General features: G+C 47.6%; 52 protein-coding genes (2 of these 52 only partly in view). 24 read left to right on the top strand and 28 right to left on the bottom strand.

Going from position 1 to position 57,671, the window contains the following annotated elements:
* Nucleotides 1–624 carry the 5' portion of an EamA family transporter RarD gene (gene rarD, locus F5971_RS08495; RefSeq protein WP_193494714.1) on the bottom strand. 270 nt of this gene lie to the left of the window's left edge, so only the first 624 of its 894 coding nucleotides appear in the window; the start codon lies at nucleotides 622–624; its stop codon lies beyond the left edge, outside the window.
* A gap of 295 nt (nucleotides 625–919) precedes the next feature.
* Here rarD and F5971_RS08490 point away from each other — a divergent pair, with 295 nt between their 5' ends.
* The gene (locus tag F5971_RS08490; RefSeq protein ID WP_036511147.1) at nucleotides 920–1,987 is read left to right on the top strand and encodes an META domain-containing protein; all 1,068 of its coding nucleotides are present in this window, start codon (nucleotides 920–922) and stop codon (nucleotides 1,985–1,987) included.
* 72 nt (nucleotides 1,988–2,059) lie between these two features.
* Here the strand turns inward: F5971_RS08490 and F5971_RS08485 are convergent, their stop codons facing one another.
* The 6 genes from F5971_RS08485 to F5971_RS08460 all read right to left on the bottom strand — a co-directional run bounded on the left by F5971_RS08485 (nucleotide 2,060) and on the right by F5971_RS08460 (nucleotide 7,734).
* Nucleotides 2,060–3,826, bottom strand: a complete 1,767-nt coding sequence (locus F5971_RS08485) for a PQQ-dependent methanol/ethanol family dehydrogenase (RefSeq protein ID WP_036511144.1) — start codon at nucleotides 3,824–3,826, stop codon at nucleotides 2,060–2,062.
* Nucleotides 3,827–3,976: 150 nt separating this feature from the next.
* A complete protein-coding gene (locus tag F5971_RS08480) occupies nucleotides 3,977–4,963 on the bottom strand; it encodes a quinoprotein relay system zinc metallohydrolase 1 (RefSeq protein ID WP_237748596.1) in 987 nt (328 codons plus the stop codon).
* The gene (locus F5971_RS08475) at nucleotides 4,935–5,693 is read right to left on the bottom strand and encodes a quinoprotein dehydrogenase-associated SoxYZ-like carrier (RefSeq protein ID WP_036511141.1); all 759 of its coding nucleotides are present in this window, start codon (nucleotides 5,691–5,693) and stop codon (nucleotides 4,935–4,937) included. The genes F5971_RS08480 and F5971_RS08475 overlap by 29 nt, the downstream gene beginning before the upstream one ends.
* A 76-nt stretch (nucleotides 5,694–5,769) precedes the next feature.
* Nucleotides 5,770–6,699: a substrate-binding periplasmic protein gene (locus F5971_RS08470; RefSeq protein WP_036511138.1), complete on the bottom strand. Its 930-nt coding sequence runs from the start codon at nucleotides 6,697–6,699 to the stop codon at nucleotides 5,770–5,772.
* Nucleotides 6,689–7,132, bottom strand: a complete 444-nt coding sequence (gene pedF, locus F5971_RS08465) for a cytochrome c-550 PedF (protein ID WP_036511135.1) — start codon at nucleotides 7,130–7,132, stop codon at nucleotides 6,689–6,691. Before pedF ends, F5971_RS08470 begins: the two co-directional genes overlap by 11 nt.
* A gap of 149 nt (nucleotides 7,133–7,281) precedes the next feature.
* Nucleotides 7,282–7,734, bottom strand: coding sequence for a cupredoxin domain-containing protein (locus F5971_RS08460; RefSeq protein WP_193494713.1), 453 nt, complete (start codon nucleotides 7,732–7,734; stop codon nucleotides 7,282–7,284).
* A 169-nt stretch (nucleotides 7,735–7,903) separates the two neighbouring features.
* Here F5971_RS08460 and F5971_RS08455 point away from each other — a divergent pair, with 169 nt between their 5' ends.
* From F5971_RS08455 to F5971_RS08435, 5 genes are all read left to right on the top strand, one after another.
* Nucleotides 7,904–9,091 carry an ABC transporter substrate-binding protein gene (locus tag F5971_RS08455; protein WP_051514413.1) on the top strand — a complete coding sequence of 396 codons (1,188 nt, stop codon included), beginning with the start codon at nucleotides 7,904–7,906 and terminating at the stop codon, nucleotides 9,089–9,091.
* A gap of 21 nt (nucleotides 9,092–9,112) precedes the next feature.
* Nucleotides 9,113–10,081: a YVTN family beta-propeller repeat protein gene (locus F5971_RS08450; protein ID WP_081763826.1), complete on the top strand. Its 969-nt coding sequence runs from the start codon at nucleotides 9,113–9,115 to the stop codon at nucleotides 10,079–10,081.
* On the top strand, nucleotides 10,082–10,816 hold the full coding sequence (locus F5971_RS08445) for an ABC transporter ATP-binding protein (protein WP_036511131.1): 735 nt from the start codon (nucleotides 10,082–10,084) through the stop codon (nucleotides 10,814–10,816).
* Nucleotides 10,813–11,604, top strand: coding sequence for an ABC transporter permease (locus F5971_RS08440; RefSeq protein WP_036511128.1), 792 nt, complete (start codon nucleotides 10,813–10,815; stop codon nucleotides 11,602–11,604). Before F5971_RS08445 ends, F5971_RS08440 begins: the two co-directional genes overlap by 4 nt.
* Nucleotides 11,605–11,735: 131 nt before the next feature.
* On the top strand, nucleotides 11,736–12,110 hold the full coding sequence (locus F5971_RS08435; protein ID WP_157682315.1) for a SirB2 family protein: 375 nt from the start codon (nucleotides 11,736–11,738) through the stop codon (nucleotides 12,108–12,110).
* Between the two features lie 46 nt (nucleotides 12,111–12,156).
* Here F5971_RS08435 and rfbD read toward each other — a convergent pair whose 3' ends face one another.
* From rfbD to F5971_RS08410, 5 genes are all read right to left on the bottom strand, one after another.
* Nucleotides 12,157–13,062: a dTDP-4-dehydrorhamnose reductase gene (gene rfbD / locus F5971_RS08430; RefSeq protein ID WP_036511124.1), complete on the bottom strand. Its 906-nt coding sequence runs from the start codon at nucleotides 13,060–13,062 to the stop codon at nucleotides 12,157–12,159.
* A gap of 115 nt (nucleotides 13,063–13,177) precedes the next feature.
* Nucleotides 13,178–14,437 carry a TRAP transporter large permease gene (locus F5971_RS08425; protein ID WP_036511121.1) on the bottom strand — a complete coding sequence of 420 codons (1,260 nt, stop codon included), beginning with the start codon at nucleotides 14,435–14,437 and terminating at the stop codon, nucleotides 13,178–13,180.
* A complete protein-coding gene (locus F5971_RS08420; RefSeq protein WP_036511119.1) occupies nucleotides 14,434–15,003 on the bottom strand; it encodes a TRAP transporter small permease in 570 nt (189 codons plus the stop codon). The genes F5971_RS08425 and F5971_RS08420 overlap by 4 nt, the downstream gene beginning before the upstream one ends.
* A gap of 61 nt (nucleotides 15,004–15,064) precedes the next feature.
* Entirely contained in the window at nucleotides 15,065–16,054 is a 990-nt protein-coding gene (locus F5971_RS08415) for a TRAP transporter substrate-binding protein (RefSeq protein WP_036511116.1), read from the bottom strand.
* Between the two features lie 133 nt (nucleotides 16,055–16,187).
* Nucleotides 16,188–16,958, bottom strand: a complete 771-nt coding sequence (locus F5971_RS08410) for a pyrroline-5-carboxylate reductase family protein (RefSeq protein WP_051514412.1) — start codon at nucleotides 16,956–16,958, stop codon at nucleotides 16,188–16,190.
* Between the two features lie 213 nt (nucleotides 16,959–17,171).
* Between F5971_RS08410 and F5971_RS08405 the strand changes: the two genes are divergently transcribed.
* The 5 genes from F5971_RS08405 to F5971_RS08385 all read left to right on the top strand — a co-directional run bounded on the left by F5971_RS08405 (nucleotide 17,172) and on the right by F5971_RS08385 (nucleotide 23,556).
* Nucleotides 17,172–17,735 (top strand): GbsR/MarR family transcriptional regulator, encoded by a 564-nt coding sequence (locus tag F5971_RS08405; protein WP_036511113.1) that lies wholly within the window; start codon nucleotides 17,172–17,174, stop codon nucleotides 17,733–17,735.
* A 36-nt stretch (nucleotides 17,736–17,771) separates the two neighbouring features.
* Entirely contained in the window at nucleotides 17,772–19,145 is a 1,374-nt protein-coding gene (locus F5971_RS08400; RefSeq protein ID WP_036511110.1) for a cytochrome ubiquinol oxidase subunit I, read from the top strand.
* The gene (cydB, locus tag F5971_RS08395; RefSeq protein ID WP_036511107.1) at nucleotides 19,142–20,146 is read left to right on the top strand and encodes a cytochrome d ubiquinol oxidase subunit II; all 1,005 of its coding nucleotides are present in this window, start codon (nucleotides 19,142–19,144) and stop codon (nucleotides 20,144–20,146) included. Before F5971_RS08400 ends, cydB begins: the two co-directional genes overlap by 4 nt.
* A 246-nt stretch (nucleotides 20,147–20,392) precedes the next feature.
* Nucleotides 20,393–22,237: an ABC transporter ATP-binding protein gene (locus F5971_RS08390; protein ID WP_036511105.1), complete on the top strand. Its 1,845-nt coding sequence runs from the start codon at nucleotides 20,393–20,395 to the stop codon at nucleotides 22,235–22,237.
* Nucleotides 22,238–22,263: 26 nt separating this feature from the next.
* A complete protein-coding gene (locus F5971_RS08385) occupies nucleotides 22,264–23,556 on the top strand; it encodes a voltage-gated chloride channel family protein (RefSeq protein ID WP_193494712.1) in 1,293 nt (430 codons plus the stop codon).
* A gap of 39 nt (nucleotides 23,557–23,595) precedes the next feature.
* Here F5971_RS08385 and F5971_RS08380 read toward each other — a convergent pair whose 3' ends face one another.
* Nucleotides 23,596–25,308, bottom strand: a complete 1,713-nt coding sequence (locus tag F5971_RS08380) for a potassium/proton antiporter (RefSeq protein ID WP_193494711.1) — start codon at nucleotides 25,306–25,308, stop codon at nucleotides 23,596–23,598.
* Between the two features lie 236 nt (nucleotides 25,309–25,544).
* Here F5971_RS08380 and F5971_RS08375 point away from each other — a divergent pair, with 236 nt between their 5' ends.
* On the top strand, nucleotides 25,545–26,294 hold the full coding sequence (locus F5971_RS08375; protein ID WP_193494710.1) for an EAL domain-containing protein: 750 nt from the start codon (nucleotides 25,545–25,547) through the stop codon (nucleotides 26,292–26,294).
* 611 nt (nucleotides 26,295–26,905) lie between these two features.
* Nucleotides 26,906–27,598, top strand: a complete 693-nt coding sequence (locus F5971_RS08365; protein WP_193494708.1) for a response regulator transcription factor — start codon at nucleotides 26,906–26,908, stop codon at nucleotides 27,596–27,598.
* Nucleotides 27,599–27,606: 8 nt separating this feature from the next.
* On the opposite strand, the gene F5971_RS08360 is transcribed toward F5971_RS08365, so the two are convergent.
* The 4 genes from F5971_RS08360 to ssb all read right to left on the bottom strand — a co-directional run bounded on the left by F5971_RS08360 (nucleotide 27,607) and on the right by ssb (nucleotide 31,851).
* Nucleotides 27,607–29,775, bottom strand: a complete 2,169-nt coding sequence (locus F5971_RS08360; protein WP_193494707.1) for a methyl-accepting chemotaxis protein — start codon at nucleotides 29,773–29,775, stop codon at nucleotides 27,607–27,609.
* A 247-nt stretch (nucleotides 29,776–30,022) separates the two neighbouring features.
* Entirely contained in the window at nucleotides 30,023–30,715 is a 693-nt protein-coding gene (locus F5971_RS18665; RefSeq protein ID WP_193494706.1) for a methyl-accepting chemotaxis protein, read from the bottom strand.
* Between the two features lie 153 nt (nucleotides 30,716–30,868).
* A complete protein-coding gene (locus F5971_RS08350; RefSeq protein ID WP_036511093.1) occupies nucleotides 30,869–31,180 on the bottom strand; it encodes a YqfO family protein in 312 nt (103 codons plus the stop codon).
* 125 nt (nucleotides 31,181–31,305) lie between these two features.
* Complete coding sequence (ssb, locus tag F5971_RS08345) at nucleotides 31,306–31,851, bottom strand: single-stranded DNA-binding protein (RefSeq protein WP_193494705.1); 546 nt, start codon at nucleotides 31,849–31,851, stop codon at nucleotides 31,306–31,308.
* Nucleotides 31,852–32,001: 150 nt separating this feature from the next.
* On the opposite strand from ssb, the gene uvrA reads away from it, so the two are divergent.
* Entirely contained in the window at nucleotides 32,002–34,827 is a 2,826-nt protein-coding gene (uvrA, locus tag F5971_RS08340; protein WP_193494704.1) for an excinuclease ABC subunit UvrA, read from the top strand.
* A gap of 155 nt (nucleotides 34,828–34,982) precedes the next feature.
* Here the strand turns inward: uvrA and F5971_RS08335 are convergent, their stop codons facing one another.
* Both F5971_RS08335 and rpmE read right to left on the bottom strand, forming a co-directional pair.
* Nucleotides 34,983–36,251 (bottom strand): malic enzyme-like NAD(P)-binding protein, encoded by a 1,269-nt coding sequence (locus tag F5971_RS08335; protein WP_036511084.1) that lies wholly within the window; start codon nucleotides 36,249–36,251, stop codon nucleotides 34,983–34,985.
* Between the two features lie 252 nt (nucleotides 36,252–36,503).
* Entirely contained in the window at nucleotides 36,504–36,722 is a 219-nt protein-coding gene (gene rpmE / locus F5971_RS08330) for a 50S ribosomal protein L31 (RefSeq protein WP_081763824.1), read from the bottom strand.
* A gap of 239 nt (nucleotides 36,723–36,961) precedes the next feature.
* On the opposite strand from rpmE, the gene F5971_RS08325 reads away from it, so the two are divergent.
* The 8 genes from F5971_RS08325 (at nucleotide 36,962) to F5971_RS08290 (ending at nucleotide 45,650) form a co-directional block, all read left to right on the top strand.
* Nucleotides 36,962–39,166: a primosomal protein N' gene (locus F5971_RS08325; protein WP_223116293.1), complete on the top strand. Its 2,205-nt coding sequence runs from the start codon at nucleotides 36,962–36,964 to the stop codon at nucleotides 39,164–39,166.
* A gap of 99 nt (nucleotides 39,167–39,265) precedes the next feature.
* The gene (gene argS, locus F5971_RS08320) at nucleotides 39,266–41,026 is read left to right on the top strand and encodes an arginine--tRNA ligase (RefSeq protein WP_193494703.1); all 1,761 of its coding nucleotides are present in this window, start codon (nucleotides 39,266–39,268) and stop codon (nucleotides 41,024–41,026) included.
* Between the two features lie 3 nt (nucleotides 41,027–41,029).
* Nucleotides 41,030–41,746 (top strand): SPOR domain-containing protein, encoded by a 717-nt coding sequence (locus F5971_RS08315; RefSeq protein ID WP_051514410.1) that lies wholly within the window; start codon nucleotides 41,030–41,032, stop codon nucleotides 41,744–41,746.
* A 105-nt stretch (nucleotides 41,747–41,851) separates the two neighbouring features.
* Nucleotides 41,852–42,394: an ATP-dependent protease subunit HslV gene (gene hslV, locus F5971_RS08310; protein WP_036511078.1), complete on the top strand. Its 543-nt coding sequence runs from the start codon at nucleotides 41,852–41,854 to the stop codon at nucleotides 42,392–42,394.
* Nucleotides 42,394–43,725, top strand: coding sequence for an ATP-dependent protease ATPase subunit HslU (hslU, locus tag F5971_RS08305; protein ID WP_036511075.1), 1,332 nt, complete (start codon nucleotides 42,394–42,396; stop codon nucleotides 43,723–43,725). The genes hslV and hslU overlap by 1 nt, the downstream gene beginning before the upstream one ends.
* A 62-nt stretch (nucleotides 43,726–43,787) precedes the next feature.
* On the top strand, nucleotides 43,788–44,171 hold the full coding sequence (locus tag F5971_RS08300; protein ID WP_193494702.1) for a gamma-butyrobetaine hydroxylase family protein: 384 nt from the start codon (nucleotides 43,788–43,790) through the stop codon (nucleotides 44,169–44,171).
* Between the two features lie 76 nt (nucleotides 44,172–44,247).
* Entirely contained in the window at nucleotides 44,248–45,006 is a 759-nt protein-coding gene (gene ubiE, locus F5971_RS08295) for a bifunctional demethylmenaquinone methyltransferase/2-methoxy-6-polyprenyl-1,4-benzoquinol methylase UbiE (RefSeq protein WP_036511069.1), read from the top strand.
* Between the two features lie 26 nt (nucleotides 45,007–45,032).
* Entirely contained in the window at nucleotides 45,033–45,650 is a 618-nt protein-coding gene (locus F5971_RS08290) for a ubiquinone biosynthesis accessory factor UbiJ (protein WP_193494701.1), read from the top strand.
* Between the two features lie 65 nt (nucleotides 45,651–45,715).
* Here F5971_RS08290 and F5971_RS08285 read toward each other — a convergent pair whose 3' ends face one another.
* The gene (locus tag F5971_RS08285) at nucleotides 45,716–46,135 is read right to left on the bottom strand and encodes a CopD family protein (protein WP_036511065.1); all 420 of its coding nucleotides are present in this window, start codon (nucleotides 46,133–46,135) and stop codon (nucleotides 45,716–45,718) included.
* Between the two features lie 229 nt (nucleotides 46,136–46,364).
* On the opposite strand from F5971_RS08285, the gene F5971_RS08280 reads away from it, so the two are divergent.
* Entirely contained in the window at nucleotides 46,365–46,916 is a 552-nt protein-coding gene (locus F5971_RS08280; RefSeq protein WP_051514409.1) for a rhodanese-like domain-containing protein, read from the top strand.
* Nucleotides 46,917–46,975: 59 nt separating this feature from the next.
* The gene (locus tag F5971_RS08275; protein WP_036511062.1) at nucleotides 46,976–47,650 is read left to right on the top strand and encodes a response regulator; all 675 of its coding nucleotides are present in this window, start codon (nucleotides 46,976–46,978) and stop codon (nucleotides 47,648–47,650) included.
* A gap of 16 nt (nucleotides 47,651–47,666) precedes the next feature.
* Here the strand turns inward: F5971_RS08275 and F5971_RS08270 are convergent, their stop codons facing one another.
* The 8 genes from F5971_RS08270 to F5971_RS08235 all read right to left on the bottom strand — a co-directional run.
* The gene (locus F5971_RS08270) at nucleotides 47,667–50,273 is read right to left on the bottom strand and encodes a hybrid sensor histidine kinase/response regulator (RefSeq protein WP_036511059.1); all 2,607 of its coding nucleotides are present in this window, start codon (nucleotides 50,271–50,273) and stop codon (nucleotides 47,667–47,669) included.
* Entirely contained in the window at nucleotides 50,273–51,424 is a 1,152-nt protein-coding gene (gene nosP / locus F5971_RS08265; protein WP_036511056.1) for a nitric oxide-sensing protein NosP, read from the bottom strand. The genes F5971_RS08270 and nosP overlap by 1 nt, the downstream gene beginning before the upstream one ends.
* Nucleotides 51,425–51,647: 223 nt before the next feature.
* Nucleotides 51,648–52,748 (bottom strand): malate dehydrogenase, encoded by a 1,101-nt coding sequence (locus F5971_RS08260; RefSeq protein ID WP_193494700.1) that lies wholly within the window; start codon nucleotides 52,746–52,748, stop codon nucleotides 51,648–51,650.
* Between the two features lie 229 nt (nucleotides 52,749–52,977).
* Nucleotides 52,978–54,039, bottom strand: coding sequence for a porin (locus F5971_RS08255; RefSeq protein WP_193494699.1), 1,062 nt, complete (start codon nucleotides 54,037–54,039; stop codon nucleotides 52,978–52,980).
* A 338-nt stretch (nucleotides 54,040–54,377) separates the two neighbouring features.
* On the bottom strand, nucleotides 54,378–54,890 hold the full coding sequence (locus tag F5971_RS08250) for a hypothetical protein (protein ID WP_193494698.1): 513 nt from the start codon (nucleotides 54,888–54,890) through the stop codon (nucleotides 54,378–54,380).
* Nucleotides 54,887–55,924, bottom strand: coding sequence for a DUF6402 family protein (locus F5971_RS08245; RefSeq protein ID WP_193494697.1), 1,038 nt, complete (start codon nucleotides 55,922–55,924; stop codon nucleotides 54,887–54,889). Before F5971_RS08245 ends, F5971_RS08250 begins: the two co-directional genes overlap by 4 nt.
* Nucleotides 55,925–56,233: 309 nt before the next feature.
* Nucleotides 56,234–57,637, bottom strand: a complete 1,404-nt coding sequence (locus tag F5971_RS08240; RefSeq protein WP_193494696.1) for an ABC transporter ATP-binding protein — start codon at nucleotides 57,635–57,637, stop codon at nucleotides 56,234–56,236.
* Nucleotides 57,634–57,671 carry the final stretch of an ABC transporter permease gene (locus tag F5971_RS08235; RefSeq protein ID WP_193494695.1) on the bottom strand. The gene runs 760 nt beyond the window's last position, so 38 of the gene's 798 nt are visible here — the last part of the coding sequence; its start codon lies beyond the right edge, outside the window; it ends in the stop codon at nucleotides 57,634–57,636. Before F5971_RS08235 ends, F5971_RS08240 begins: the two co-directional genes overlap by 4 nt.

The raw sequence follows: 57,671 nt of genomic DNA, 5'->3' as shown, positions 1-57,671 counted from the left end.
ACTCGTCGTTAAATCTTCACCAAAAGCTAGGTCGACATCCACCTGAACAAATTGCCATCCCATCCAAAGTAAGGCCAGAGGGAACAACCATAACGTTTCAACGGTTAGACCATTGAGACTATCAACCGGAAAGTGTTTTCGGACCAGTCCATAAAAACCAAAGGATAATGCCAAGGTTAAGGGGATCCAAGGAAGTGAGCCCAAACTATACAGCTCCCAAGCAACTGCAATCGCCGCGATTCCGCCTGCAATCGCCTGTAATGGGTGCAGTTTTTCTTTTAACAACACACGCGCCAAAAACAAGCTGACTAAGGGGGTCATGTAATAGCCTAAACTGGCTTCAAGAACACGCCCTTGACCCACCGCCCAAATATAAATTAACCAGTTCGCACCGATCAAAAGCGAGCTAAGGATTAACCAAGGCATCATCGCGCGTTGCTGAAACAACTGCCAGAAAGACTGAAAACGCCCCATCACCAATACAATCGTCATCGTTGCCACCAGCGACCAAATGACGCGATTGGATAACACCTCGATCGCGGGTATCTCTTTCAGCAAATTAAAATACAGTGGAAAACATCCCCATATGACATAGGCGGCCAACGCTAGCCAAAAGCCTCGCATACAACTGACTCCATACAATTGACGGGTTGATTAAGAATAAGATGAGAAATTGGGAACGGACTTCTTGGATAATCTGCTAAAACAGATCATCATAGACTTCGATGGTATTAATCTAATTGTTTCGATTGTTTCATGCAATTAATCATCTGAAAATATTGTTTCCTAACATTCAGGATCTCGATCAAAATGCTGAACACCTCGTCATCGACGGAACGTTGTCTTGGTGTAAGTGCCTGACATCTTGGCACACCCATGAGTAAAATGCAGAATGACTCTACAATAGGAATTGTGAACAATGCGTATTCATACACGTAGTACCCTAGCCTTATCCACTTGTTTGTTGATGCTGGCTGGCTGCAGCAGCCAAAGCACGGTTGCCCCCTCAGCACTGGCCACGCCCGATCAAGTCACCACACCTATAGCGCCTCAATCTTTTTCTGGAGTGTTGCCCTGCGCCAGCTGCCCTGGCATTGAAACTCAGCTTGATCTGCTCCCAGATGGTCGCTATTTTTTAACGGAAACCTATCAAGATCGCGCCAATGCCACCTTTACTCGCGCTGGACATTGGCAAATAGATGAAACACGCTTATTGCTTCAGCACGAAGATTCAAACCTAGTCTTTTTTGCGACAGAGAGTGGGGGTTGGCTGCAAGCCGATACTGAAGGCCGTCCTATTCAATCCAACCTAAACTACGAAATACGTCCAGTAGAGTGGGCACCTAAACCCTTAGCAATGAGTATAACGGGCATGCTGGTGTATTACGCGGATGCCGCGAGTGTCGTCGACTGCTCGACCGGAACGCGTTTTCCCGTCGAAATGACAGAGACTTGGCTTGATATAGAGCGCACCTATTTATCCTCGATTAGCGCCCCTGGCAGCTATTTACAAATCAATGCCGACGTATCCCTCAATTGGCAGACACCTGAAGAAGGCCCTGCAAATTACTACTTGGCCTTTAACACTCTCACATCCTTCACACCTGCAACGACCTGTGGAACCTCTCTGGAAAAAATCGAGCACCATGAATGGCGACTGCGCGAGATCACAGACATATCACGTCAGGCCTTACCGGAAGAGGGTAAACCCTTTATCAAAGTCAGCGGTCAACAGTTATCTGGGCATACGGGCTGTAACTCGCTTGCTGGCTCAATCACCTTAGACGGCAATCGAGTCACCTTGGGTCCTGTGGCCACCACTCGTATGTTCTGCATGCAAACAGCCGATTTGGAAACCCAGTTTTTACAGACGCTCGAACAGGCCACCTATGTGAGCCTTGAGGGAGCATATTGGACTTGGTATAACGAAGACATGGGAAGACTCATGTCCTTCGAACAAGCCGCCCCTCGTTCTATATCTCAATAGCCTAACAACAAACACCCCCATGCGCTCAGAACGCATGGGGGTGTTTTAATCAACGAACGCTCTGCTCAGCGCTTATTCGTAGGCTTTAGGAAGCTTAAAGGTGAAGACTGAACCGCCTTGGTTAAAATTACTGACGCGCTGCGCCACCTCGCCGCCCCATAACGGAACTGCTCCACCCCATCCAGACACAACCGATACATATTGTTCGTCGTCCATTTCCCAAGTGACAGGCGTTCCTACAATGCCGGAGCCAGTATTGAAGCGATAGAGCATTTCACCGGTCTTCGCATCAAACGCCATCAAGTAGCCTTCAGGGTTACCCGTAAACACCAGGTTTGATTTGGTCGTCATAACGCCGCCCCATAAAGGCGCATAGTTGTTGTAACGCCAGACTTCTTCACCGGTTTTTGGATCGATGGCACGCAGAACACCAATATAGTCTTCATGTATCGGACGAATCGTAAAACCGGCCCCCAAATAAGCAGCCCCTTTACGGTAGGTCACATCTTCATTCCAGATGTCCATTTCCCACTCATTGGACGGTACATAGAATAGACCTGTCTCTTGACTATAGGCCATCGGCATCCAGTTTTTACCACCGAGGAAGGACGGAGCCGTTGTTACAGTTTGACCTTGAGTGCCTTCGGTTTTAGCAGGATTGCCAGGACGGTTATCATCGTTAAAGATAGGGCGTCCATTTTCATCTAGGCCAGACGCCCAAGTGATTTTATCGACAAAGGGGAAACCACGAATAAAGTCACCGGATTCACGCTCTAATACATAGAAGAAACCGTTACGATCCGCCGTTGCCACCGCTTTAACCGTCTTACCGTTTTCTTCGTAATCAAATGAGATCACCTCATTCACACCATCGTAGTCCCAACCGTCATTTGGTGTGGTTTGGAATGACCAAACAATTTCACCCGTATCAGGATTGAGCGCTAAGCGAGAAGAAGAGTAGAGGTTGTCGCCAGGACGTAAATGTGAGTTCCAAGGAGCAGGGTTACCGGTTCCAAAGAACAAGAGATTGGTGTCTGGATCATAGCTTCCGCCTAACCAAGTGGCAGCGCCACCTGTTTTCCACAGATCGCCCGGCCAGGTTTTTCCAGCCTCGCCACCGGTGATGCCGTTTTCAACCTGCTGGCCATCCTTCCAGATGTACCCCATGTGCCCTTCTACCGTTGGACGCGTCCAAAGCAAATTGCCTGTTTTGGCATCATAGGCTTCTACTTTACCCACTACACCAAATTCACCACCGGCAACCCCTGTGATGATTTTGTCATTGACGATCAGTGGAGCCGCTGTGATTGAATAGCCCTCTTGATAGTCACCAACGGTTTTACGCCACACCACACGACCTGTGTCTTTATCGAGCGCCACCAGACGTGCATCCAAGGTGCCGAAAATCACTAGATTATCATACACACCCACACCACGGTTAATCACGTCACAGCAGGGCATGATACCGTCCGGTAAACGAGCATTGTATTCCCAAAGCTCCTCACCCGTTCTCGCATCAACTGCAAAAACACGCGAGTAGGATGCCGACACATACATTACCCCATCCACAATAATGGGTTGTGCTTCTTGTCCACGTTGCTTCTCGCCACCGAACGAAAACGCCCAAACAGGACGCAGATCTTTCACGTTATCCGTATTTAATTTTGTTAACGGACTGTAACGCTGTTTTTGCAGACCCATACCATCGGTCACAATTCGGTCTGTGGTCAGATGGTCTTGCAATAAGTCATCATTGGTTACCGCGTGAGCTTGCCAGCTCAAAGACATAGCAGCGACCAAAGCGCTGATTGCAAAATATTTACCATGGCTTGGTTTCATGTTGATCACCTTTACGGATTATTGTTGTTTTCCCGGTATAGACTGGGCTGTTTTCCCGGTGTACTTAGGAATGCTTTTATTTTGGCCAGTTACTCAAGATCAACCATTGACCGCTCGTCGTGTATTAGCGGTACATTAGTCGTACTACTTCTAAAAATTCTCAGCAAAGAACAGGTCTTCATACTTGGGATACAAATGTGTCACTGTGCGTTGTAGCTCCTGTGCCGCTAAAGCCACTGAAGAAAAACGCTCAGGAATATCCACCCTCATCACCTCCGTTGCCACGAGCCCTTGCGCAGCCGAATCGGTTAATACCTGATCCAGCCACGTGAGGTAGGCTCGCATCTGATCCAAAGGCTCTCTTGAAGTGGCAACCTCCCCATGTCCCGGCACAAGAGTGGTAAATTCAAGTGAAGATAACGCATCGATATCCTCAAGCCATTGCATGAGGCCAGGTGTGTCGGGTGTTGTGAGTGCTCGGTCATAAAACACCAGATCAAATGCGAACAGCACACCTGTCGTTTCATCAAGTATGACGAGATCGGACTGCGGCCCGCTATGCCCCGAAAACGCCATAAACCTAAGGGAATGTTCACCTATTCTCTCTTGGCCTGGTGTTTGAATACGGTTGGGCAATAGAACATCGGTGCCTCGCATCCAATCCCCGACCATGCGATACATATTCTCGGTGTAGGCTTCGCCTCGACTTTTAATTAAGTCGATGGTTGCGGCTAAGGCATAAATATCGACATCCGCAAACGCTTGATTCCCTAAAAAATGATCCGGATGGTGATGACTGTTATAAACACGCGCAATCGGCTGCTCTGTCACCTCACGGATGACACGGCGCAACGCCTCTCCATAACGCTTGGACGGTCCGGTATCCAATACAACGACACCCTCTGCCGTAACAATAAAGGCGGTATTCACAATATCGCCGCCATTCTGCGGAGTAAAGTCTTCCGTTAAGCCGGTCACAACCCAGGTATTTGGCGCTATTTCCTGGGGTGTCAATTCGTAGTTCAAAGGATTGGCCTGTACCCAACTGCCACAAACGAGCAAGCCCATCAGTGCATAACGCAGGTGTTTTAAAACCATAGCGGCCCCCTTAAAGTGCTCGTTGGAATTCATTGCCATCGTTATCCCTGACCCACAGCTGATAATGCTGATCCGAACTCAGCCGATCAAAACTAATGCTAGGGTTTTCGGAAACGGCGGGTGACAACTCCAAGCGCACCTGTAGATCGCCATTTTCAGCCCTCAGCTCCACTTGCTCTAAATAAAAACTGGGGATATTGGCAACCAAACCTGAGTCCATCGGATGCATAATGCGAAACTTATAGCGATCCGCACCTGGCTGATCATGTCTTGAAAATCGACCGGCTCGAATCTGGCCAAGACTGGACTGCCAATCGTCATTCATGCGCGACTCGCTTGGCAAGGTGCATCCTCCACCCGCCGCACTCACATAACCAGATCCCACTAACCACTGCCCTGATTCCGTCAACACAGCCGCTCGCACGGGTGTGCTTTGCTGGACCTTAAAGGTAATGGAAACTTGTGGCAGCATCCCAGACTCAGGATGGTAGGTGAAGATATGCTGAATAGGGTTGTAATCCGCCCAAGTAATCATTTTTACAATGGGCTCATCGATTGCACTGGCATCAACCGATACCGGAACTTGCATCGAATCTTCAGCAAACTCAGGTAAAGAGACACGTATCCGATCATCAAATTGATACAGAGCCTCCCCTAAAAACATCTTACGGGTGTAATCCCACATCACGCTGTCGTGAACTTGAGCAAGAACCAGGCTAGGCAAGATTCCAGAACAGATGGCGCAGTAGAGTATGAGTAGTCTTTTCATGGGCAATTTCTTTTATTGTTATATTGATCATCTGTACCCGCATGACGTCTAGCCGTCTGTCAGACTGAGCCAGTTGCTAGAAATCGTAAAAAGCAGGCACTTCCCAAGTGACGCCGTAGCGTTCAAAAATACTGGCAATTTCACCGCTCATTACCAGAGGCTCTAGAATCCCCTCAATGTGATACCCCAATTGACGGTCTGCTTCTCTAACCGCAATGCCAATATCCCAATGCTGTTTTCCCATGGCTGGAAAGGTGGTGTCTCCCATTTTTAAGCTATCGGATGCGTGCTGAGCCAGCAGCCACTCTAACTCCCCTCTCATCGCCATGACCGCTGTCACCTCACCCTCAACCATTGCTTGAAACGCTTGAGCGGGAGAGCGGAAGTGGCGCACTTGGTTGCGCAAGTTACCATTAAAAACCGATGTCAACATGAAAGCTGGCACGGTTTCCATTTCAACGCCAATCGGGTGGTATTGGAAAACGGCGAGGGTTCGGGCCGCTTCAAGGCGATCCGAATTATGTGCCAACTTCCACGTCTCACGTTGATAGGGCATCATCATCACAATCAGATCGTTTTGATAGGCATACACCCCCTGACCTATGTAACCACGCGCGTAATTAAAATTACGGTCATAAGGCACACGCAACATGACATCCGCCACTTTCTTACCGGACAAACGTTCATGCTTGTGGTCATGATCAAGCACATGCCCACGCCAGAGATAGTTTCTCAGATCATCGGCAAGATCTTCGTCGGGGAGCATCCAGAACAGCTCAAGTTCAAGACCCATTTCGTCGGCAATATGCTGTGCAATATCCACATCAATTCCGACAGCTTCACCGTCTGCATTTTTAAATGAATACGGAGGGAAATTTTCGTAAACCCCCACCCGTAAAAAGCCAGAGGCCAAAAGTTCATCATAGGGACGAGAAAACGCCTGCCCTGCACTTAGCAGGGTCAGGACGAGTAGAAAAGGAAGAAAAACGCGTTGGTTAATGCCCATGGCTCACAGTCTCCAACCAAGCACGAATGGCCCATACCGCTTCTTGATCCATATGATCGGCCATACGCGGCATGTAGACACGGCCATCTCTTACCGCACCTTCACGAACACGGTAGATGTACCACTCATCCCCTTCTAGGCCATTCTCCATTTCACGAAGATCAGGAGCGATACCGCCCGATATCGCTTCTAAACCATGACAACGCGCACAGTTTTGATTGTATGCAGACGCACCAATGCGCACAGCCGTATCGTATTCAGCATGACCTGGACGGTACGGATTTTCGTCCAGCCAATCAGAACCAAGTGAAGATAATCCTTTTGTATCGACGGCTTGCGGCGTTACGTCGCCATGGCCAATGGCTAAAGTGGAAAGACCCATTGTTATCATTGACGCAGCGATAAGGCTGAATGCTTTTTGCTTGGTTTTCATTTTTAATCACCCATTATTAGATTTATTAAACTTAAAAATGTTTTTATGGGTAGATAGTGATGTCTTTTAAATTATTTTAAGATTCGTCATTAGACTGTTTTTTTTGATACTTAAGTACTAAGTGCTCAATAACAATGTAAATAGAAACTTTACTCAACTTTAAAGACGCCAGTCATGCCACGCTCTTCGTGACCTTTGATATAGAATGGAAATTCACCGGGGCGTATCGGCACAAAGAAAATCTCGGCCTCGCCTTTATCTTCAAACTCTAGCTCCGTTAACCCAACACCTTTGATCTCAACACCACCGGCTTCAACTTTACGGATATAGATGGACTCAAAAAACTTAGGTGCTTGAAATGCGTACTCTTTCAATCCAGACGCTTGTATTTTCAATCGATAGGATTTCCCCGTTTCAAAGGTGTATTCCTTCGGTTCCATAAAATAATCCAACAACTCAGTATCTGTTAACTTACCCAGTTGTATTGGCTCTAATCGTTCAGGTCGCTGAGTCAAATCACCAGCAGACCAAGCCATACCCGACACGGATATTGCGATGGCAGCCAATATAGATTTCACTCCAATGTGTTTTTTAGATAGCATGTCTATCACCTCTTTTATTTTTGTAAGTATGCTCCTTTTTAGACTATCCCAGCCCTGCTCAAAAAAAATGCTACTTAAGAACTAAATAATTACTACTTTCTAAACATTCAGATTTATCCCTCAAGCTTCTAAGCTGAAGACCACGTTTATAAATGCAGAAGAATCAGCCATGAAAACGATAAAAAAACTGATAACTGCTCCTGTTACAGCCTGCCTTCTAGCCAGTGCAATCGCTTTGTCAACACCGGCTCACAGTGAAGGGCTGGAGGTGCGTATTGCCTATTTGGGGTTTGAGGAAGACAAAGGCCCTCTGTTGTCGAATTCATTTCCCGAACCTGAAGACTCGGGACTGAAAGGCGCTGAGGTCGCATTACGCGACAACAACAGTACGGGACGTTTTTTAAAGCAAACCTATCATTTAGATGCCTTACACACGGATGATGCAGACGAACTCTATGAGTTTGCCACGCAGCTTCATGCGGACGGTGTTCGGTTTTTCGTTGCTAACCTACCTGCCGACCAAATACGACGTCTGCACGAAACCTTCGGCGACGATGCCTTATTGTTTAATGCCGGTAGCAAGGACGATGCTTTAAGAGTCAATGAATGCATCCCAGGACTTCTGCATACTCTGCCATCCCGTGCGATGCTCGCCGACGCACTTGGGCAGTGGTTAGCGGCACGGCGCTGGAATAAATGGCTGCTCGTCACAGGGCAAACGGAAGATGATAAAGCCTATGCGGCTGCCATTCGACGTGCAGCCGACCGTTTTGGTGGACGCATAGTGGCTGAAAAAGAATGGGACTTTGACACGGACCTACGCCGCACGGCACAACAAGAACTGCCCATGTTCACACGTGCCAGTGATTACGATGTCGTGATTGTTGCTGACGAACGAGGTGATTTTGGTGAATATCTACTCTACAACACTTGGCTGCCCCGCCCCGTTGCAGGTACGCAAGGCTTAATGCCAACAGGTTGGCACAAGGCGGTTGAAGCCTGGGGTGCTGCTCAATTGCACAGCCGCTTTGAGCGACACGCTGATCGCTGGATGAACGAATTGGACTACGCCTCATGGGCAGGCGTTCGTACCGTTGGCGAGGCCGTCGCCGCCATCAAGACAACTGAATTAAAGGATGTTCGAGCGTTTATTTTATCGGATGATTTTCAACTGGCAGGGTTTAAGGGTAGACGTTTGGAATACAGACCTTGGAGTGGGCAGTTAAAACAGCCCATTCCATTGGTCCACCCGCGAGCACTTGTTTCACAATCGCCTCAGGAAGGCTTTTTACATCCGGTAACTGACTTGGATACCCTTGGTTTTGACGCGCCCGAAAGTCAATGCCACGTAAAATAATAAATAAAGTGGAGAGTAACTATGTTTAAAAAACGTCTACTAACAGGCTTAATCGCAGGGGCATTATTTAGCACACCTCTGTTTGCAGGGACTGCGTTTATTTCCAATGAGCGAGACAACACCATTTCGGTAATTGATACAAAAAGCTGGGAAGTTGTGAACACCTTCAATGTGGGCATGCGCCCCAGAGGGATTCTCTTAAACAGCGACTATTCAAAGCTCTATGTCTGTGCAAGCGACTCAGACCGCGTTGAAATATATGATGCGAAGACCTTTGAGTTTATCACCGACCTTCCTTCCGGCGATGATCCCGAGCAGTTTGCCCTGCATCCCAATGATCGCTTGCTATTTATTGCCAATGAGGATGACGATATTGTCTCCGTTGTCGATACGGAAACCCACCAAGTCCTCGCGCAAATTGAAGTGGGCATTGAACCGGAAGGCATGGGTGTTAGCCCCGATGGAAAATGGGCGGTCAACACCAGCGAAACCACCAATATGCTGCATTGGATCGATACTGAAACACTTGAACTGGTCGACAACACGGTGATTGACCAACGTCCTCGACACGTTGAGTTTACCCACGACAGTCAACGTCTCTGGGCCTCCGCTGAAATTGGTGGCACTGTTACCATTTACGATGTCGACAGCCGCGAGGAAATTCACAAAATCAACTTCGAAATCAAAGGCGTTCACCCGGATCGCATTCAACCCGTTGGTATTCAGTTAACTCAAGACGGTCGCTACGCCTTTGTCGCGCTAGGCCCCGCTAACCACGTGGCCATGATCGATCAACAAACCTATGAAGTTCTTGAGTATTTCTTGGTTGGACGTCGTGTCTGGGGAGTGGGACTCACACCTGATGACAAATACGTGATATCAACCAACGGTGTGAGTGGCGATGTGTCAATCATCGATGTTGAGAAGCGTGAAGTGATTAAAACCCTCAAGGTGGGCCGTTACCCTTGGGGCGTTGTGGCAGCGCCGTAAATGAGTATTGAACTCAATGCTGTCAACTTCCAGTATGGAAAACGTCAGGTCCTTCACGACCTGACGTTTTCCCTCACGGCGGGAAGCTTCAATGCACTGCTTGGCCCTAATGGCGCGGGGAAAACCACACTTATTTCACTTCTGACACGCCTGCTCGCATTACAGTCAGGTTCCATCAAAATTCATGAGGACGACCTGCGCCAAGCACCCAGACGAATCATGGCATCACTTGGCGTTGTCTTCCAACAAAGCACACTCGATTTAGATCTCAGCGTCTTACACAATCTTGAATACCATGGTGCGCTTCATGGCCTGTCACGCCAACAAGTTAAGAACCGAGCGCTTGAAGAGCTGGCTCGTATGGGCCTGTCTGACCGCCTCAATGATAAAGTGCGCAGTTTGAACGGGGGCCATCGGCGTCGTGTCGAAATTGCCCGTGCACTCCTGCACCGACCTAAGGTTTTACTGCTTGACGAACCCAGTGTGGGGTTGGACACGCGCACACGCCTCGAACTCAATGAGTATGTACGAGGCCTCTGCCAAACCCATGCACTCACCCTGCTCTGGACCACTCACTTGATGGATGAAATTCGTCCCGAGGATCATCTGCTTGTGTTGAATAAAGGTCATTTGCTGTTTGCAGACACGGGTACTCAGTTATTATCGCTCACCCAGACTCATCTTCTATCCGATGCCTTTGAGCAGATCACAGGCCTGAGGGAAACGGTCATATGAATTTTTCTGTCTATGCCTACAGTTTTTTGGGCGTTTTAAAGCGAGAGTTTTTACGTTTTATTCACCAGCGCTCACGTTTTTTTAGTTCGCTGGTTCGCCCTTTACTTTGGCTGATTGTATTCGCGGCGGGCTTTCGTGCGGCACTCGGCTTGTCGATTACGCCCCCATACCAAACCTACATCACCTATGAGACCTACATTATTCCCGGTCTGGCCTGCATGATTCTGTTGTTTAACGGCATGCAAAGTGCTCTGTCCATGGTCTATGATCGAGAGATGGGCAGTATGCGAGTATTGTTAATGAGCCCTCTCCCTCGCAGCTGGTTGCTCTTTTGTAAACTCTTTGCCATTGCTCTGATTTCACTGATTCAGGTGTATGCGTTTTATGGCATCACCTTAGCGCTCGACATACGTTTACCCTTAATTGGGCTTCTTTATGCACTGCCTGCTTTATTGCTCACAGCCCTTGAACTAGGCGCAATCGGTCTGTTTTTATCGTCTAAAATCAGACAGTTGGAAAACTTTGCGGGGGTCATGAACTTTGTTATTTTCCCGATGTTTTTTATGTCGTCCGCGCTCTATCCTCTGTGGCGAATGCGTGAAAGCAGTGAATGGCTCTACTGGGTGTGTAGCCTGAACCCCTTTACCTATGCCGTTGAGTTAGTTCGCTTCGCCATGTACTCGCAGCTAAACCTCGAAGCCTTCTGGGTGACCTTGGCGACAACCCTATTCTTTGGTGGTATGGCCATTATTGGATTTCGCCCTGAAAAGGTTACGGGTACTAAGTGAAAATGAAATCTAGATACTTCTTTCCAACGTCCCATTTTCACAACAACTGAACCCAGCAGTTGCTCGAAGGTCTGGCTTATGCCAAAGTCTGCTTTCCTTGATTAATAATATGAGAATCCTGTCTTATGTACATGGCGTTTAAACACCTTCATCTCACGATGGTTGCTATCACGATTTTACTCTTTTTGATTCGTGCCGTGATGTTGCTGGCATGGCCAAAAGGGCTTCAGAAGAAACTGTTTAAAATTCTTCCCCACGTGGTTGATACCTTGTTGATTCTATCGGCGATTGGCCTTTTGGTCGCCATGCAGATGAACCCTTTGCACGTTGGCTGGGTGTTGGCAAAAATCATTGGACTCATACTGTATATTGCCTTTGCCGTCTACGCATTCAAAAAGGCCCACTCATTAGGGGAAAAAATTCTTGGCTTGGCCTTGGCGGGTACGGCCTTAATCTACATTGCTAAGGTCGCTCTGGCGCGCTCGGCAACGCTCGGCTTGTTCTAACCCCTTTCGCTGAACACAGGCGGGCCCCTATGGGGTCACGCCCATTTCATGTTTCCACTTGATCATAGTAGATGCGAACTAACCGCTGCAATTCGCTGCGCCACGGACGCTGCCGAATACCGAAAACGTTTAAAATTTTCTGGCATTTTAAAACAGAGGTAGAGGGACGTTGAGCTTCGGTGGGATAATCTTTGGTTGAAACAGGTACAAGATGGGTGGCTTTTAAGTTTTCATACTGTCGTGCGGCGGCAATAACGGCTTCACTGAAGCCATATCGCGTGGTCACTTCAGCACCGCAATAGTGATAGGTTCCCCAGGCATCCGCTCCATTGCTAATTTGCTTAAGAATCGCCACCACCACTCGAGCTAAGTCATAGGCACTCGTAGGACAACCGCGTCGATCATCCACAGCGCAAATCTCTTCCTGATGACGCGCTTCATCAAGTAAGCGCAACATGAAGTTATCGCCTCGCTCACTGAACAACCAACTGACTCTCAAAATGATATGCTGCGGCCAGCCTGTTCGCAGATACTCTTCTCCTTGAAACTTACTTAAGCCATACACGCCAAGCGGTGCTGTTTCATCTTTTTCGCTGTAACCCGTGGCATAATGCCCATCGAAAACATAATCCGTGGACAAATGAATGACCGGAATCGACAAGCTCGCACAGGCCTGCGCCAGATTCTTTACGCCCTCGGCATTGAGTTGATACGCACGCTCCGGTTCGCGCTCGGCACGGTCGGCACTGTTTAATCCAGCACAGTTAATCACATAATCAGGAAGACACGCATCCAATTGCTCTATCACCTTTTCAGGTTGAGTGATATCGAGCTGTTTACGACTGAGCGCCGTAACGGCAAAAAAGGGATCGGACTTCGCTAAATGCGTAATCGCATAGCCAGCTTGCCCATCGGCACCTGTAATTAGCACTTTAACTGGATCAGCGAACAATCATTTTACTCCTAAGCGGTTAGCCATTCGTGCTCAACCTTATGTGTGTTGCCACTCAAATCTCACTCTACTTTACAGACAATCCAGAGTAACGAAAAGCCACAAATGGATGGATTCAAAGTAAAATCAAGACAATACTCGGAATACCACTGATTAGGATAAGCGAGAGTAACGTCATCATCAAAAAAGGGAGCAACGCTTTAAATATCTTCATCGGGGGAACACCTGTCATGGCCGAACCAATGAACAAGCCAGCCCCCACGGGTGGCGTTAAAAGTCCCATGACGAGCGTCAGACACACAACCACACCAAACTGATACGGGCTGATGCCAAAATCCGCTTGCGCAACGGGTAACAGGATAGGCACAACCAGAATTAATGCTGCAATACCGTCCAACAGCATCCCCACTAAAATCAGCGCAGCAACCACCATCAATAAAAAGACAAAGGGATCTGAGGTTTGCTGAACGATCCAAGCGGCGACGGCTTGCGGAATTTGCTCGTAGATTAGGACCCAGCCAAAGACACCGGCAGCGGAGATCAAAATAATCACCATGCCCGAATTCAATGCTGTTCGCTTCATAATCTCGGGTAAATGGCTGAGTTTTAATTCTTTATAAACACAGGTCCCCACCAGCAAAGCTCCTAAGGATGCCAAGGCCGCTGATTCGGTTGGTGTGACCAGTCCCGTCAAAATGCCACCAATGATCAATACGGGTATCAAGCAGGCGGGAAGCCCCATCCAAAAGGCTTTTTTAGCCTCTGCCGCTGTTAACCACTGGCCCTTGGGATATTCGTGCACCAACCCCATCAGCGCAATGGTCAGGAAGAACAACGCTGACATGAGTAAACCGGGTAAAATACCCGCAATAAACATATCGGCAATGGGTACTTGAGCCAACACACCAAACAATACAAATAGCATCGAGGGGGGAATAATCGGCGATAGAAGCCCCCCTGCAGAGGTAATCGCCGCCGCGTAGGCTGGCGAGTAGCCCTCTTTTTCCATTGCAGGCACCATCGCTCTCGACATAATCGCAATCTGCGAAGCCGCCGATCCCATAATAGCAGCCATCATCATGTTGGCCACAAGGTTAATATACGCCAGTCCACCCCTAAAACCGCCCACTAAAATACGCGCCATATTAATTAAGCGAGACGTTAAACCGCCTTCATTCATTAACTCACCAGCCAGCATAAACAAAGGGATGGCCAACAAACCATAGTTTTCAATTGCCCCAAACAGTTGCTGAGTGAACGAATCAAATAAAAGATGATTACCCGATTGTGCAATATAAGCCGCAGACGTCAAGGTCAACACAAGTGCAATTGGAACAGCAGCAAACAACAAAATTAAGAACACAGCCAAAATCATGCGGACGTTCCCTTTTGCTCGTATGCCTTGGGCGTTCTCCAAGACAAGAGTCGATCCAGCACATTTACGCTGCTGTGTATCATCAGTGCGAATGCAACCCAGGGTAAACACATCCACACCCAAACCTTTTTTAAACCCAGTGTGTTGGTGTTTTCTGAATAGATAAAATTGAACGTCTGCGACTGATACTCCATCACATCAAATCCGGTTTGAAATAACCGCCAAGGGTCATACCAGCGATAACACAGGACGGCCAATAAAAGAGCAAACCCCAATATCATCACATCACTAAACAGCGCTAAACAATACCGCCCCCTAAGGGGTAATTGATCCACTAAAAAGGTGACCGCAAGGGTTTGACGTTTTTTAATCACAACAGAGGTGGCTAAAAAGGTCATCCAAATCATCGCATAAATGGCCAGCTCATCAATCCAGTAAATGGCCATGCCCAGCGCTCGGCTGACCACGTTCACTAAGATCAACACACTGATAAATAGCGCCATCAAAGCCGCTAAGGCCATTTCAAACTTAGCGACCCAATGTGAGAGTTGTCGTAATAACTGCATTGTTGAATACCGACCCTAACGTTGATTAGGGCCTTAACTGTCGAAAACACTGACGGCGATTTTAGGGGGTACGCAGTCTATTCACTGCATCTCTTAATGCACCTAACGATTGCGCTTTTTCTGACCAAATCGCTTCCCATGCCGCGATGCTTTCAGCAAAGTGTTCGCGACTTGCTTCTGTAATCATGATATTTAGCGCTCTTAGCTCAGCTTCTTGATCCTTTTCTTGCAGCCTGAAGGTTTCTAATACACCGTCTAGCTGAGCTTGCATCAGCTCTGTAATTAATGCTTTATCTTCTTCCTCCAGAGTTCTCCACACACGAGCTGAGACAACGCCGACCATCGGGAACATCATATGGTTAGAAATCAGCAAGTGCTCGGCACGCTCATAGAATTTGAAGATTAAGATTGAATCATAATCCATATCAATGGCATCAATTTGACGATTTGCTAAAGCGTCATAGACGGCTGGCAAGGGTAAAGGGGTGGGAGCTGCACCTAACGCATTGTAAAAATCGCGAATCGGTTCAAAAGGGGTAATTCGCAGTTTTTTACCCCGAAGATCGGCAGGACTTTCGACCGGCACTCGGCTCATGACTTGCCTCATGCCCGCCATGCCGTAGCCAATACCGATTAAACCCGCTTGTTGTGGCAGAAGATCAAATAAACGTTTCGCTTCATCTGTTTTGAGCAAACTGGCGGCTTCGTCCACGTTATCCACCAAATAGGGTGCATAGAGCGCACCGAATTCTGGCACACGATTTGAAACCTCAGCAATAGTCAAAAAAGCCATATCCAAAGAGCCCGCTTGCAACTGCTGAACCATCTGTGCTTCATTCCCCAACTGCTGTGCCGGAAAAATTGCAACACTGTGCTTACCGTTGGATGCCTGATTGAGCTCATCGGCAAAGGCTTGAGCCGCTTGTGTCCAATGATGAGACGGCGGGGTAATTAGCCCTAAGCGAAAATCTTTTGCTTGAACAGCAAAGGCCGCCAAACTTAAACACGAGACAGCGACAGCCGACGCCAATGATTTTCGAAAGTAACCCATGAACATCTCCTAACGGCAGGTATTTGATGCGAATATATCTAAAAATCTACCCGAAAAGCGTTTCTAGATAAAGCGATATCTGTAAAAGCTTTTCAAACACTCTCAATTTACAAAAATGAGATGCATTTGCCGATCATGGCATTGACTTTAACTCTTTCAGTAACTCACTCAAAATATCCACCCAAGGCTTTTCGGCTTGCCGCTCTTTCAGGTGATAAAGGCCTCGCGCCGTAAACGTACCGGGGGTTCCAATCTCACGTGCAAGAACAGAGGGCGCGGTGCTCCGGCGTTGTTTAAGTAAGGTTGCGGACTCCTGTTGAGCCCGCGCTAATAACTCAACAGCATCGACTAAAGACATCCCCGTTTCATCCGAAAAGGCCTGTGCCAACGCCTGAATCTGATCTAACCACCATGCATTCACACAAACGCTAAGCATTGACGCTTCAAACTGTGCTTCCGTGGAAAAACTCTGAACACCAAATCCTGCATTTGAAAAACACGTCGACAGGGCCGCATCGCTTGGAAAGAAAAAAACACTCGCGCCGGGATATTCTGCTGCAATGCTTGCCATCATACGAGTCACTTTGGCCGGGTAAAACAGCGCTTGAAGAGTTTTTAGCTCGACACCTGCGGCAACACAGATCAGATGATGATCCGGTGTCAGTTTGATCTGCGCCGCAAGCGCCTGCAAATCATTCGGTCGAACACCGATGATCACCGTCGAGCATTGATCCACCACGGCTTGGTTGTCTGCCGCAACGGACACCTGCGGCAAACTCAATAACCGCTCAACACGAAACGCCGAACGTGGAGATAAACACCAACGGTAAGGCGATTTTGATTTCTGGACGCCCCTCACGATTGCCTCTGTCAGCGCCCCTACCCCTAACACACCGATACGCATGCGGCCCCCTTTCTTATACTTTTACATCAGTATAGGTGTGAATTCGAATATCGCTAGCCTCGACATATTTACACGCTCATGGATGCAAGAAATGCACGAACAAGCACACCTGTAACGTTCAATCATAGATTTTCTTTAAAAGCGTTGATCTAGATCAAGACATAGGCGTATTATTCTTTCAGAAAATTCTGAAAGTTCAATAAAGGCACAACTATGCAATTAACACCAATGATTGAATCCTTTGTTTACCACTTTGGCGAAATGGGCAGCCGCTGGGGCTTCAACCGCACCGTGGGTCAGATTTACGCCTTATTGGTCATCAGCGAAGAGCCCTTATGTGCGAACGAAATCGGGGATCTACTCGGCATTTCTCGTGGCAACGTGAGCATGGGTTTAAAAGAGCTGGGCAGTTGGCAGCTGGTTCAGGTGATTCACAAACAAGGCGAGCGACGTGAATTTTATCAAAGCCGAGGCAGTATCTGGGACATGGCTAATCGTGTATTTGAAGAACGGCGCAAACGCGAAATGGACCCCACCCTCACATTACTGCGCGACATTATGATGGACGAAGCCGCCAATCAAGAAGAAATCTACGCCCAGAAACGCATCGCCGAAATTCATGACCTGCTGGAAAACATTACGGAGTGGACGCAAAGCCTGCAATCACTTTCACCCGATAAGCTGAACACTTTAATGAAACTCGGTTCGGGGGTGGGCAAGGTGCTGGAGTTTACGGATACGTTCTTAAGTAAAAAAGAGCCTGCCAAAAAGGCGTAGTGTGTTGATCGGTGCTTATCTACCTGCGAGGTCCTTATGTTAGACACCCTGCTACTCTCGCGAATACAATTCGCCGCCAATATCAGCTTTCATATTTTATTTCCCACAATCACCATTGCCCTTGGCTGGTTGCTGGTGTACTTCAAAATTCGCTTTGATTTATCTCAACATCCCGTTTGGATGCGAGCCTACCGCTTTTGGGTGAAAGTCTTTGCCTTGACCTTTGCTTTAGGCGTAGTAAGCGGCATTACCATGTCGTTCCAGTTTGGTACCAACTGGCCCGGCTTTATGGAAACGGTTGGAAATATTGCGGGCCCCTTGCTGGCCTATGAAATTCTGACGGCTTTTTTCCTCGAAGCCACGATGCTGGGCATTATGTTGTTTGGCTTTAATAAAGTCCCCCGCTGGCTGCACACCTTGGCCACGTTATTGGTTGCGCTCGGCACAACCTTGTCCGCATTTTGGATTCTCGTTCTGAATTCATGGATGCAAACACCAGTCGGCTTCGAAATGCGTGATGGCGTGGCCCACGCGACGGATTGGTTGGCGATCATCTTCAACCCGTCCTTCCCCTATCGCTTTACGCACATGTTATTCGCTTCGGCATTAACGGTGTGCTTTTTGGTTGCAGGCATCTCAGCGTATCGCTTGTACCGAGGCGATAATAAAAAGGCACCTCGCCTAACCCTCAAAACCGCTCTGTTTAGTGCGGCGGTGTTGGCTCCTAGCCAAGCATTTATCGGGGATTTGCACGGTTTAAACACCTTAGCGCATCAGCCGCAAAAAGTAGCGGCCATGGAAGGATTGTGGCACACGGAAAAAGGCGCCCCCTTGGTGCTGTTTGCTATACCGGATGCTGAAACCCAAACGAACCGCTTTGCGATTGAAATTCCAAAACTGGCGAGTTTGATCCTGACACATGAATTAGAGGGTGAGCTACAAGGGATCAGTGACTTCGAAGATGCCCATCCCCCCGTTGCGCCTGTTTTTTATAGTTTCAGGGTAATGGTGGGAACAGGCATAGCGATGATCTTGGTGGCCTGGTGGTGCAGTCTGCGACTCTACCGTAAAAATGAGCTCACTCCCCTGCAGTATAAGGTCTTAATGGGTATGTCTTTTTCGGGGTGGCTCGCCACACTAGCAGGGTGGTATGTCACCGAAATTGGGCGTCAACCTTACTTGGTCTACGGCGTCTTACGTACCAGTGAAGCGGTTACTACGGTCGCCAGTGAGCAGGTTGCTCTCACCTTAATCATGTATCTCTTACTTTATGCAGTGTTGTTGGTGGCCTATATCAAAACCCTATTCTGGTTGGCCAAGCGCGCGATTGATGTAGAAGAGTACGATTTATCGCTTCCCGGTTTACCCGAAAAGAAAACGGAAATTGCCACAGAAGGAGCCCGCGTATGAGCCTATTAACAGCGGAAAACTTGGCGTTGGTTTTTGCCGCCCTAACGGCTCTGGCCGTGCTTTTGTATGCCATTCTCGATGGATATGACTTGGGCGTAGGGATAACCTTACCCATGAAACAAGAGGCTTGGCGGGATACATCAATTGCATCGATTGGCCCCTTCTGGGATGCCAACGAAACCTGGCTTGTTTTAGCCGTAGGCTTACTGCTGGTGGCCTTCCCTGCAGCGCACAGTGCCATTCTTCACGCACTATACTTGCCTGCAGCATTGCTATTAATCGGACTTATTCTTCGAGGAGTGGCGTTCGATTTTCGTGCTAAGGTCAAACCTGAGCGTAAAATTCACTGGGACTGGACCTTTAAGTGTGGATCCTTACTCGCAACCTTTAGCCAGGGTTTTATGCTGGGTATTTATGTCATGGGGCTGGAGTATCACATCGGAAGTGTGATTTTTGCCTGTTTTAGTGGCCTTTGTGTGACAGCGGCTTACGCCATGATTGGCAACGCTTGGTTGATCGGGAAAACGACTGGCGATTTACAGTTTCATGCGATCCGTCAATGTAAACGCGCAGGCGTCTGGACGTTAGCCGGTATTTTAACGGTCAGCGCGATTAACCCGCTGGTAAATGCCAATGTGTATCAGGTATGGACAGAACCACCTTTGGCGTATTTATTCGCTGCCATTCCTCTTTTGTGCTTTGCCATGTTTGCATTGGGGTATCTAGCACTTAAGCGGCTGCCCCTACCGAATGATCGTGGCGCTTGGATACCCTTTTTCATTTGCAAGGTGATCTTCGTCTGCAGCTTTGCGGGGTTAGCACTGAGCTTTTACCCCTTTGTCGTTCCAAACCAAATGACCTTGTATGAAGCCGCCAGCTCAAAAGAATCCTTGACCATAATCTTCTTTGGCGCGGTGATCGTCATCCCCATTATTGCGGCCTACACCGCCGTCGCGTATTACGCCTTCCGAGGTAAAGCCGATGGTTTGAAGTACTATTAAGTTCGCGGCTTAGAAACCCAAAGCCTCATTCGCTTTGCGTAATAACTTGAGTGGAATGGGGCTTTGAATCCTGAGTGTGGTTTGTGATGGAGTGCGCGCATTAAATGATTTTCTTTCGCACAAAAACTGGACTATTCAGTCTAAATTAGTGTTAAATCGTCTGCTCAATGCCTATCAACATCATGGCTCGCCCAACCTTGATGACATTTCCCGCACAACTCAACAGACAAAAAACAGAGAGTCCACATGTTTCGCTGGTTCGAAAGCAGACTTAACCCATTTCCCGATGAACAATTAGGTCAACCCCCAAAAAGCCTCATTCGCTTCTGCCTGCATTACTCGCGTGGGATGTGGCCTTGGATCGCTTGTGCAGCCGTTTTGATGGCGTGCGTTGCCTTGGTCGAAGTCTGGTTATTTAGCTTCCTTGGTAATATTGTGAACTGGTTGTCTGAGCAAGACAAAGAAAGCTTTTTAGCCACCGAGGGCTGGAAACTGATCGGAATGGCCTTGGTTATTATGGGACTGCCATTATTGGTGTTCATTCATTCTGTACTGAATTTCCAAGTGCTGATGGGCAACTACCCCATGCGCATCCGCTGGCTGGTTCACCGCTACTTGCTTAAACAGTCAATGAGCTTTTACCAAGAAGAATTTGCAGGCCGCATCGCAACCAAGCTCATGCAAACCGCTCTTGCCGTACGCGAGTGCGTGATCAAAATGATCGATGTGCTCAATTACGTCACGGTCTACTTCATTGGCACTCTGTTCATTCTGGGCAGTGCCGATCAGCGTTTGATGCTGCCCTTGCTGGTATGGATCGTTGCCTATATTGTCATGTTACGTTTCTTTGTCCCCTTAATGGGTAAGGTTTCGCAACTCCAAGCAGATGCACGCTCGATCATGACCGGACGCATTGTCGACGCCTATACAAACATTCAAACCGTTAAGCTCTTTTCTCACTCTCAACGGGAATCCGACTATGCCCAAGAAAGCATGCAGGGTTTTTTAAGCACGGTTCATAAGCAAATGCGCTTAGTCACCTTGTTTAACACTTGCTTGTATCTGTTGAATTCGTTGTTGCTGCTATCGGTTGCAGGCCTCAGTATCTATCTGTGGTTATCAGACCTGATCAGCATTGGCGCTGTCGCCGTTGCACTTGGCTTAGTGCTGCGCCTATCGGGTATGTCGCAATGGATTATGTGGGAAGTATCGTCTTTATTTGAAAACATTGGCACCGTCAGAGATGGCATCGGCTCAATTTCAGTCGCGCAAGAGGTGCAAGATCAACCCAACGCGCCGGCTCTACAGGCATCAAACGGCGTGATCGAGTTTGATCATATTGATTTTCATTATGGTCAGGCATCCGGTGTCATCGAAGGGCTACAGCTTTCGATTAAATCGGGTGAAAAAGTCGGTATTGTCGGGCGTTCGGGTGCGGGTAAATCAACGCTCGTGAATTTACTTCTGCGCTTCTACGACGTTGAAAAAGGCCGTATTTTGATTGATGGGCAGGCCATCCACGAAGTTCAGCAAGAGTCGTTACGCGCTAATATTGGTATGGTCAGCCAAGACACGTCGTTATTGCACCGATCCGTGCGCGACAATATTGCCTACGGTCGCCCCGATGCATCTGACGAGGAGGTCATCGAAGCCGCTAAACGCGCAAAAGCCCATGACTTCATTCTCAGCTTAAAAGACATCAAAGGCCGTACGGGCTACGACGCGCAAGTGGGCGAGCGAGGCGTCAAACTCTCTGGCGGTCAACGACAACGCATTGCGATTGCACGCGTCATGCTGAAAGATGCCCCGATTCTAATTCTTGATGAAGCCACATCTGCGTTGGATTCCGAGGTGGAATCTGCCATTCAAGAAAACCTGTATAAACTGATGGAAGGCAAAACCGTGATTGCCATTGCCCATCGTTTATCGACCATCGCGGCCATGGATCGTTTAATCGTAATGGATAAGGGACAGATTATTCAAATGGGCACCCATGATGAACTGGTAGCTCAACCAGGCTTGTACGCTCAACTCTGGGCACGGCAATCCGGCGGTTTTCTGGGGGAGGATAATGGTGATAGACTCCCGTAAATCACTTTTCGACTGAGACTACGACCATGCATCGCTCGCCAATCCCACTCGGGTTATTCAAACACCTTGCTAAATGGCTGATCTTGGCCTGTGGTGTTGCGATTTTGGCGGGCAGTGCAGCAGCTCTGTTTTTATTCTCGTTGAGCTGGGTTTCGAACACCTTTTCTAGCCACCCTTGGCTACTATGGCTACTGCCCTTTGCAGGCTTTTTTGTGGGCTGGATGTATCTTCGCTTTGGCCAAAGTGTTGAAGCGGGCAACAATCTACTGCTGGATGAAATTCACGACACTAAACGCGTGATTCCATTGCGCATGGTGCCATTGGTGCTTGGTGGTACGCTTATTTCCCATCTTTTCGGGGCTTCGGTTGGCCGAGAAGGAACAGCCGTGCAAATGGGGGGAGCGCTTGCCGATCAACTCACCCGTGTTTTTAAACTCTCGAATGATGATCGGCGTATCTTACTGATGGCGGGTATCAGTGCAGGTTTTGCCTCGGTCTTCGGCACGCCAATCGGGGCCGCTGTATTTGGCCTCGAGGTTTTAGCAACGGGTCGGCTGCGCTATGAAGCCTTACTGCCCTGTATTATTGCCGCAATTGTTGGTGATCAAGTCGCACTCATGTGGGGCGTGCATCATGACTATTTCACCGTCGCTATTTTTCCATCCATATCCGCCTGGAGCCTGGGTGTCATGATTGTCTGTGGTGCCATTTTTGGTCTTACGGCGCGCGCCTTTGCTGAGGTCATTCACTCCATCAGCAGCTTTATGAAGCACCGAATACACTACAGCCCTTTACGGCCTTTCGTGGGTGGACTGCTGATTGCTGTCTTGGTTGGCTTAGGCCTCTTTGAAGCAGACCGCTATTTAGGCTTAGGCATACCCGTCATTTTAGAGGCCTTTGATGCCCCCCTTTCCATCACGGATAGTATTGGTAAATTCTTTTTCACAGTCCTGTCCTTAGGCGCTGGATTCAAAGGTGGAGAAGTCACCCCTCTCTTCTTCATTGGGGCAACCCTTGGCAATGCACTCTCACCCTTGTTTGATATGCCGTTTGCATTTTTAGCAGGCATAGGTTTTGTGGCAGTATTTGCAGGCGCGGCCAATACTCCTCTAGCCTCCACTTTAATGGCGATGGAGCTGTTTGGTGCAGAGATTGGCGTTTTTGCAGCCACCGCTTGTATTGTCAGTTACCTTTTTTCGGGGCATTCAGGCATTTATGGCTCACAGCGCATAGGCGATGGAAAGCACCTACCTACCGAAGAAGGGCTAAAACTCAACGAACTCAGAGAGCGCCGCAAGCAGCGCCCACCTTCCCCTTAACCTTTTGAGAGTCCAACAGAGACAATACAACGGAGTTTGTTAAATCAGGCGCAGGCCCACTTTAGTGATTCTATCGCCTTCCACTTCATTCACTACCCATTGTATTCCGTTCCACTCCATGCGGTCCCCAACCACGGGATGACCACCAAACCGCTGACTCAAAAACTGATCAAGGGTTAAATGCGTTTGATCAGGACTGATCACTAGTCCATAGAGTGCGGCCACATCCTTCAGGGGTGCACTCCCATCCAGAGTGAAGTAACCAAAGAAGCTTCGCGCTTGTTGTTTAAAGGGCAAAGGCTCCTGATTAAAAAGCTTATTTAGAATCGGAACATCGGCATCGCGACCTATAATGCAAAGCACATCATTTACTTGCAAACGCGTACTGCCTGATGGATGAATCAGCTGATGATCTCTAAACAATGCACCGACACGCGCACCAGATGGAAAATGCAGCCGCCTGAGTTCTACCCCTTGGACGGTATCCTGCTTCACCGTGTACATAAATGCTTCATAGTCGTTTTCAGGAAAAATCCCTAAGGGCATACGATGACAGGGGGCTGTCGCCATCGGCACTTCGACCTTTAACCACTTGGCCACCCAAGGCAAGCTGCTGCCTTGAATCAACAGTGAAATCAATACGACGTAAAACGCCATATTAAACAACAAGCCAGCAGACTCAACACCCGCGATAATCGGGAAAATTGCCAAGACAATCGGCACAGCGCCACGTAAGCCAACCCATGAAATAAAGCCTAACTCTCGCCAAGAGAAATGGAAGAAGGGCTTGAGGCACAAAACAACGGCAATCGGTCGTGCCACAAAAATCAGCCCCAATGCCAAAAAGGTCGCAGGCCAAGCAATGGCGAGCATTTCATGGGGCGTCACTAGCAATCCTAAAATCAAGAACAAACCGATTTGACTCAGCCAAGCCAGACCATCGTGCACAGGCAAAATATGCAAGAGGTGACGGCTGCCACTGTTGCCGATCATTAATCCCGCAAGATAAATGGCTAAAAATCCACTGCCGCCCAACATGTTGGCACCTGCGAAAATACACAGTCCAACACCTGTTACCAACAAGGGATACAGACCTGTTGCCAGATCTAGGCGCTTCAAGGTATGCGCAAATAACCATCCACCGAGTATTCCGATCGGTAACCCTATCCCAAACTGCTCGGCAAACAGAATAAGACTGCTGTACCAATCATCACCGGGATTCATTAATAAGGTAATGAAGGTAATGGTTAAAAAAATCGCCATAGGGTCGTTGGTGCCGGATTCAATTTCAAGCGTTGCACTGACCCTCTCGTTCAAATGAACCCCCTTGCCACCCAACATCGAGAAAACGGCTGCCGCATCCGTTGACCCCACGATTGCACCAATCAGCATGCCTTGTAGCAACGAAAGGTCAAAGATTAGCATGGCCAATAAGCCCGTGAGGCCACTGGTGACAACAACCCCTAAGGTTGCTAAAGACAATGCGGGTTTAAGCCCCACTCGAAAGGTCTTCATTCGAGTTCGCATACCGCCATCTAACAGAATAATTGCCAAGGCTAAATGCCCTATCAGATACGCAACCTCAAAATCCTGAAAACTCAATCCTCCAATGCCATCCTCTCCTGCTAACATACCTATACCCAAAAACACCAGAAGTAATGGCATTCCAACACGCGCAGAGATAATCGTGGCCAAGATACTTAGGCACAACAACACAGATACAATTAAAAAGATGAGGTTAATATTCGACACAGTTCAGTTTCATCTCGGCATATATTAATAGAATTAGACCAATGGATCATAACACAGACGCATCTCAGGAATAGAGGGACTTCTAGCATACCTTAGATACCGGATCATCCTTAAAAAGTCAGGCACTCGAGCCTCACAACCATAGCGATTTACTTTGAAATTGACTAATGTATATTATTAAACAAGGTGCTGTATTGATAGCTTCTATTTTTCTCTAACTCAAGGTGATTTTGTACATGATTTCAAACAGAGCGCAACGCAAAGGTTGCAAAGACTGTCAGACACCTCTTGATTTTGAGTTCAGCTTTGCGTTTCAGCCTATCGTCAATGTCCGTGAAAAAAGCATTTTCGGTTACGAAGCCCTTGTTCGAGGCATAGCAGGAGAGTCCGCTTACAGTGTTCTGTCTCGCGTTAACGATGAGAATCGCTATGCCTTTGACCAAGCCTGCCGAGTCAAAGCCATTACGTTGGCCAGCCACCTAGGCCTAGACAAAGTATTAAGTATTAACTTTCTACCTAATGCTGTCTACGAGCCTGAACACTGCATTCAGAGCACCTTACAAGCGGCGACAGAGACTGGGTTTCCAATCAATAAACTCATGTTTGAAATCACAGAGTCAGAGGTCGTCTTAGATCCAGCACACTTGCGTAACATATTCGAACACTATGAAAAACAAGGTTTTATTACAGCTATCGATGATTTTGGGGCTGGGCACGCGGGCTTCAATATGTTGGCCAACTTTATTCCCCAAATTTTAAAAATTGATATGGAGTTGGTTCGTAATATCGATACAAACTCAGTAAAACAAGTACTGGTTAAAGGACTGATTGATATTTGCCAGCAACTTTCGATTACGGTACTGGCTGAGGGTATCGAGACAGACGCGGAGATGCTCTACTTCAAATCCCTGAATGTTGAACTAATGCAAGGCTACTACTTTGCGAAGCCTGGATTCCAGTGCCTGCCAGACGTTCAATTTTCCTAGTGATTCAAGCAATGCCTCCTATGCCGGCGTGAGTATTCTTAAACACATTCACCCAGTCTATGCAACGTATGACCAGGAACTTACCTTGCTGATCACTTGACATAATGCTATTCGTCCTAGTTTAGACCCTGTCTCTGATAATCGCAGTATACGCTTGCTATGCTATCGAGCTGCCTTCTCACTTCGACGGCCTTACTCGCCTTTTCGGGGGCTAACAGTAATCCTTGGCTGATAGAATAAATGAGCCGTTCAAGCTCTTGGGCCACTATAGTCAGATCATGTACCTGATAACAAGAGGCTGCTCCAGCTAATTTATGGGCCTCGTAATATAGGTCACGCAGTGAACTTGATTCTCGTGAACTGAGGGAGTCCATCCACTCTTCATACAGGCTGTTCATACATTGCAGTCTCAAATCAACTCGATTCAAGAACCCACGTCTAAGCGTTACAAAGTCATCTTCTGGCATTAACTTTTCCATGATGCGCTCCAAGACTCGTTAACTCGATAACTGAGATATATTAAATAATCAAACAAGAGTATGCATACATAGTACTTAAACTGCCAGCATGCTAATATCGTCATTTAGTGTTCTATCAGTTTATAAAGCACAATGATAAAGAAAATTGCAATCGTAGAAGATGACATGGATCAGGCTCGACTCATTGCCTATTGGTTAAGACCTTACGGGTTTGAGCCATGTTTGTTTATTAGTGCGGAGTTGTTTCTTGAGTCAATCAAGTCAGGGACTAAATTTGATCTTTTGCTGGTTGACTGGGTTCTACCCGGAATGGATGGTTTAAGCTTAATTAAAACGGTTTCATCTCATTTTTCACTTCCTCCTACGATCTTTGTGACGCTTAAGAATAAAGAGTTTGAACTGGCCTCCGCACTGCATGCAGGAGCAGATGATTTTATTAGCAAACCCTTAAGTAAAACCGTTTTAATTGCAAAAACCTGGTCATTACTGAGACGTTATGGTCATGTAACACACCCTTTCAATGACTCAGTGCATCTTGACCAGACAAAGCCCATACTGCACTACCAACAAAAGAGTCTTCGCCTGTCAAAAAAAGAATACCAGTTTTTATCTTTATTTTTACATTCGAATGCAAACACGGTTTTTAGTCGAACAGATTTAATCGATGCTCTGTGGAGCAATGCGAGCACAACTGACAACAGTCGAGCACTCGATCTGATGATCTGTCGACTACGCGCCAAACTTAATCAGTTCAACCCTACTCCCTTTAAAATTGTCAACCAATATGGTCAGGGTTATATGTTGGAATATAACCCTGAGCCTTAAACACACCTCTAGTCTTTATAAATCCTAAACTCTTTTCCTAGGCCATCTAATACCTGTGTCACCTTTTGTACTTGGACACATGCCTGTAATGCTTGTTCTGCTTGTACTGCATTGCTTTCAGCCAGTTGAGCAATATTTTCTACCGTATTCGCAACTTCTCTTGATGCCTGTACCTGCTCATCTAGCACTTGCTGAATTTCTTGGGTGGCCTTAACAACGCTCTGAGTTTGCTTTTCAATTTCAGCAACAGACTGTCCAGCTTCGTTTGCTTTCTCAACCCCGTCAACAACGCGGATAACACCAGAGTTCATTTCGATAACTGCAGCTTCGGTTTCTTGCTGTATCTGCTGCACCATGTTCGAAATCTCGACAGTTGAGATGGCAGTGCGCTCAGCAAGACTCCGCACCTCATCTGCAACCACTGCAAATCCCCGTCCATGTTCGCCAGCACGTGCAGCCTCAATCGCTGCATTGAGAGCAAGCAAATTTGTCTGTTCGGCAATTCCACGAATAGTGGAAACAATCTTGCCAATACTTTCAGAAAGATTTTCAAGGGATTTAAGACGTTCAGCAGCATGCTTAACCGCATCGGCAATATTAATCATTTCATTACTGTTGGCATATACAGCTTGAGCACCTTCACGCGCCACATTTCCAGCCTGTAAAGACGACTGAAAGGCTGCGTCAGAGTTATCCCTTATGTGTGACACCGAGGCACTTAATTCCTCCAAGGCCGCCGCCATACTCGAAGAAGCACTGGATTGCTCCAATGCTCCTCGAGAGGTTTCATGGCTAGCACTTGCCATCTCACTAACAGCACCGCTTAGTGCACGTGTTGATACATTAATTTGAAACAGTATTTCATATAAACGATTCCGCATAATTACAACCGAATTAAACAAAGATCCAATCTCATCTTTACGGCCTAATGGAAGTGGTGCAACGAGATTACCTGCTGCAATTTCACGCGTTGCCAACTTCAATTTCAATAGTCGCTTAAGCAATCCTTTTGTCAGTAACACAATAATTAGAATTAATACGCCAACCATCGTAATGACTGACACACCTAATTGTTTTACTGGATGCATAAATGCATTATTTAAAGCATCTAAGGGCACTGTTGCTTGTGCGACACCTCTGACATCACCTATTTGCCAATCTCGCTTTGGACTGTCTGGATGATTATTATGACAAGCTAAGCAGCTGGGCTGATTCATTACATCTGCTCTGGCAACACGATAAAAAGGCTGACCATTAATTTCAATACGGCGTCCATAACTCTCTTGTGGATTTTGCTTAAGAAATGCAATGGCATCTCGCTCGAAAGAGTCAAGACTTGTCTCTCCACTTTCGCGAAATTTAAATGGCTGATCACTGTATAATCGGAAAGTTGACCCCTCATGACCGCTCGTCATATCGCCTAAGGAGCGCATAACAGTGGCGGGAAGAGGAAGCGTTGACGGTGAATTCACATGATCATGCGAGATTGTCAAACCCGCCGTTTGAGCCTTTGGAAGTATTTGTTCACTGTAAAATCGTCTAGCATTAAACGCCATCACAATTAAATCGTTTGCATTTTGAAAACCAGCTCTATCTAGGGTTTCTGAATGCAAACGGCGCAAACCATCCGCCATAACGCCAATTAAAACTAAGCAAACTAAACAGGTAGGGAAAATTAATTTCCATGAAAAACTTAGAGATTGAAAAATACGTTTAGGCTTACTCAGATAACTTTTAATGCCAGGTTCAATAATATAACCACCGTCCAAACGATGCCCACTACCCTCTTTCATCTCACGATATAAAATTTGCGCAGCTTTAATTTCTTCGTCAGTTGCTTTAAGGCGAACACTCATATAACCCCCTTCTGCAAGGGGCGTCGCGGTGGCTTTCACCCAGTAATGATCGCCGTTTTTTCTACGATTTTTAACAATTCCCTGCCAAGCTCTACCCGATTTTAATGTACTCCACATGTCTCGGTAAGCTTCTGATGGCATATCAGGATGGCGAATGATGTTATGAGGTTGACCTATTAACTCTTCACGTGAAAACCCAGCATATTCAACAAATTCATCATTAACGTAGGTAATCATGCCTTTATCATTTGTATGCGAGATAATTGCACAGTCAGTACGTACTGGAAAATCACGATTGGTAATAGGACTGTTGATTCTCATTATTATGTACCTTAAACATAGGAGATAAAGATACACTAACTAAAAGGTGCTGTTGTTGGACAGCCGTCTCGGCTTAAAGCACCTATAATTTGAAGGGAAATGATACATTTGAACAAAAAACGAAACACTTCTTTGGAAAGGTATACAGATCTTGTATTTCAATAATATATATTTAACATTACGAATATTCGATATATAATGAAAAAATTTAACATTTATTATTTATAGAACGTAAACGCTCAAGTGTTTACTCTAACTGAGATTCAAGTTCCTTTATCAGTTTATTAATGCTTTCAGCAGACTTACCTGTATTTTCAGCCAATTCTTTTACATGCTCCGCAACCACTGCAAAGCCCCTTCCGGCCTCACCAGCACGTGCTGCCTCGATGCTGGCATTTAAACTCAACAAACGCAGTGACTTTAACATTTGCAGAATTTTTTGAGTTTCCGTAATAATCTCTCCACTGACCGACTCGACTCTGGACATACGCTCTAAGCGCGATGATTCAGATTGCATCCGATGAGAAATATCGACAACAACCCCCTCTAAAAATGCCAACTCACCTTGCTCATCAAAAACACCACCACCATGCTCGTTAACCCACTGTATACTTTTATCCGGGCGGACCAAACGGTAATCGACATCCCAGTTTTGATGAGCCTCTAGTGCCTTACCAACCGCATGATCAACTTTTTCAACGTCATCTTGATAAATTAAGGAAATATATGAAGCTCGTCGATTTTGAATAAGATCCCGCGCATCATACCCTGTGAGTTTTTTCACTTGACCCGACATTAATTCCATCGTGTAGTTGGGGTCATTTATGCAACGGTACAAGAAACCATTCATCCGTCCAGTGATACTATCATAGACATTGATGAGTTCGTTGACCGAAGGACTTACGTCTAGATTCTTTTGCAACTGAAGCGACTGTGACATCTTGACGGCCCTGCGTTAATGAAACAGAGTATTTGGGATTGCTTATATTAAGTCAGCTCACCTTTTTAGAGTCAAGTACGAGACTCAGGTTATGCATATATTTTTTACCCGTACGATTAAAAGATTACTTTTAATTAAAAGCATCTCATTTCGTTATAGATCCGCCAGTCGCCACACTTCATAAGCAACCTCTTCATAAGGATGAGCAAGCTTTAAAGCGGAGATCGCACGATGAATATGCGCATCATCACATACCATTTCCACTTTAAACTCTTCAACTTGCTCCAACTCACCGACTGAACCGATGTGAGGTCGAGCGCCGTCTAGAGGACGAAACTGGCCGACACCACGAGTTTGAAAACACACATGCTCATAGGCTCCAACACACCCCGCACCTGCCTCAAACACAGCTCGTTTAACGCTCTCAGCATCCGCTACCGGAACATAAAAGGCCAGCTTATACATAGTAGATCTCCAATCAATTGTTTCATAATGCATTATGACTGTGCATTTTATTGATGGACAAGCACCATCATAACCTTCATATAAAAAAAGCGACCCACGGCCGCTTTTTTTAATTCAGTCTTAAACTAGAACGGAATGTCATCATCAAAATCATCAAACCCAGCTGGAGGTGCGGGCGGAGGTGATTGTTGAGGCTGCTGACGTGGCGCTTGTTGTGGACGCCCTTGCTGAGGAGCGGCTTGCTGATGAGGCTGACCATAGCCCATTGGATCAGGCTGCTGTGAATATCCACCTGCATTTGCACCCATGCCACCGCCCATGCCACTATCGCTACCACGGCCATCCAACATTTGCATTTCGCTCGCGACGATTTCTGTTGTATAACGATCCTGGCCTGCTTGATCTTGCCATTTACGCGTTCTCAACGCACCCTCTACGTAAACTTTAGAGCCTTTACGCAGATATTCACCCGCAATTTCCGCTAAACGGTTAAAAAATACGACACGGTGCCATTCGGTACGCTCTTGCGCCTGCCCTGTTTGCTTATCTTTCCATGTGTCGCTGGTTGCCAGGGTTACATTCGTGACTGCATTGCCTGACGGCATGTACTTAACCTCAGGATCTTGTCCTAGGTTGCCAACCAGGATGACTTTGTTGATACCGCGTGCCATTGTTCTCTCCAAATCAAATAATTTGCTACCGATCAGTGCTCCCTGCACCCAACCTTGCGTAGAAACATGAGAATAACACAAGCTTAGGTTTAGGCTGAACAAGTTAAGGCTTATAATATGTCTTTTTTACATCACCCACACGGAGCGGTAATGGATAAAATACTGGTCAGAGGCGCGCGCACGCACAACCTGAAGAATATCGACCTAGACATTCCGCGTGACAAGCTCATCGTCATCACAGGATTGTCAGGTTCTGGAAAGTCCTCGTTAGCCTTCGACACCCTGTATGCCGAAGGTCAGAGGCGTTATGTCGAATCATTATCAACCTACGCCCGCCAATTCCTATCCATGATGGAAAAACCGGATGTGGATCATATCGAAGGACTGTCACCCGCCATTTCGATTGAGCAAAAATCCACGTCTCATAACCCACGTTCAACCGTCGGCACCATCACGGAAATTTACGATTACTTACGCCTACTCTTTGCCCGTGCGGGTGAGCCTCGCTGCCCTGACCATGATCTACCACTGGCCGCACAAACCATTTCACAAATGGTGGATCAAGTATTAGCCCTTCCTGAAGGCAGCAAATTAATGTTACTGGCACCAGTGGTTCAAGGCCGCAAAGGTGAACACCTCCATACGCTCAGTGAGCTCAAAGCTCAAGGGTTTGTCAGGGCGCGCATTAACGGCATCGTCGTTGATTTAGACACAGCACCCGATTTAGAAAAAAATAAAAAACATACCATTGAAGTGGTCATTGACCGCTTCAAAGTTCGTGCAGATCTGCAAACCCGTCTTGCCGAGTCTTTTGAAACAGCCATTCAACTCACGGACGGCATTGCCCGTATTGCCTGGATGGATGAAGAAGGTAAAGAGGAGTTGATTTTTTCGGCTCGTTTTGCCTGCCCAGAATGCGGCTACAGCATTCAAGAGCTTGAACCGCGCATGTTCTCCTTCAACAACCCTCATGGCGCTTGCCCAAGCTGCGATGGCTTAGGGGTTAAACAGTTTTTCGACCCTGCAAAAGTGGTTCAGGATGCCACACTCACCTTATCTCAGGGCGCGATCCGTGGCTGGGATCGGCGTAGCTTGTATTACTTTCAACAACTGCAGGCCGTTGCACAGCACTATGGATTCGATATGGACACGCCTTTTGAGGCATTATCGACACCGCATCAACAGGTGATTTTGCATGGCAGTGGCCAAGAAAATATCGAGTTCCGCTATACCAATGATCGCGGTACGGTCGTTAGCAAGCAGCATCCCTTCGAAGGCGTCTTAAACAACCTTGAGCGTCGATACAAAGAAACTGAATCAGACGTTGTGCGCGAAGATTTAGCACGCTATTTAAACATGCAGCCCTGTCCGAGTTGCCAGGGAACACGTTTACGAAAAGAAGCACGCCACGTCTACATTGATGAGCGCACGCTACCGGATATTGTTAAGCTTGCCATTGGCGACAGCAAAGCCTATTTTGATCAACTGACCCTTTCTGGCAAGCAAGGCGAAATCGCGGATAAAATCTTAAAAGAAATCCGCTTGCGTCTGGCGTTTTTGGTGAACGTCGGTTTGGATTATCTTTCACTTGATCGCAGTGCCGAAACCCTATCGGGTGGTGAAGCACAACGGATTCGTTTGGCCAGCCAAATCGGGGCTGGGCTTGTCGGTGTGATGTATATTCTGGACGAACCCTCAATCGGCTTGCATCAACGTGACAATGACCGTCTTTTAGATACGCTGCGTCATTTACGTGATTTAGGCAACACGGTGATTGTCGTCGAGCATGATGAAGATGCCATCCGCTTGGCCGATCATGTCATCGACATTGGCCCCGGGGCAGGCGTTCATGGCGGCCAAGTCATTGCATCTGGAACACCTGCCGATGTGATGCAGTGTGCAGAGTCCATGACGGGACAATACCTTTCAGGCACTCGCAAAATTGAGGTTCCTGCCGAAAGGGGCATGTTCAATCCTGACAAGGTGCTTAGACTATCGGGCGCACGTGGTAATAACCTCAAAAACGTCACCCTGGAAATTCCTGTCGGATTGATGACCTGCGTTACAGGCGTATCGGGTTCTGGAAAATCAACGCTGATTAACAGCACGCTTTACCCAATCACAGCGACTGAATTAAACCATGCCACTACATTGGAGGCATCGGAATACGACGCTATTGAGGGCCTTTCACACTTTGATAAAGTCATTGATATTGACCAAAGCCCGATAGGCCGTACTCCCCGTTCAAACCCTGCAACCTATACGGGGATTTTCACCACTATTCGCGACCTGTTTGCAGGCACTCAAGAAGCGCGATCACGTGGTTATAAACCCGGACGCTTTAGTTTTAACGTCAAAGGCGGACGTTGCGAAGCCTGCCAAGGCGATGGGGTGATTAAGGTGGAAATGCATTTCTTACCCGATATTTTCGTGCCCTGCGATGTCTGTCATGGAAAACGCTACAACCGCGAAACACTTGAGGTTCGGTATAAAGGTAAAACCATTGATGAAGTGCTGAACATGACGGTCGAAGATGCCCGTGAGTTCTTTGATGCGATTCCAGCGCTGGCACGCAAATTACAAACGCTCATGGATGTGGGGTTGAGCTATATCCGACTAGGGCAAAGTGCAACAACCTTATCTGGTGGTGAGGCTCAGCGTGTAAAGCTTGCCAAAGAGCTCTCAAAGCGCGATACCGGCAATACTCTATATATCCTTGATGAACCGACAACTGGCCTGCACTTTTACGATATTCAACAGCTGTTAAATGTTTTATATCGACTGCGCGACCATGGCAACACCATCGTAGTGATTGAGCACAATCTTGATGTGATTAAAACGGCGGATTGGATTGTTGATTTAGGACCAGAAGGCGGTACAGGTGGAGGGCAAATCATTGCCACTGGAACACCCGAAGAGGTCGCTAAGGTTGAGCTATCTCACACAGGACGTTTTCTGAAGCCTTTACTTGGATAAACACTGTTCGGGCTCACGCCCGAATAGGGTACAGACAATAAAAAAACCGCTGTAACACACATAAAAGCTCAATACTTTATGGGTGTTACAGCGGCTTCAGCTGTTCCTAGCGATACTAATCAACGCTAGGAACGTCTAGCTAGATACTCAATACATTAGTTCGCCAGTTCAGCGCTACTACGAATCGGGTAATGCTCTGGCATAGGTAAACGTGCCACACCACTGTCAATCGCCGCTTGAGCAACCGCATACGAGATACGGCCTAACAAACGTGAATCAGTTGCTTTAGGCAGGATATACTCACGACCGAATTCCAATGATTCTAAACCATACGCAATTAAAACCTCTTGCGTCACTGGCTCACGCGCCAATTCCGCTAGCGCTTTTACTGCAGCTGCTTTCATCTCTTCATTAATCGCAGACGCACGAACATCGAGTGCACCACGGAAAATGAATGGGAAGCCCAACACGTTATTTACTTGGTTCGGGAAGTCAGAGCGACCTGTGGCCATAATCACATCATTACGGACTGCATTCGCAACTTCCGGTCTGATTTCAGGATCTGGGTTCGCACAGGCGAAGACAACGGGGTTAGCCGCCATTTTCTTAAGCTGTTCAGGTGACAGCAGGTCTGGACCAGACAGACCTAGGAAAACATCAGCGCCATCAATGGCATCATCAAGGGTACGCTTATCCGTTTCAGTTGCGAATGCCGCTTTTTCGGCAGTCAGGTCATCACGACCGGAGTGGATCACACCCTTACGATCGATCATGTAAATATTCTCGACTCTCGCGCCCATGTTGATGAGCAACTTCATACATGCACTTGCTGCTGCACCTGCACCTAGACACACAATTGAAGCTTCTTCAAGCTTCTTGCCTGCCAGTTCAAGCGCATTAATCATGCCTGCTGCCGTTACAATCGCTGTGCCATGCTGATCATCGTGGAAAACAGGAATATTGCAACGCTCAATCAAAGTACGTTCAATTTCAAAGCACTCAGGCGCTTTGATATCTTCCAAGTTAATTCCGCCGAAGGTTTCAGCAATACGCGCAACTGTATCAATAAAGGCTTGTGGGCTTTCAGCGTCAACTTCAATATCGATTGAATCAATATTGGCGAAACGCTTAAACAGCAATGCTTTGCCTTCCATGACAGGTTTAGATGCTAAAGGACCTAAATCACCTAGGCCCAAAATAGCAGTACCATTGGAAATGACGGCAACCAGGTTACCCTTTGCTGTGTAACGATACGCGGCTTCAGGATCGGCTGCGATCGCACGTACAGGCTCTGCCACACCCGGAGAGTATGCCAGTGCAAGATCTTTAGCGGTCTCAGCCGAAGTTGAGAGTTCAATACTGATCTTACCTGGACGAGGAAACTCGTGGTAATCAAGAGCAGCTTGTTTAAAATCTTGAGACATGGTTGCTTTTCCAACTAAAGGTTGAAGTTATACGGTCATGCATCATAACCAAAACACCTGTATGCGACAACCGCTCATTTAAGAAGAGATTAAGAGAAAATACGCCTTTAGGCTAATATGCCTAACGAAACGCTAGATTTTGCGATCAAACACGAAAGGCTTGCTTTAAAAACCACCAAAACTTAGAAAAAAATTCCATAAAAAAAGCACTCCGTAGAGTGCTTTTTTTGCAAATCAAGCCTAAAACTGAGCTTATTTGCTGATAGTACGGCCACCGAAACGCTTGTTAAAGCGATCCACACGACCACCGCTGGTCGCTTCTTTTTGCTTACCAGTGTAGAAGGGGTGGCACTGGCTGCATACGTCGACAAGCATAGTGCTCTGGCCTAACGTAGATTTGGTCTGCATTACGTTACCGCAAGAACAGGTGATGGTTACATCGACATAATTTGGGTGGATACCAGCTTTCATTTCAAAAAACCTCAATAGAGTTATGGGTGTGCCGCCACCTGATCATGATCGTTTGTTGTCAGGCACCGCACTAACGGGGTCGGATAGCATAGAGTTTTGACTTTTGCTAACCACATATTCAGCAAGGCCGCAAATTATACGGACTCCCTTATTTAGTCGCAAGCAAAAATTGAGGTTTATCCCGTTTTCAAAAGCCACTAGACTGTACTCTCATTATCGTTCCACAGGGCGTTTTTTCCGTGATTCTACGAGTGGCTATTCCATCCCCCCTTCACACGCTTTTTGATTACCTGTGTCCTGTAGAATTTGAAGGACGTGTAAAGCCTGGGATGCGCATCAAAGTTCCGTTTGGTTCGAGAGAAATGATTGGCATTGTGATTGATACAGACGTGCAATCACAATACTCAACCAAACAACTCAAAACCGCCTTGATGCTATTAGATGAGCACCCTGTCTTAGATGCCACCCAATTCTGGCTAGCACGCTGGGCAGCACATTACTACTTTTACCCCGAGGGCGAAGCCCTACAGCAAGCGCTTCCGGTTTTATTACGAAAAGGACACGAGCCGACCTTTGCCCATGCAACACTTTGGCGCGCAACCGCTCACGCCACACTCAATGTGCTGGCCAATGGGGCTAAACGTCAGCGAGAGCTATTAGAACTTCTACTAAGAAATCCAGATGGCGTGAGTAGCGAAGCCATCAAAATTGAAGGCTTTTCGACGCCCTTACTTAAAGCCTTAGCCGATAAACACTTGGCGGAATCCTTTGCCAGCCACCCAAGACCCTATCAGGTTGCAACTGACTCAGAAACGATACTGAAAGAAGCGCCCTTAACGCTTAATGAAGAACAAGCTTTAGCACTCTACAGCCTTCTAAACCCTTCACAATTTCACACGCTGTTATTAGAGGGAGTCACAGGATCGGGAAAAACAGAAGTCTATTTACAAGCAATAGAGGCCATTTTAAAAGAAGGAAAGCAGGCCCTTATTTTGGTGCCCGAGATCGGGTTAACGCCTCAAACTCTGAGTCGTTTTAAAGCACGCTTCCAAGTGCCGGTCATGGCACTTCACTCAGGGCTTACGGATCGGCAACGACTGGATGCTTGGCTAATGGCTCGAGATGGCAGCGCTCGTATTTTAATCGGGACTCGGTCTGCGATTTTTACACCGATGAAGAACCCCGGCATCATCATCGTCGATGAAGAGCATGACCCCTCTTTTAAGCAGCAAGAAGGGTTTCGTTATCATGCCCGAGATCTAGCGGTATTAAGGGCGAAGAAAGAAGACATTCCACTGCTGCTCACAACAGCGACACCTTCTCTTGAAAGCCTGCACAATGCTCTTGATGGTCGCTACCAGCATTTACATCTTCGCCAACGTGCGGGCAATGCCAGTACCCCTAAGTTCAAATTTTTAGATATTCGCGGTGAGGCATTGCAGGCCGGAATGGCGCCTGAGTTAATCCATCACATACGCCAGCATTTATCAGCTCAGACACAAGTTCTCATTTTCCTTAACCGCCGTGGTTTTTCGCCGTCTTTAATTTGCCATGATTGTGGTGCGGTGAATGAGTGCACCCGCTGCGATGCACGCATGACGTTACACCGCTCGCCTGCTCATATGCATTGCCATCATTGTGATCGGCAAACACCGATTCCGAAGCGCTGCCATCACTGCCACAGTGAGGATTTAAGGCCATCAGGTGCCGGAACAGAACGCACGGAAGAGCAGCTCAAATCCCTTTTCCCGACCATACCCGTGCTGCGAATTGACCGCGACAGCACCTCACGCAAACACGCCTTAGAAAACATGATGAAGCAAATTCACACAGGTGAACCCTGCATCATGATTGGGACACAGATGTTAGCCAAAGGACATCATTTCCCTAAGGTCACGTTAGTGGCCGTACTCGATGCTGATGCTGGACTTTTCAGCGCAGATTTTCGTGGCATGGAGAAAACGGCTCAGTTAATTTTGCAGGTCGCTGGACGGGCGGGACGGGCCGAACTCTCTGGCGAGGTTCTACTGCAAACCCACCATCCTGACCATCCGATGCTGGCCGCACTGGTCACTCAGGGTTACGAAGCCTTCGCGAAAAGCGAACTCGTTTTACGCCAAGGGGCAGGACTTCCACCTTTCCACCACCATGCACTGATTCGTGCAGAAGCCAGTCGTCAGGGTTGGGCTGAAGCCTTTCTACGTTCGATTCGTGACGCCATCGAAACGCATTTATCACTTCCTCAGGGTAACCATTGGTCAGGCCCTTTTCCCTCACCGATGGAAAAACGGGCGGGACTTTTTCGCTCACAAATGCTGATTCAGGGCCGAGAGCGCCGACATTTGCATGCCCTCCTCCGCATGATTATGCATGAAGTTGAACATAACCCCATGAAAAATAAAGTCAGATGGTCAATTGATGTTGATCCTATCGATAGTTACTGATGGGGTTGGCATTCTAGGGCCTAGACGAATTATAATAACGGGTTAGTACGTATTCCGGTCGCGCCGGCAAGCGCATCTTTTTCACCCAACGGTAATCTAATGAAAGAGCATATAGCAGATCTTATTCAATCAGCGTTGACAAACCTGATCTCAGAGGGAACCTTACCCGCCGACACCAGCGCCAGTATTCACATTGAAAATACACGCGACAAAGCCCATGGCGATCTCGCCAGCAATGTTGCATTAACTCTGGCAAAAGCGGCGCGATGCAACCCTCGACAACTGGCTGAAAAAATCTGCGCCGCGCTTCCTCAATCAGATCAGGTCGTCCGAACAGAGATCGCAGGCCCTGGTTTTATTAACTTTTTCATCAACCAGTCCTCTATTTATTCGGTCGTTGAAAAAATCCTCACCGAAGGCTCTGAATTCGGGCGTGCACCTGCCAACTCAGGTCCTCGCGTACAAGTCGAGTTTGTGTCAGCAAACCCAACAGGGCCTTTGCACGTCGGCCATGGTCGTGGGGCTGCGTATGGAGCCAGCGTTGCTGACCTGCTTGAAGCCGCGGGCCTTGAGGTTGAGCGTGAATATTACGTCAACGATGCAGGCCGCCAGATGAATATCTTAGCGGCCAGCGTATGGTTACGCTATTTAGAAGATCTGGACATGGATCTGGTCTTCCCAACGAATGCGTATCAAGGCCACTACATTCGTGATATCGCACATGCATTGCAGCAAGAGCATGGCAATCGCTTTTTACGCACCCACGCTCAAGTGTTTGATAACCTCCCTGCCGATGAGCCCGATGGGGGCGATAAGGACGTCTACATTGATGCCCTGATTGAGCGCGCGAAGGAACTGCTGGGCGAAGAAGGCTACGAAATCGTGTTTCGTGCTGGCTTAGAGTCGATCCTAGGTGATATCCGTGAAGACCTGAGCGAGTTTGGCATTAATTACCAAGTCTGGTTCTCAGAGCGCTCATTAACCCACAGCGGCGATGTCGACGTTGCGTTGAACATTCTTCAAGAAAAAGGCCACCTCTATGAGGCCGAAGGCAACACTTGGTTTAGATCTACCGCCTTTGGTGACGATAAAGACCGCGTTGTAAAACGCGCCAACGGTCAAACCACCTATTTCGCGTCTGATATTGCCTACCACATGAATAAATTTGATCGTGGCTTCGATCAAGTCGTCAACATTTGGGGTGCCGACCACCACGGTTACATCACACGTGTGAAAGCAGCCATTCAAGCGCTTGGCTACAACCCAGACAATTTAGTGGTTCGCCTTGTTCAGTTTGCCATTCTCTATCGGGGTGAAGAGCGTGTGCAAATGTCCACACGTTCAGGCTCATTTGTGACCTTACGCGAATTACGCGATGAAGTTGGCAGCGATGCCTGCCGCTTTTTCTATGTCACCCGCAAAGCCGAACAGCACATGGACTTTGATTTAGAGTTGGCAAAATCTGAATCAAAAGACAACCCTGTGTACTACATTCAATATGCCCACGCGCGTGTTTGCTCCGTCCTCAGAAAACTAGAAGACGCAAACATGAGCTGGGATCAGGCTCAAGGCGTGGCTGAGCTTAGCCGTCTTGATAGCGAAACAGAAAAAGACCTGATTACACAACTGACCAAGTATCCCGATGTGCTTCGCAATGCGGCCTTAAACTTTGAGCCTCATGTTCTCGCCAACTATTTGCGTGATTTAGCCAGCGATTACCATACTTGGTACAATGGTCACAAAATGATCATAGACGACGTTGCACTGAGAAATGCTCGCCTCACGTTAAGTGTCGCCGTTCGACAGGTATTGGCAAACGGTCTGAACTTATTGGGTGTTTCGGCTCCGGAGCAGATGTAAATTATGGCTAGGCAGGATTTTGCTCAAAAGCGTCGTAGTAACAGCTCAGCCAGTCGTGCACCCGCACGTCCAAAAAGCGCACCTCCACTGGTAGCAACGAAGCCGAGCAAAAAGAAACCGTCTGCGCCTGCCGCTAAGGGCTCGTATAAACGTCCCTTATTAACGCTGCTTGCGCTCGGTGGACTTGGCTCACTGTTGTACGTCTTGCTTCAAGCGGAACATCCTGACGCTAGAATTAAACAACCTGCGCCAAAACAGCCACCGGTGTCTGCACCTGCAGCCCCCACCCCGGTTGCACCGGCAACGACGGCTCCAGCCCCCGTTGCCGCTCCAGCACAACCTGCTGAGCCAGAAGCCGACCCCATTCCTGATGTCCGTGAAAGTCGATTTGATTTTTATGACATTCTGCCCAGAAGCGAAGTGCAAGCACCCCAGAACGTGTATCGATCTACCCCTCGAAACGCCAATGCGCCGGGTGCTATTCAAGAGCGTTTTTTATTGCAAGCTGGCTCTTTCCGTTCGGAAAGCGATGCTGAACGCATGCGCGCACAGCTATTGCTCTCGGGGCTACCGAATGTCCACACATCACGTGTTGATGGTGAGAATGGCATTTGGTATCGGGTACGCACAGGCCCATTCAATAATCGTTCAGAACTGAACAGTGCTCGTAACCAGTTAACAAGCCTTGGCATCACCCCAATGCCGATTCCACTCAATTAATCGAGCGTTTGAGCGTTTTTTCGTCACACTCAAACGTCTAACCCTTGAAAAATCCCATTGCGCATCCATATCATGATGAATTGAAGCGCAACGGGATTTTTTAATATGACAACAATCGTTTCGGTACGTCGTGGCAACCAAGTGGTGGTTGGGGGTGATGGTCAGGTTTCACTGGGCAACACCGTTATGAAAGGGACAGCGAAAAAAGTAAATGTCCTTGCTAAACATCAAGTCATCACTGGGTTTGCTGGCGGTACGGCCGACGCCATCACCCTTAGAGATTTATTCGAGCAACAGCTCGACAAACACCAAGGCAATATCGTCAATGCGGTCATCTACCTCGCGCGTGAATGGCGCAGCGATCGCGTTCTGAGACGACTCGAAGCCTTAATGCTTGTCGCAAACAAAGACCGAACCTTTTTAATTTCGGGTAATGGCGATGTCATTGATCCAGAAGACGGAGTGGTTGCCATTGGCTCAGGTGGAAACTATGCACTCGCTGCCGCGCGTGCTCTCGTTGACAACACTGAACTGAGTGCCAGAGAAATCGTCGAAAAAAGCTTGCACATTGCGGGTGATATTTGCGTATTCACAAACCACAACTTAACCATTGAGCAACTCGAATCTGTCACTCAAGGAGAAGCCTGATGTCCGAAATGACCCCAAGAGAAATTGTCCACGAACTCAACCGTCATATTGTCGGTCAAGATCAGGCTAAACGTTCCGTTGCAATTGCGCTTCGCAATCGCTGGCGTCGTATGCAACTGAGCGATGCATTGCGCCCAGAAGTCACCCCAAAAAACATTTTAATGATTGGCCCAACCGGTGTCGGCAAAACTGAAATTGCACGTCGCTTGGCTAAACTCGCCAATGCCCCCTTCATTAAAGTTGAAGCCACTAAGTTTACAGAAGTCGGCTATGTGGGCCGTGATGTCGAGACCATTATTCGTGACTTGGTCGAAATGTCCGTTAAGATGGTTCGTGAACAGGCCATGGTCAAAATGCGCACACGCGCGGAAGATGCCGCTGAAGAGCGCATTTTAGATGCGCTACTGCCCCCTGCACGCAGCACAGGCTACGACGAGCCCGCTAAAACAGACACGGCCACACGTCAAATCTTCCGTAAGAAACTCCGTGAAGGCCAACTCGACGATAAAGAAATTGAAATCGAAGTGGCACAGCCCAAAGTGGGCGTTGAAATTATGGCACCTCCAGGCATGGAGGAAATGACCAATCAGTTGCAGAGCATGTTCTCTAGCCTTGGCCAAGCGAAAAAACAATCTCGTCGTTTAAAAGTCAAAGATGCGTTAAAGCTTTTAATCGATGAAGAAGCCGCCAATCTTGTTAAAGAAGACGATATCAAACAGCAAGCGGTTGATCTGGTTGAACAAAACGGCATTGTTTTCTTAGACGAAATCGATAAGGTCTGCAAGCGCAGCGACAGCGGTAGTGGCGGTGATGTGTCTCGCGAAGGGGTACAGCGTGACTTGCTTCCGCTCATTGAAGGCTCAACCGTCACAACCAAGTACGGCATGGTCAAAACCGACCATATCTTATTTATTGCCTCAGGTGCGTTTCATTTAGCGAAGCCTTCTGACCTCATTCCTGAACTGCAAGGCCGTTTGCCGATTCGTGTTGAGTTACAAGCACTCACGCCCGATGACTTTAGACGTATTCTGACAGAGCCAACGGCATCGCTCACTGAACAGTACAAAGCCCTGCTGGCCACTGAAGGCTTACTCATTGAGTTTACCGATGATGGCATACGTCGCATTGCAGAGCTGGCCTTTCAGGTGAATGAAAAAACTGAAAACATCGGTGCGCGTCGTCTGCACACCATGATGGAGCGCTTGTTGGATGAACTGTCGTTCTCCGCATCAGATAAAAACGGCGAACGTATTACCATTGACGAAGCCTTTGTCAACGCTCAACTGGCTGAGCTCAGCGGCAATGAAGATTTAAGTCACTACATCCTCTAACAACCTGTATCTTAGGGCCTTTTTAAGGCCCTAAGCGTCCAACAAACGCAAGGGGTTTTGATATGCTTCAGATTCCATTACCAACCGATATACGTCTTCATTTGAAGTCCAGAACCCTCGAATTAATTTACCCAGATGGAAGCTTTGAGCTCACGGCTGAATTTTTGAGGGTACACTCCCCATCGGCTGAAGTGAGAGGCCACGGTATCGGTCAGGGCACGTTACAAACAGGTAAGAAATGGGTCGCGATCAACGAAATTATCCCTAGCGGAAATTACGCGTTGAAAATTGTGTTTGACGATGGTCATGACTCAGGACTGTACACTTGGGAATATCTGCATGATTTAACCCACAATGCAGAGAGCTACTGGACAGAGTACCTCGCCGCATTACAAGCCGCAGGTGCATCACGTGATGAAGGTTTGATTGTGAAGACATCACATTGACGCAGGACATTGTGCTTCACTGAGGTTACAATCTATCCTTCATCTTGAACCTTATCCGTCAGGCAGACCGAGTACTATGAGCGAATCCAATAAAGACAACACCACCCATTTCGGTTTTTCCGAAGTTCCCGTTGATGAAAAAGTCAAACGTGTTGCAGATGTCTTTCATTCAGTGGCGGGTAAATATGACCTGATGAACGACCTAATGTCGGGTGGGGTTCATCGTCTTTGGAAACGTATCACCATTGAGCGCAGCGGTGCACGCCCTGGCCATACGATTCTTGATATCGCAGGCGGCACTGGCGACCTCACTAAAAAGTTTTCTAGGATCGTGGGTCGCGACGGCAAAGTCATTTTGGCCGACATCAATGACTCGATGCTCAAAGTTGGGCGCGATAAACTCATTGACTCAGGCACAGCCGGAAATGTTGAGTACATTCAAGCCAATGCCGAGTGCCTCCCCTTCGCTGACAATACCTTTGACATTATCACCATCGCATTTGGCTTACGCAATGTCACCGATAAAGACGCAGCCCTCAAGTCAATGCACCGTGTGCTCAAACCGGGTGGCAAGCTGATGGTGTTAGAGTTTTCGAAAACCAACAACCCTGTTTTATCAAAACTCTATGACGTTTACTCCTTTAACATCTTACCGCAAATGGGCAAACTCATTGCCAATGATGCTGAAAGCTACCGCTATTTAGCGGAGTCGATTCGCATGCATCCGGATCAAGAGACGCTTAAAGACATGATGAAAACAGCGGGATTGGTCAACTGTCATTATGAAAACATGACTGGCGGCGTCGTCGCACTTCACACAGGCATCAAACCTTAAACGACTCTATGTAAGGAGTATTTTGCATGCAAGCCATGTTAGAGGCCGCACTACTGAGCAGTGCCGAAAGCAGTCTCAATCTATTGTTAAAGCATAATACTCCAGCCTTGGCTCAAGTGAAGTCACTAGCGGGCAAATCCATCCATATCACGCTAACGAGTCCTCCTTACGCATTTTTCGTCCTGATGCATGAGCAGGGCATCGATTTACTGCACCACAGCGAAACACCTCCTGATTTAACATTAACGGGCACAGCGGCCGACTTGTTCATCATGGCTCAATCTGAACAGTCACAAGGGAAACTCTTTGGTCAGGGTATTGAACTTGAAGGGGACCTTAATTTAGCGCAATCACTTAAAGCACTGTTAAGGGATTTCTCAATTGATTGGGAAGCCTGGTTGGCCGAATGGCTAGGCGACACCTTGGCTCACCCAGTCGCCGAGGCATTTACAGCACAGTCACGCTACCTTAAACACAGCGCAGCCAGTTTTGCGCTTAACACCAAAGAGTTTCTTCAAGAAGAGTCGCGAGTATTACCCCCTCCAGCAGAGGTCGAAGGCTTTACCTGTGAGGTTGAGGCATTACGAGACGATGTCGCTAGGCTTGAAGCACGCATCCAGCGTTTATTGGCGCGAACCACTTGAATCAGGCTCGAATCAGGCTCAGATGTTTGCAGGATCTGAGCCATGAGTAAAAGTGTGTTTCGTTTTTAAAACGGCTTAAATAACACAAAATACAAAATCGGGATAAAAATTAATAACGGCAGTTCGTTAAATAATCTGAAATAACGACCGCTTTGATTCAACTCCCCTCTTTGCAGCCTTTTCAAATAAGCAAAGCACCACCCGTGATATCCAATCAAAAATGCAACAAATAAAAGTTTCGCATGTATCCACCCCCCGCGAAAGCCAAAGCCCAGCCATAAAACCAGACCAAATATCAGTGTAAAAACCGCCATAATGCTCATAAACCCAAACAGTTTACGCGCCATGATGGCTAACCGTGAGACATCCTGCCCCTCCGCGCGTCCTTCGACATAATGAACATAAATACGAGGTAAGTAGAAAATGCCAGCCATCCAACTGGTCATTGCCACGATATGTAACAGCTTCACCCAAAGATACATCATACCCCTTCCACCCTTATTTCATTTACGAAGGCTCATTTTACCTTAAATTAAGCCAAAGACCGTTAAACTCTTATATAAACCCACAAAACAGTACTTAGGTCGTATTTTTTTTATTCGAACGTCTACTTATGCCATTTGCGCAACAGGAGTGTAATGGTTTATATGAACTATAAACCTTCAAGACGAGTACCGAGGTATGAGACGGCGCAGATCAATCGGTGCAATACTCATGCTATATAGCATTTCGGGGTTGGCAACAAACCTAGATACTCCTGCACACTTCTCACCAGAGGGTTATCGCATCAGTTACTATCGCAGTGCGACACCGCTTGAGGTTCAAGGCGGAATCACACTGACAACCGAAGAACTCCGTCACCAGTTACAAAAACACCCTGAAACACGGCTAATCGACGTCCAACCGGTCACCTGGCGCGATGGTATCTTTATTTACGATACACCAAGACAAACCCTCCCTAACAGCCTCTGGCTTCCAAACGTTGGCTGGGGAGAGTTAGAAAACCATTGGATCGAGTACTTTGCCAAGCATTTGTTCGAATTAAGCCAAGGCGATCGAAACCACCCCATCGCCCTTTTTTGCACGGCTGATTGCTGGATGTCATGGAATGCCGTGAAACGCGCACATTCTTGGGGGTATACACAACTATTGTGGTATGCCGAAGGCAGTGACGGATGGCTTGAGGCAGGGTATGCTTTAAAAGAGACTCATCCAGAACCCTTAGCAGTGGACGCACTTTTATACGCTACAGGCGAGGTTCCTTAAGATCGCTGAGTAGAGTTGACTGTAAATAACCCTGATAATAATCATAAACAGGTATAATTGTGTATAAAATATTAATAGCCGATGATCACCCATTGTTTCGAGATGCCATCTGTGGCGTGATTCAGTCTGCCTTTGAAGGTGCTGAAATCATCGAAACAGAGAATCTCGACAATGCCCTTGAAATCGCAACGCAAGACGATGAACTGGACTTAGTCCTGTTGGATCTGAATATGCCCGGCATGAATGGACTCAATGGCCTCATTTCAATTCGCAATGAAGCACCCACCATCCCCGTTGTGATCGTATCCGCGGAAGATGAAAAGCAAGTGGTCTTACAAGCCATTACCTGTGGTGCCGTCGGTTTCATTTCAAAATCATCACCGCGAGCGCAAATGACCGAAGCCTTGCAGCAGATTCTGAATGGCAATGTTTACCTCCCCCCCGATATCATTCGACAAAGCAGCGAACAGGACAGTCGTCGCAACCGCCGTCAACTCATGCAAAAGGACGTTCCGACTGAGTTATTGCAGTCGCTGACACGACGTCAACTCTTGGTTCTTGAGCGAATGGTGAAAGGCGAATCCAACAAGCAGATTGCGTACAATCTGAATATTGCAGAAACAACGGTGAAAGCCCATGTCTCCGCTATTTTATCCAAGCTTGGCGTCCACAACCGCGTGCAAGCCATCCTCGCGGCGAGCGATATTGACTTTTCCAACTACCTTCGTCGTTAACACGCACGAGATCTTCCTACTGGGAAGATCTCGTTCTGAGCAAGTGAGTGAGCGTCGCCTTCAACTTCATGGGTTTGACGGGTTTATTCATCAACAAGTACCCAGATTCACGAATTTGCTGTTTCAATTCGTTGGTGTAGTTAGCGGTGATCATTAACACCGGTGGCAGCTCCCGACGACGTCCAAGGATTTCAGCGACAACATCGGTGCCAACAACACCATTGTCCAGATGATAATCGGCGATGAGGAGATCCACTGGATCACTGCCGACACTGACTTTTTCATTCAGCTCATCCAAGCTTTGCGCCGTTAATAACTCACACCCCCACCCCTCTAGCAAGACACTCATTGCATTGCAAATGGCCGCATCGTTGTCGATCATCCAAATCTGGGCACCCAATAAATGCTGATCATAGCCTTCCCGTTCACACACCGGAATCAAGCTGTGCGGCACCAGTTCGCCCAAGGGTAACTGAACACTAAAGATAGAACCGACCCCTTCGTGAGAAATAACAGACACGGGATGAGCAAGCATGCGCGATATTTTATCGACAATTGCTAAACCAAGACCTAAGCCCTTGTCCTGTCGATTTTTGTTTGCATCGACACGTTTGAACTCTTCGAAAATTTCAAGGAGCTTATCTGAAGGAATCCCTCTCCCCGTGTCATGCACCTGCAAAAGCACATGATTGCCAATACGACGACACCCTAGCAAAACTCGCCCACCGGGCTCCGTATAGCGCATAGCATTGGTAAGTAAGTTTCTTAGAATGCGTGCCAGCAATGTCGCATCGGACGCCACCACCGACTGACTACCCACATACCTGAATTCAATGCCCTCAGCCGCCGCAACATGACGATATTCAGACGCTAAATTGTCCAACAAATCACTCAAGCGAAAGGACGACACATCGGGTTTAATCACCCCAGCATCCAGTTTTGAAATGTCGACAAGCGTTCCCAATAGGCTTTCAACATCTTCTAATGAATGGCTCACAGAATTAATCAATGAAAAAATTCGCTCCGGCACCTTTTGATCGAGCAGTGCTCCAGTAAACAAGCGTGCCGCATTCAAAGGTTGCAACAAATCATGACTAACCGCCGCCAAGAATTTGGTTTTAGACAGGTTCGCCTGTTCCGCTTCTTGCTTGGCTTCTCGTAAACGGGCTTCGATGGTTTTGCGTTCGTTAATTTCTAAACGCAATTGCTGATTCAATTCCGTTAACTCTGACGTACGCTCTCTAACCCGCAGTTCAAGGTTTTGATACGCCTGCTTAAGTGCTTCAGAGGTGCGCTTTCTGTCGGTAATATCACGAATCAATACGAAGAAACCAACCGCTGTCCCCGTTGAGTCAAGATTAGGGACGTAAGACTTGAGCATATGACGGTCTTCACCAGCGGCATTTTGCTCCTCTATTTCGAACGTCACACTTTCGCCAGCTAAGGCACGTTCAACATAGGGTAAGAGTTTCGTGAAGGAGGCATCTCCATGTGCCCGACCAATGCTTTCACCCAGTAATGAGCCACGTGGCCAACCATAAAAATCATCGTAGACCTGATTCGTAAAGCGATAGCACATATCGCTGCCAAGGTAGGCAATCAAGGCGGGCACATGGTCCGTGATTAAACGTATCCAACGCTCGCTTTCGCGAAGATTTTCAGCGTATCGGTAATGCTCGGTAATGTCCGTATAGGTGTTTACAAAACCACCGGATGGCATAGGATGCGTTTTGATTTCCAATACACGCCCATCTTTTAAACGTTGTTCAAGCTCTAACAGCGGTTCAGCATTGTCCTGCTCAGATTGGGGGGTTAACAACACCACTTCAGAGAGCTGCATAAGGTCGGAGAATTGCGAAGAACTGGTTAAATCTAAAGGCGATAAAGACGTGAGTTCTAAAAAGCGCTGATTCCACACTTCTAAGCGCCCTTCATGGTTAACCAAAGCCACACCTTGAGACAGGTTATCAACGGTGCGTTGCAGAAGCTTAGACTTCTGCTCAAGGGCTTTTTCACGCCTCACCGCTTCACTGGCTTTAAGTTCAGTAATGTCGGTGTACAAAATGACTAAACCACCGTCGCCCGTCAGTCGCTCAGAGACCTGCACCCAGCGCCCATTGGATAACCGAAAAATCGTGGCGACACTGCCTTCGTCACAGTACTCTTCAAGAATCAGCCCTTTTTCTCGGGTCAGTCGTCTTAAATCACTGATGGAGGTGCCTCGCCCAACTTGAACACCCGTCTGCTGCCAATAGTCACTAAAACGACTGTTAAAAAGCAGAATACGTCTATCTTGATCAAACAAGACGAAGGCATCTGAAATGCTTTCAATGGCGTCGATCAAACGCTGATGCGCCGTTGCCGCTTCTTGATTCGCTTGTTTTAGCGCCTGATTGCTGCGCTTTAACTCAGATAAGGCAATCGACAGCGCCTCTGTCCGATCTCGGACTTGTTCCGCTAAGGCCGCCGAATGCTCAAACGCGGCATAGGGCGCAGCACTCATGGAACTGCCCGCTTCAACACGCTCGATTAACGCTTGATTGATCCGTTTGAGCTTTTGATTTTCCTGCTCTAGCTGCGCTATCCGTCTAGTGGCTGCCGACGCATCCGTTAAGTTGTTCATTAACGCGCTCCACCGATCACAACACCTGTAAATGTTTGGTTGATATGCACTCCGTCAAAGTGCTCACCATAGGTATTAAAGCCGACAACCTTGTGTTTCACCAGAAAGGCTGACGCTTCGTCCAAGGCTCCCAAATGCTCAGTTTCCAGACGCCTTAAAAAACAATCACAGCCAATGGTGATAAGTGGCGCACCTATGCGTTGCTCTATATCGCGAAAGCGCCGCTCTAAATCCGGCAAAATAGGCTGAGGCTCCATGGAGGTTAACACGATGCCTTTACCCACTGCGCAATAAAAGGTCAGACTCATATCAGGATTCACACGTTGAATCGACCGAACATAGTACTCACTGCCAATCCGAACCGCCAAAGGGTTCAGTGCAAACACATCGGGATTTAGCTCCGCGGGTGTTAAACCCACCATTTCCGCATATTCAATGGCTGCAGGACTTGCATTGAGCTCCAACACCGTACGTGTTCCTGGGTCGGCTTCGGTTACGATCAATTTCTGACCACGACTGCGCATGTGGTGTGTGGTAAACACCTCAAAATCCAATGGCGTATTAATTAAGATCACAACCGCTGCTTCCGTTCTAAAGCGTCCGTTAACATATATATGCGTATTGGCTAACTGAATATCATCCCCAGCCGAGCCACCAAAATGAGGGATACTGCCCAAGGCTGAATCCAGGGCAACCAGCACCATTTCCTCTTGACTCGATAACCCATCCAGTAGGGTCAGGCTGAAGGTATGGCCTTTTGTTGGCGCGATATGCTGACGACGTCCACGCAGAATCAGGTCGTCTACCAAATGCTGAGCTTTTTGCAAACCAAAACTTTGCAAGTCCTCAATTAAGGCGGTTTCAATGGAGAAATAGTGTCGATCAAAGCCGATGGCAGTTACGGTTCCTCTTGCATACCCAAAAGGCGTGATTTCACCCGCTGTCGTACATCCGGCCACCTGAACGCCTTGAAACACCTGATCTAAAGCATCGCCCAAATGTGTGAGATCGTACTCAGCGGAACAAAAAAACAGCACAAACCCCAAGTCAGGATGACGCAATTGAGTCGCCAAGTCCTGTGCCGCCACCTGAGCGTTGGATGAATCGGACATAGCCGTTTGAATGGGTTGTAACCTAAAGGGCGCATTCATGTATACAGCTCCCTAGCTGACTCTGACGGTTTTACCTCTAAGATACACGTAAATGTCTGAGCCGTCATAATTCAACAGATATATTAGTAGATACTGTAATTATATTCGGGGGGTATATGAATGGTAATTCTACTTGTGAATCAAAAATCAGTACTTTAGTCCTAAAATGATAAAGGCCGGATGCCGCTCTGTATCGCTGTTCCGACCTGTTCAAGTTTAAACGTTACAGCACACGATTTGTCGTGAGATACTTAGACGATGCTTGAGGTCCAGTGCCATCCGCGTAGAGCGTAACGCCCGAGCGTAAGCAAATCGATAGGTCTTCATGAGAAGCCGCTGTGGCTGTCGGTAACAGGTGATTCACAGCACTTTTTTCATCCAAAAGCTCCTGTTCAGTCAGACTCATCTGCTGCTGCCCCCACTCGTTAATTTCCAAGCCTTTAACAATCTGGTAGCGACCATAATCACACCTGACCGGGAAAGAATAAACGATCCCCTTCTGGATACCATAGCTACCGTCACTGAAAATCCCCATACTGACGATCTCACCAGGTGAGGTGCCCAAAACCCAATCATGCATATGATCGACAATCGCCTGAGCGGCAGAGGCTGCACTTGACTGCCCTCGCGCTGCAATGATCTCACCACCGCGTTGCTGTACCTTAGGAATATAGACACTGCGGTACCATTCCTCAGAGATTTGCTGCATTGCAGGCTCATCCAGAATCGTCGCATGGTGCAGGTCTGGATATTGAGTAGTCGAGTGATTGCCCCAGACCACAATACGACTGATATTCTTGGGGTTAGCGCCGGTGTGATTGGCAAGAATCCCCTTGGCACGGTTATGATCAAGACGTGTCAATGCCGTAAACTGCGAAGGACTTAACTTGGGCGCGTTTCGACTGGCAATCAGCGCATTGGTATTGGCGGGGTTACCGACCACCAGAATTTTGACATCGCGGTTGGCAAAATCATTCAGGGCCTTGCCTTGGCGCGCAAAAATTTCGGCATTCATCTCTAATAGATCCCTACGCTCCATACCAGGACCACGAGGATACGCGCCGATCAACAGTGCGTAGTGGATATTCTCAAAGCCCTCTTCGACATTGTCATGCAGGGTAATGGTATGCAGCAGAGGAAAAGCACAATCTTCAAGCTCCATCGCGATGCCACGCAAGGCCTCCATACGGCCAGGCACCTCTATTAGTTGCATGATGACAGGCTGGTCAGTTCCCATCATCTCGCCACTGGCAATTTTGAATAACAGATTATTACTGATAGCGCCGGCTGCGCCAGTTACTGCAATGCGTATAGGACGTCTCATACCAATACCTTAGTCTAATAAAATGAATCAAAAAATCAGCTTAGACCAGATTGTCAAATAGATGAAGGATATACAGAGTAATTTGCTCTATATGGGGAAAATTCGGTAGCGGGTGTCGCTTTTGAAAATCTCCAGAACCCACGACGGTACTAAAAGGATAAAGGCACAACCACATAATGAAGGGGGGGAAGTTATGTGGGCCGTGCCTTTATATGTTTCCTGTCACCACTTACCAGCTAAACACCGCACCCACTGCAAAGGTATCCGTGTTATCTGTTTGAGTACCTTTGGCTTTGTGTACAGTGTACTCACCGACTAGCTTCAGGTTGCTGTTTAAACTGTAAAACAGTGCGCCACCGCGAAGGTTGTTCTTGGTGCCGTTTTTGTTGTCGGTTAAGCCATACGACAACACGCCCTTGGCTTTGCCGTACTCATATGAAAGTTGTGTGAGATAGCCTGAGGTTTTATCGGCTGACGTCAGATTATTGCTGGCAAATGCGGCACTAATGCCTTTCTGGTTAAATCCAGATGCAGTGAAGGCCAATCCCTCGTAGGAAACTCGTGCGCCATAAGCTGCGCCACGTGAACTCACGTCATCGGTCTTGCCTGCCGCCGCACTTAACCAGGTCATTAAACCCAGACCATTCATATCCAGCGCATAGGTCAACTCTGTTTCAAATCGCGGTTTAGAACTGTTGCGTCCTGACTCATTATTGGGGTCCAGAATACCCGCCGCCAGTTTCAGGCCATTAAAATCAGGGGTGCGATAGGTAATCTGAGCATTTGGGTTCGCGTAGGGATAACCCGTTGTGATGTTGCCGAAGGTCGTCCCGCTCGTGCCCTGAGGGGCTAAACCAACCCCCATCAGCAGTTCATCATTAAAAATATTGCTGCGTGCATAAAGACCAAAGTCTTTACCAAACAAAACTTGACCAAAATCACCATCCACCGTGGCATAGAACTGACGAACATCAATACCGTTGTCCGTTTTTTTATCGTCACTGTTCACATCATTAATGGTGACCCAAAAAGAGGAACGTGCACCCAGTGTTAGCCCGTCCAACTCTTTTCCGGCATTAAACCCGATATAGTTCGGCAAAAAACCCATGCGAACGCGAGAGGTCTCTTTATTTCCTTGATCTTGGTAGGTATAAAAAGCGTTCAAAAAACCATCGGCCGAGAAGGTCGTGCCGTCTTGATCGTACAGCGTAATGCCGGCATTGGCATGACCAACGCACACCGCTGAAACTAAGGTCGGAAGTAACGCTTTAAGTATGTTCTTATTTTTCATAAAAGCCCTCGATAGCTGGATAAATCACTCGTCAAGAATTCAACGCTGTGTGATTATCAAGGGCTTTTAGTTTAGGTAACATTCAACCCAAGTCGTTAATTCCATTGCCTTTTGCCTATTCGGCTTAAGTGTTAGTCCGTCTCATCAGTAAGCGTTACGACCCAATCTTTAGTACTAGATGGGTTGGGCTATTCAAAGCAAGAAGTGTCCTAGTGAATCCGCGTCCGTTGCGAATTGGAATGTCTCCATTTTTCAAAAATAATCAGAGAAAAACATCAATCTATCCCTACTTAATTTAGCTCTTTAGCACAGACGCTTTTGCAGAGAGTAAATCTGTTTTATCGGACAATCATCTCTGCAAACTCGGCATCTTGCATACCTTTATTCCGCACTGCCAACCACGCATGGATTCTACGCCAAGTCGATACTGGTAACGAAACTTCGAACAACTCATCAGCTCCTGCCCAGCCATTCCAAAACCCTGTCACAACAACATTATTTTCGCTGTGACAGCGCTCCATCGATTCTCCGCATAGCCACGCTGCTCCATCACCAGTTGACTCCCAATCTCTGGGCATTGGGATAAAAGCATAGACATGCTTGCCAGTTGCATCTGTCAGCAGGAAGTAACTTCTTGCACCTCCTTTAAGGCGATTTTCTTCGGAAATATAAACCGACCCTACCCTGTACTGACCATCAGGGGAATAACTCATATAGGCTTTTCCGCCATCAAAGCTAGGTGTATTTGATACCCACAAGGCCATATCCAAGGGGAGTAATACAACGATAAGGACCAACCCCCATTTGAGCCAGCGCAGCCATTTAACTTTATGAGTACTAAGCTTACTCACAGAGACACCTCGACACTTAAATTCACTGGGACTCGCTTGATATCGGAAAACAACAAATAATCACCACCTCGCCCATGAGTACTTTGGTAATGACGAAAATCACTGTTATTGATGGGTTGCATAAAATCACGATAGCGTAGGCTGAAACCCCAGTATCGCCATTCACGGTCAGCATTTTCAAAGTATTGACCAATCCGTGGCACCCGACCAAGCATATCGATAACAGGATCTTTTACCAATCCGGCTAAATTAAAGGCTAAGCCTTTAAAGCTCCAATGCCCGAGGTATTGAGCGTCTATAAAGTCATAGGTGTCACGGGCATATACGGCAATCTCCGAGACGGAAAGTGTATAACGATTAGATCCAAGCGATTGAATTTGTCCCCTATTTACTGCCGCATTGACTGTAAAGCGCCCCAGAGCTCCGTAAAGATCGTCCATGTCACTAGGACGACCATAACCCACCATAGAACGCTGAAACTGCCAGAAGGAGTGCGCTTCAATCACATCTCTATTCCCGACCCGTGCAGTGCCACTTCTGTCTATTAATCGTAGTAGAATTCCATCGGCACTCAGTCGTTCTCTCAGTCTTTCCTCTAACACTTTTTTAGCTAACGGCGTTTGTAACGTTGAAAGAAGTTTTTGTTCAGCTTCTCCAACCCGTGAAAACTGATTCAACCAACTCCAGCGAATCAATTCTGTGTCTACATGACATTGTACGGCATTGGGTTTTGTATCACCTCGTTTATCGTTGACATGCATCCCGTGAGCTGGCAGTTCAAACCACTTTTCCATGACCCTAGCCGCAACAGGCCAGCTTAACTGCCGCCGCATCACGTTTGGAATATTGCAAATACTGAACTCTCCTGGCTTCGAGTTACAAGCAATAGGCGCCATAGCGGTCAAGCCGGGACTGCTGGATATGCCAATAGGAGGCAGATTCAATCGGCCATGAGCACCAAGACGAACATGATTAGTTGGTAGAAGATCTTCAATATAAAGGGTTCTTCCTGATGGATGACGGTATTGAGTCATAGGTTACTCCTGCGTTCCTTTACAGAGTGAGATCCTAGGTACAGCAGGAGTGTGTAGTGCAGATGCTATGCGAATAAGTGGAATAACCACACGCAACGTCCTTATCCTTGGATGCTTAAACAAATCGATTTGTATTGCGTCAAACACTTGTATGGTAAATGATGAATTTCAGGCTTTCCAGCTATTTTTACGCCTCTCTCTTAACCAGATGAATAAAAAGCCATTGAAATAAAAGGCTATCTCTCCAGCTTGTAGACAGTAAGCGTTGCAACCGAACCTGTAAGTACTAGCAGCCTGTCGGACAAGCTGCTAGATGGGTTGGGCGATCCGAATCACCTGGTCACAGACTTTTTCGACCAGAATAGGGTCATGACTGACCAACACCAATGCGCACCCTTCTTCACGCGCGATCTCGACCAGTAACTCCATGATTCGTTGAGCACTGATTAAGTCCAAGCGTGAGGTAGGCTCATCTGCAAAGAGCAATACGGGCTTTAGCAGCAGAATGCGCAGCAAAGCGATGCGCTGCAACTCACCTCCAGAGACTTCAAGAGCGGTTCTAGACAGCAATCCTTCGGACAACTTCAAACGTGCCATCAGACGTGGAATCTGGGCTGCATCTAAACCATGTAAATTAATCACTTCGTGCAATAAACGCCCCAGCGGAATGTGGGGGGCAAATGCAGCTGGGGGATCCTGATACAGCTTGAGTAATTGATGGCGTTTGTATCGCTCCGCGAAGCGAATCCGGCCTTGATCGGGTTGCAAATGGCCCAGTAAAAGATCGCCTAACGAGCTTTTACCCGTGCCACTGTCTCCGACAATGCCAAGGATTTCTCCGGCATGCAGCTGAAATGAAAGATCACTAAACAAACGATTTCCACCTCGACTCAACGCCACCTTCTCCAGCGTCACAATCGGCTCCGCGCTGGATTGAGTTCGTGCCGATACTTTGTTCCAGCTGCTGGGCTCAGCGGCGAGTAACTGTCGTGTATAGTCCGCTTGCGGATGGGCCAAAATCGTGGCGGCATCGCCCTGCTCAACCACCTGCCCTTGGCACATAACAATCAGCTCGCCACCGAGTTGACGCGCGACATCAACATCGTGAGTGATGGTGAGCAAACTTCCGTTGACGAGCCGCGATTGCAACAAGGCAACGATCTGATCACGACGCGAATAATCTAAACCCTTGGTCGGCTCATCCGCAAGAATGAGATCGCCACCGGCCGCCGTGGCGGCTAAAAACGCCAAGCGTTGCGCCATTCCACCCGACAACTGACTGGGAATTTTATCCTTCGCAGCTGCAAGCCCCATCTCCGTCAATGCCTGACTTGCCTTTTCTTGAGCTTGCTCCTCTTCTAAGCCTCCAACCAGCTCAAAAACCTCGGCCACTTGCTGCTGACTTTTCATCACAGGGTCTAGCGCATGCCAAGGCTCTTGCGGCAGCATGGCCAACGCTCGCCCCCACAGCGCTTGACGCTTTGCTTTCGGCAGGGTTAGTAAGGGCTGTCCTTCATACAAAATCTCGCCTTTCAGGGTCATTTCGTCGGGTAAAAGCCCCATAATGGCTTGCGCCAATAGACTTTTCCCAGACCCCGTTTGCCCTAAGATCGTCAACGGCATGCCTGGCATTAGACGTAACGAAAGCGACTCGACCAAGCACTGTTTTCCGACAAAAATCGACAGTTCTTTCACTTCTATACTGGGCGTCATTTCGCTTTTCCTGCCAACAAGTTAAACCCAAGCA

Source organism: Nitrincola alkalisediminis, from assembly GCF_009821115.1.
Classification (GTDB): domain Bacteria; phylum Pseudomonadota; class Gammaproteobacteria; order Pseudomonadales; family Balneatricaceae; genus Nitrincola; species Nitrincola alkalisediminis.
Note: the sequence above shows the minus strand (reverse complement) of the source record. Positions and strands in the feature narration are given on the sequence as shown.

Excerpts from the sequence above, each read along its gene's own strand:
- F5971_RS08280 (WP_051514409.1), top strand. The coding sequence starts at position 46,365 with ATGCTATATAGCATTTCGGGGTTGGCAACAAACCTAGATACTCCTGCA.
- F5971_RS08450 (WP_081763826.1), top strand. The coding sequence starts at position 9,113 with ATGTTTAAAAAACGTCTACTAACAGGCTTAATCGCAGGGGCATTATTT.
- F5971_RS08425 (WP_036511121.1), bottom strand. The coding sequence starts at position 14,437 with ATGATTTTGGCTGTGTTCTTAATTTTGTTGTTTGCTGCTGTTCCAATT.
- F5971_RS08285 (WP_036511065.1), bottom strand. The coding sequence starts at position 46,135 with ATGATGTATCTTTGGGTGAAGCTGTTACATATCGTGGCAATGACCAGT.
- cydB (WP_036511107.1), top strand. The coding sequence starts at position 19,142 with ATGAGCCTATTAACAGCGGAAAACTTGGCGTTGGTTTTTGCCGCCCTA.
- F5971_RS08480 (WP_237748596.1), bottom strand. The coding sequence starts at position 4,963 with ATGGCAATGAATTCCAACGAGCACTTTAAGGGGGCCGCTATGGTTTTA.
- F5971_RS08245 (WP_193494697.1), bottom strand. The coding sequence starts at position 55,924 with ATGACTCAATACCGTCATCCATCAGGAAGAACCCTTTATATTGAAGAT.
- argS (WP_193494703.1), top strand. The coding sequence starts at position 39,266 with ATGAAAGAGCATATAGCAGATCTTATTCAATCAGCGTTGACAAACCTG.
- F5971_RS08470 (WP_036511138.1), bottom strand. The coding sequence starts at position 6,699 with ATGGGCATTAACCAACGCGTTTTTCTTCCTTTTCTACTCGTCCTGACC.
- F5971_RS08440 (WP_036511128.1), top strand. The coding sequence starts at position 10,813 with ATGAATTTTTCTGTCTATGCCTACAGTTTTTTGGGCGTTTTAAAGCGA.
- F5971_RS08405 (WP_036511113.1), top strand. The coding sequence starts at position 17,172 with ATGCAATTAACACCAATGATTGAATCCTTTGTTTACCACTTTGGCGAA.
- ssb (WP_193494705.1), bottom strand. The coding sequence starts at position 31,851 with ATGGCACGCGGTATCAACAAAGTCATCCTGGTTGGCAACCTAGGACAA.
- F5971_RS08335 (WP_036511084.1), bottom strand. The coding sequence starts at position 36,251 with ATGTCTCAAGATTTTAAACAAGCTGCTCTTGATTACCACGAGTTTCCT.
- F5971_RS08460 (WP_193494713.1), bottom strand. The coding sequence starts at position 7,734 with ATGCTATCTAAAAAACACATTGGAGTGAAATCTATATTGGCTGCCATC.
- hslU (WP_036511075.1), top strand. The coding sequence starts at position 42,394 with ATGTCCGAAATGACCCCAAGAGAAATTGTCCACGAACTCAACCGTCAT.
- F5971_RS08435 (WP_157682315.1), top strand. The coding sequence starts at position 11,736 with ATGGCGTTTAAACACCTTCATCTCACGATGGTTGCTATCACGATTTTA.
- F5971_RS08415 (WP_036511116.1), bottom strand. The coding sequence starts at position 16,054 with ATGGGTTACTTTCGAAAATCATTGGCGTCGGCTGTCGCTGTCTCGTGT.
- F5971_RS08455 (WP_051514413.1), top strand. The coding sequence starts at position 7,904 with ATGAAAACGATAAAAAAACTGATAACTGCTCCTGTTACAGCCTGCCTT.
- hslV (WP_036511078.1), top strand. The coding sequence starts at position 41,852 with ATGACAACAATCGTTTCGGTACGTCGTGGCAACCAAGTGGTGGTTGGG.
- rpmE (WP_081763824.1), bottom strand. The coding sequence starts at position 36,722 with ATGAAAGCTGGTATCCACCCAAATTATGTCGATGTAACCATCACCTGT.
- F5971_RS08485 (WP_036511144.1), bottom strand. The coding sequence starts at position 3,826 with ATGAAACCAAGCCATGGTAAATATTTTGCAATCAGCGCTTTGGTCGCT.
- F5971_RS08400 (WP_036511110.1), top strand. The coding sequence starts at position 17,772 with ATGTTAGACACCCTGCTACTCTCGCGAATACAATTCGCCGCCAATATC.
- F5971_RS08490 (WP_036511147.1), top strand. The coding sequence starts at position 920 with ATGCGTATTCATACACGTAGTACCCTAGCCTTATCCACTTGTTTGTTG.
- F5971_RS08390 (WP_036511105.1), top strand. The coding sequence starts at position 20,393 with ATGTTTCGCTGGTTCGAAAGCAGACTTAACCCATTTCCCGATGAACAA.
- pedF (WP_036511135.1), bottom strand. The coding sequence starts at position 7,132 with ATGAAAACCAAGCAAAAAGCATTCAGCCTTATCGCTGCGTCAATGATA.
- F5971_RS08375 (WP_193494710.1), top strand. The coding sequence starts at position 25,545 with ATGATTTCAAACAGAGCGCAACGCAAAGGTTGCAAAGACTGTCAGACA.
- F5971_RS08300 (WP_193494702.1), top strand. The coding sequence starts at position 43,788 with ATGCTTCAGATTCCATTACCAACCGATATACGTCTTCATTTGAAGTCC.
- F5971_RS08360 (WP_193494707.1), bottom strand. The coding sequence starts at position 29,775 with ATGAGAATCAACAGTCCTATTACCAATCGTGATTTTCCAGTACGTACT.
- F5971_RS08445 (WP_036511131.1), top strand. The coding sequence starts at position 10,082 with ATGAGTATTGAACTCAATGCTGTCAACTTCCAGTATGGAAAACGTCAG.
- F5971_RS18665 (WP_193494706.1), bottom strand. The coding sequence starts at position 30,715 with ATGTCACAGTCGCTTCAGTTGCAAAAGAATCTAGACGTAAGTCCTTCG.
- F5971_RS08475 (WP_036511141.1), bottom strand. The coding sequence starts at position 5,693 with ATGAAAAGACTACTCATACTCTACTGCGCCATCTGTTCTGGAATCTTG.
- uvrA (WP_193494704.1), top strand. The coding sequence starts at position 32,002 with ATGGATAAAATACTGGTCAGAGGCGCGCGCACGCACAACCTGAAGAAT.
- F5971_RS08385 (WP_193494712.1), top strand. The coding sequence starts at position 22,264 with ATGCATCGCTCGCCAATCCCACTCGGGTTATTCAAACACCTTGCTAAA.
- F5971_RS08350 (WP_036511093.1), bottom strand. The coding sequence starts at position 31,180 with ATGTATAAGCTGGCCTTTTATGTTCCGGTAGCGGATGCTGAGAGCGTT.
- F5971_RS08420 (WP_036511119.1), bottom strand. The coding sequence starts at position 15,003 with ATGCAGTTATTACGACAACTCTCACATTGGGTCGCTAAGTTTGAAATG.
- F5971_RS08260 (WP_193494700.1), bottom strand. The coding sequence starts at position 52,748 with ATGAGACGTCCTATACGCATTGCAGTAACTGGCGCAGCCGGCGCTATC.
- F5971_RS08315 (WP_051514410.1), top strand. The coding sequence starts at position 41,030 with ATGGCTAGGCAGGATTTTGCTCAAAAGCGTCGTAGTAACAGCTCAGCC.
- F5971_RS08410 (WP_051514412.1), bottom strand. The coding sequence starts at position 16,958 with ATGCGTATCGGTGTGTTAGGGGTAGGGGCGCTGACAGAGGCAATCGTG.
- F5971_RS08365 (WP_193494708.1), top strand. The coding sequence starts at position 26,906 with ATGATAAAGAAAATTGCAATCGTAGAAGATGACATGGATCAGGCTCGA.
- F5971_RS08240 (WP_193494696.1), bottom strand. The coding sequence starts at position 57,637 with ATGACGCCCAGTATAGAAGTGAAAGAACTGTCGATTTTTGTCGGAAAA.
- nosP (WP_036511056.1), bottom strand. The coding sequence starts at position 51,424 with ATGAATGCGCCCTTTAGGTTACAACCCATTCAAACGGCTATGTCCGAT.
- F5971_RS08270 (WP_036511059.1), bottom strand. The coding sequence starts at position 50,273 with ATGAACAACTTAACGGATGCGTCGGCAGCCACTAGACGGATAGCGCAG.
- ubiE (WP_036511069.1), top strand. The coding sequence starts at position 44,248 with ATGAGCGAATCCAATAAAGACAACACCACCCATTTCGGTTTTTCCGAA.
- F5971_RS08255 (WP_193494699.1), bottom strand. The coding sequence starts at position 54,039 with ATGAAAAATAAGAACATACTTAAAGCGTTACTTCCGACCTTAGTTTCA.
- F5971_RS08290 (WP_193494701.1), top strand. The coding sequence starts at position 45,033 with ATGCAAGCCATGTTAGAGGCCGCACTACTGAGCAGTGCCGAAAGCAGT.